Annotated in this window: 53 protein-coding genes and 2 pseudogenes (2 of these 55 running past the window's edge); 18 read left to right on the top strand and 37 right to left on the bottom strand. The window is 65.5% G+C overall.

Features of this window, described 5'->3' with window-relative positions; translation table 11 throughout:
* The 18 genes from ACO0LU_RS11645 to ACO0LU_RS11560 all read right to left on the bottom strand — a co-directional run.
* On the bottom strand, positions 1-298 hold the beginning of the coding sequence (locus ACO0LU_RS11645; RefSeq protein WP_424791540.1) for a zinc-binding dehydrogenase. It extends 815 nt beyond the left edge of the window; 298 of the gene's 1113 nt are visible here — the first part of the coding sequence; its start codon is at positions 296-298; its stop codon lies off the left edge, out of view.
* 239 nt (positions 299-537) lie between these two features.
* On the bottom strand, positions 538-2463 hold the full coding sequence (locus tag ACO0LU_RS11640) for a sialidase family protein (RefSeq protein ID WP_424791515.1): 1926 nt from the start codon (positions 2461-2463) through the stop codon (positions 538-540).
* Positions 2464-2724: 261 nt separating this feature from the next.
* Complete coding sequence (locus ACO0LU_RS11635) at positions 2725-3534, bottom strand: carbon-nitrogen hydrolase family protein (protein WP_424791514.1); 810 nt, start codon at positions 3532-3534, stop codon at positions 2725-2727.
* On the bottom strand, positions 3531-4496 hold the full coding sequence (locus ACO0LU_RS11630; protein ID WP_424791513.1) for an NAD(P)-dependent oxidoreductase: 966 nt from the start codon (positions 4494-4496) through the stop codon (positions 3531-3533). Before ACO0LU_RS11630 ends, ACO0LU_RS11635 begins: the two co-directional genes overlap by 4 nt.
* A 27-nt stretch (positions 4497-4523) precedes the next feature.
* Positions 4524-5630, bottom strand: coding sequence for an alanine racemase (locus ACO0LU_RS11625; protein ID WP_424791512.1), 1107 nt, complete (start codon positions 5628-5630; stop codon positions 4524-4526).
* Positions 5627-7282 carry a dipeptide ABC transporter ATP-binding protein gene (locus tag ACO0LU_RS11620; protein WP_424791511.1) on the bottom strand — a complete coding sequence of 552 codons (1656 nt, stop codon included), beginning with the start codon at positions 7280-7282 and terminating at the stop codon, positions 5627-5629. The genes ACO0LU_RS11625 and ACO0LU_RS11620 overlap by 4 nt, the downstream gene beginning before the upstream one ends.
* Before the next feature lie 4 nt (positions 7283-7286).
* Positions 7287-8117 carry an oligopeptide ABC transporter permease gene (gene opp4C, locus ACO0LU_RS11615; protein ID WP_424791510.1) on the bottom strand — a complete coding sequence of 277 codons (831 nt, stop codon included), beginning with the start codon at positions 8115-8117 and terminating at the stop codon, positions 7287-7289.
* Between the two features lie 53 nt (positions 8118-8170).
* Positions 8171-9130, bottom strand: coding sequence for an ABC transporter permease (locus ACO0LU_RS11610; protein WP_424791509.1), 960 nt, complete (start codon positions 9128-9130; stop codon positions 8171-8173).
* A 4-nt stretch (positions 9131-9134) separates the two neighbouring features.
* On the bottom strand, positions 9135-10766 hold the full coding sequence (locus ACO0LU_RS11605) for an ABC transporter substrate-binding protein (RefSeq protein WP_424791508.1): 1632 nt from the start codon (positions 10764-10766) through the stop codon (positions 9135-9137).
* 116 nt (positions 10767-10882) lie between these two features.
* The gene (locus ACO0LU_RS11600) at positions 10883-11752 is read right to left on the bottom strand and encodes a fumarylacetoacetate hydrolase family protein (RefSeq protein ID WP_424791507.1); all 870 of its coding nucleotides are present in this window, start codon (positions 11750-11752) and stop codon (positions 10883-10885) included.
* Positions 11749-12702 carry a hypothetical protein gene (locus ACO0LU_RS11595; RefSeq protein WP_424791506.1) on the bottom strand — a complete coding sequence of 318 codons (954 nt, stop codon included), beginning with the start codon at positions 12700-12702 and terminating at the stop codon, positions 11749-11751. Before ACO0LU_RS11595 ends, ACO0LU_RS11600 begins: the two co-directional genes overlap by 4 nt.
* A complete protein-coding gene (locus tag ACO0LU_RS11590) occupies positions 12702-13733 on the bottom strand; it encodes a Gfo/Idh/MocA family protein (RefSeq protein ID WP_424791505.1) in 1032 nt (343 codons plus the stop codon). Before ACO0LU_RS11590 ends, ACO0LU_RS11595 begins: the two co-directional genes overlap by 1 nt.
* Entirely contained in the window at positions 13726-15150 is a 1425-nt protein-coding gene (locus ACO0LU_RS11585) for an N-acyl-D-amino-acid deacylase family protein (RefSeq protein ID WP_424791539.1), read from the bottom strand. The genes ACO0LU_RS11590 and ACO0LU_RS11585 overlap by 8 nt, the downstream gene beginning before the upstream one ends.
* 160 nt (positions 15151-15310) lie before the next feature.
* Complete coding sequence (locus ACO0LU_RS11580) at positions 15311-16666, bottom strand: aspartate aminotransferase family protein (RefSeq protein WP_424791504.1); 1356 nt, start codon at positions 16664-16666, stop codon at positions 15311-15313.
* Between the two features lie 43 nt (positions 16667-16709).
* A complete protein-coding gene (locus ACO0LU_RS11575) occupies positions 16710-17567 on the bottom strand; it encodes an amidohydrolase family protein (RefSeq protein WP_424791503.1) in 858 nt (285 codons plus the stop codon).
* Positions 17564-18370, bottom strand: a complete 807-nt coding sequence (locus ACO0LU_RS11570) for an IclR family transcriptional regulator (protein WP_424791502.1) — start codon at positions 18368-18370, stop codon at positions 17564-17566. The genes ACO0LU_RS11575 and ACO0LU_RS11570 overlap by 4 nt, the downstream gene beginning before the upstream one ends.
* Before the next feature lie 813 nt (positions 18371-19183).
* Positions 19184-21424, bottom strand: a complete 2241-nt coding sequence (locus tag ACO0LU_RS11565; RefSeq protein WP_424791501.1) for an exo-alpha-sialidase — start codon at positions 21422-21424, stop codon at positions 19184-19186.
* A gap of 269 nt (positions 21425-21693) precedes the next feature.
* Positions 21694-23280: an exo-alpha-sialidase gene (locus tag ACO0LU_RS11560; RefSeq protein WP_424791500.1), complete on the bottom strand. Its 1587-nt coding sequence runs from the start codon at positions 23278-23280 to the stop codon at positions 21694-21696.
* A gap of 453 nt (positions 23281-23733) precedes the next feature.
* On the opposite strand from ACO0LU_RS11560, the gene ACO0LU_RS11555 reads away from it, so the two are divergent.
* Together ACO0LU_RS11555 and ACO0LU_RS11550 are read left to right on the top strand one after the other, a co-directional pair.
* Positions 23734-23922 (top strand): transposase, encoded by a 189-nt coding sequence (locus tag ACO0LU_RS11555; RefSeq protein WP_424791499.1) that lies wholly within the window; start codon positions 23734-23736, stop codon positions 23920-23922.
* Positions 23923-24059: 137 nt separating this feature from the next.
* The gene (locus ACO0LU_RS11550; protein ID WP_424791498.1) at positions 24060-24524 is read left to right on the top strand and encodes a site-specific integrase; all 465 of its coding nucleotides are present in this window, start codon (positions 24060-24062) and stop codon (positions 24522-24524) included.
* 304 nt (positions 24525-24828) lie between these two features.
* Here the strand turns inward: ACO0LU_RS11550 and ACO0LU_RS11545 are convergent.
* The 3 genes and pseudogenes from ACO0LU_RS11545 to ACO0LU_RS11535 form a co-directional block, all read right to left on the bottom strand.
* Positions 24829-24942, bottom strand: a pseudogene (locus ACO0LU_RS11545) (IS630 family transposase); the annotation flags it as partial.
* 2 nt (positions 24943-24944) lie between these two features.
* Positions 24945-25124: a hypothetical protein gene (locus ACO0LU_RS11540; RefSeq protein WP_424791497.1), complete on the bottom strand. Its 180-nt coding sequence runs from the start codon at positions 25122-25124 to the stop codon at positions 24945-24947.
* A gap of 288 nt (positions 25125-25412) precedes the next feature.
* On the bottom strand, positions 25413-26234 hold the full coding sequence (locus ACO0LU_RS11535) for a LamG domain-containing protein (protein WP_424791496.1): 822 nt from the start codon (positions 26232-26234) through the stop codon (positions 25413-25415).
* 348 nt (positions 26235-26582) lie between these two features.
* Between ACO0LU_RS11535 and ACO0LU_RS11530 the strand changes: the two are divergent.
* Positions 26583-26828: pseudogene (locus ACO0LU_RS11530) on the top strand (helix-turn-helix domain-containing protein); the annotation flags it as partial.
* Positions 26829-26855: 27 nt separating this feature from the next.
* On the opposite strand, the gene ACO0LU_RS11525 reads toward ACO0LU_RS11530, so the two are convergent.
* Positions 26856-27440 (bottom strand): RES family NAD+ phosphorylase, encoded by a 585-nt coding sequence (locus tag ACO0LU_RS11525; RefSeq protein ID WP_424791538.1) that lies wholly within the window; start codon positions 27438-27440, stop codon positions 26856-26858.
* A 44-nt stretch (positions 27441-27484) separates the two neighbouring features.
* The gene (locus ACO0LU_RS11520) at positions 27485-28027 is read right to left on the bottom strand and encodes a hypothetical protein (protein WP_424791495.1); all 543 of its coding nucleotides are present in this window, start codon (positions 28025-28027) and stop codon (positions 27485-27487) included.
* Between the two features lie 166 nt (positions 28028-28193).
* On the opposite strand from ACO0LU_RS11520, the gene ACO0LU_RS11515 reads away from it, so the two are divergent.
* Both ACO0LU_RS11515 and ACO0LU_RS11510 read left to right on the top strand, forming a co-directional pair.
* Positions 28194-28559, top strand: coding sequence for a hypothetical protein (locus ACO0LU_RS11515; protein WP_424791494.1), 366 nt, complete (start codon positions 28194-28196; stop codon positions 28557-28559).
* Complete coding sequence (locus ACO0LU_RS11510) at positions 28556-28939, top strand: DUF2493 domain-containing protein (RefSeq protein ID WP_424791493.1); 384 nt, start codon at positions 28556-28558, stop codon at positions 28937-28939. Before ACO0LU_RS11515 ends, ACO0LU_RS11510 begins: the two co-directional genes overlap by 4 nt.
* A gap of 290 nt (positions 28940-29229) precedes the next feature.
* Here the strand turns inward: ACO0LU_RS11510 and ACO0LU_RS11505 are convergent, their stop codons facing one another.
* Positions 29230-29688: a hypothetical protein gene (locus ACO0LU_RS11505; protein ID WP_424791492.1), complete on the bottom strand. Its 459-nt coding sequence runs from the start codon at positions 29686-29688 to the stop codon at positions 29230-29232.
* Positions 29689-29894: 206 nt separating this feature from the next.
* Between ACO0LU_RS11505 and ACO0LU_RS11500 the strand changes: the two genes are divergently transcribed.
* From ACO0LU_RS11500 to ACO0LU_RS11490, 3 genes are all read left to right on the top strand, one after another.
* On the top strand, positions 29895-31295 hold the full coding sequence (locus ACO0LU_RS11500; RefSeq protein WP_424791491.1) for a DUF2201 family putative metallopeptidase: 1401 nt from the start codon (positions 29895-29897) through the stop codon (positions 31293-31295).
* Between the two features lie 42 nt (positions 31296-31337).
* On the top strand, positions 31338-31487 hold the full coding sequence (locus ACO0LU_RS11495) for a hypothetical protein (RefSeq protein WP_424791490.1): 150 nt from the start codon (positions 31338-31340) through the stop codon (positions 31485-31487).
* An 88-nt stretch (positions 31488-31575) separates the two neighbouring features.
* The gene (locus ACO0LU_RS11490) at positions 31576-32037 is read left to right on the top strand and encodes a hypothetical protein (protein WP_424791489.1); all 462 of its coding nucleotides are present in this window, start codon (positions 31576-31578) and stop codon (positions 32035-32037) included.
* 25 nt (positions 32038-32062) lie between these two features.
* Here ACO0LU_RS11490 and ACO0LU_RS11485 read toward each other — a convergent pair whose 3' ends face one another.
* The 3 genes from ACO0LU_RS11485 to ACO0LU_RS11475 form a co-directional block, all read right to left on the bottom strand.
* A complete protein-coding gene (locus ACO0LU_RS11485; RefSeq protein ID WP_424791488.1) occupies positions 32063-32551 on the bottom strand; it encodes a hypothetical protein in 489 nt (162 codons plus the stop codon).
* Positions 32552-32661: 110 nt separating this feature from the next.
* Positions 32662-33951 (bottom strand): tyrosine-type recombinase/integrase, encoded by a 1290-nt coding sequence (locus tag ACO0LU_RS11480; RefSeq protein ID WP_424791487.1) that lies wholly within the window; start codon positions 33949-33951, stop codon positions 32662-32664.
* Positions 33948-34163, bottom strand: a complete 216-nt coding sequence (locus tag ACO0LU_RS11475) for an excisionase family DNA-binding protein (RefSeq protein WP_424791486.1) — start codon at positions 34161-34163, stop codon at positions 33948-33950. The genes ACO0LU_RS11480 and ACO0LU_RS11475 overlap by 4 nt, the downstream gene beginning before the upstream one ends.
* A gap of 800 nt (positions 34164-34963) precedes the next feature.
* Here ACO0LU_RS11475 and ACO0LU_RS11470 point away from each other — a divergent pair.
* Positions 34964-35437, top strand: a complete 474-nt coding sequence (locus ACO0LU_RS11470; protein WP_424791485.1) for a tRNA (cytidine(34)-2'-O)-methyltransferase — start codon at positions 34964-34966, stop codon at positions 35435-35437.
* Positions 35438-35477: 40 nt separating this feature from the next.
* On the top strand, positions 35478-36455 hold the full coding sequence (locus ACO0LU_RS11465) for an aminoglycoside phosphotransferase family protein (RefSeq protein WP_424791484.1): 978 nt from the start codon (positions 35478-35480) through the stop codon (positions 36453-36455).
* Between the two features lie 51 nt (positions 36456-36506).
* Here the strand turns inward: ACO0LU_RS11465 and ACO0LU_RS11460 are convergent, their stop codons facing one another.
* Positions 36507-39743 carry an error-prone DNA polymerase gene (locus ACO0LU_RS11460; protein WP_424791483.1) on the bottom strand — a complete coding sequence of 1079 codons (3237 nt, stop codon included), beginning with the start codon at positions 39741-39743 and terminating at the stop codon, positions 36507-36509.
* Positions 39740-41074 carry an HNH endonuclease gene (locus ACO0LU_RS11455; protein ID WP_424791482.1) on the bottom strand — a complete coding sequence of 445 codons (1335 nt, stop codon included), beginning with the start codon at positions 41072-41074 and terminating at the stop codon, positions 39740-39742. The genes ACO0LU_RS11460 and ACO0LU_RS11455 overlap by 4 nt, the downstream gene beginning before the upstream one ends.
* 171 nt (positions 41075-41245) lie before the next feature.
* Between ACO0LU_RS11455 and ACO0LU_RS11450 the strand changes: the two genes are divergently transcribed.
* Complete coding sequence (locus ACO0LU_RS11450) at positions 41246-42442, top strand: Gfo/Idh/MocA family protein (protein WP_424791481.1); 1197 nt, start codon at positions 41246-41248, stop codon at positions 42440-42442.
* Between the two features lie 15 nt (positions 42443-42457).
* On the opposite strand, the gene ACO0LU_RS11445 is transcribed toward ACO0LU_RS11450, so the two are convergent.
* The 3 genes from ACO0LU_RS11445 to ACO0LU_RS11435 form a co-directional block, all read right to left on the bottom strand.
* Positions 42458-42865, bottom strand: coding sequence for a cyclic nucleotide-binding/CBS domain-containing protein (locus ACO0LU_RS11445; RefSeq protein WP_424791480.1), 408 nt, complete (start codon positions 42863-42865; stop codon positions 42458-42460).
* Positions 42866-42936: 71 nt separating this feature from the next.
* Positions 42937-44544 carry a DNA polymerase Y family protein gene (locus ACO0LU_RS11440; RefSeq protein ID WP_424791479.1) on the bottom strand — a complete coding sequence of 536 codons (1608 nt, stop codon included), beginning with the start codon at positions 44542-44544 and terminating at the stop codon, positions 42937-42939.
* A complete protein-coding gene (locus ACO0LU_RS11435) occupies positions 44544-45371 on the bottom strand; it encodes a hypothetical protein (protein ID WP_424791478.1) in 828 nt (275 codons plus the stop codon). The genes ACO0LU_RS11440 and ACO0LU_RS11435 overlap by 1 nt, the downstream gene beginning before the upstream one ends.
* 171 nt (positions 45372-45542) lie before the next feature.
* Between ACO0LU_RS11435 and ACO0LU_RS11430 the strand changes: the two genes are divergently transcribed.
* Positions 45543-46073, top strand: a complete 531-nt coding sequence (locus ACO0LU_RS11430) for a YbhB/YbcL family Raf kinase inhibitor-like protein (RefSeq protein WP_424791477.1) — start codon at positions 45543-45545, stop codon at positions 46071-46073.
* 17 nt (positions 46074-46090) lie between these two features.
* Positions 46091-47041, top strand: a complete 951-nt coding sequence (locus tag ACO0LU_RS11425) for an anti-sigma factor RsbA family regulatory protein (protein WP_424791476.1) — start codon at positions 46091-46093, stop codon at positions 47039-47041.
* Positions 47042-47047: 6 nt separating this feature from the next.
* Here the strand turns inward: ACO0LU_RS11425 and ACO0LU_RS11420 are convergent, their stop codons facing one another.
* Positions 47048-47989: a 5'-3' exonuclease gene (locus ACO0LU_RS11420; protein WP_424791475.1), complete on the bottom strand. Its 942-nt coding sequence runs from the start codon at positions 47987-47989 to the stop codon at positions 47048-47050.
* A gap of 59 nt (positions 47990-48048) precedes the next feature.
* On the opposite strand from ACO0LU_RS11420, the gene ACO0LU_RS11415 reads away from it, so the two are divergent.
* The 3 genes from ACO0LU_RS11415 to ACO0LU_RS11405 all read left to right on the top strand — a co-directional run bounded on the left by ACO0LU_RS11415 (position 48049) and on the right by ACO0LU_RS11405 (position 51205).
* Positions 48049-48861, top strand: coding sequence for a MerR family transcriptional regulator (locus ACO0LU_RS11415; RefSeq protein ID WP_424791474.1), 813 nt, complete (start codon positions 48049-48051; stop codon positions 48859-48861).
* Between the two features lie 34 nt (positions 48862-48895).
* Entirely contained in the window at positions 48896-49876 is a 981-nt protein-coding gene (locus tag ACO0LU_RS11410) for a transglutaminase-like domain-containing protein (RefSeq protein ID WP_424791473.1), read from the top strand.
* 96 nt (positions 49877-49972) lie between these two features.
* Positions 49973-51205, top strand: a complete 1233-nt coding sequence (locus tag ACO0LU_RS11405; RefSeq protein WP_424791472.1) for an MFS transporter — start codon at positions 49973-49975, stop codon at positions 51203-51205.
* Positions 51206-51213: 8 nt separating this feature from the next.
* On the opposite strand, the gene ACO0LU_RS11400 is transcribed toward ACO0LU_RS11405, so the two are convergent.
* Positions 51214-52056, bottom strand: a complete 843-nt coding sequence (locus tag ACO0LU_RS11400) for a TrmH family RNA methyltransferase (protein ID WP_424791471.1) — start codon at positions 52054-52056, stop codon at positions 51214-51216.
* On the bottom strand, positions 52053-53225 hold the full coding sequence (locus ACO0LU_RS11395; protein ID WP_424791470.1) for a glycosyltransferase family 4 protein: 1173 nt from the start codon (positions 53223-53225) through the stop codon (positions 52053-52055). Before ACO0LU_RS11395 ends, ACO0LU_RS11400 begins: the two co-directional genes overlap by 4 nt.
* Positions 53226-53314: 89 nt before the next feature.
* Between ACO0LU_RS11395 and ACO0LU_RS11390 the strand changes: the two genes are divergently transcribed.
* Entirely contained in the window at positions 53315-53755 is a 441-nt protein-coding gene (locus ACO0LU_RS11390; protein ID WP_424791469.1) for a Fur family transcriptional regulator, read from the top strand.
* Positions 53756-53822: 67 nt separating this feature from the next.
* Positions 53823-55334 carry a catalase gene (locus ACO0LU_RS11385; RefSeq protein WP_424791468.1) on the top strand — a complete coding sequence of 504 codons (1512 nt, stop codon included), beginning with the start codon at positions 53823-53825 and terminating at the stop codon, positions 55332-55334.
* 91 nt (positions 55335-55425) lie between these two features.
* Here ACO0LU_RS11385 and ACO0LU_RS11380 read toward each other — a convergent pair whose 3' ends face one another.
* On the bottom strand, positions 55426-55803 hold the full coding sequence (locus tag ACO0LU_RS11380; RefSeq protein WP_424791467.1) for an ankyrin repeat domain-containing protein: 378 nt from the start codon (positions 55801-55803) through the stop codon (positions 55426-55428).
* Between the two features lie 11 nt (positions 55804-55814).
* A protein-coding gene (locus ACO0LU_RS11375) for an ABC transporter ATP-binding protein (protein WP_424791466.1) crosses the window boundary here: on the bottom strand, positions 55815-56300 show its 3' end. It continues 1383 nt past the right edge of the window; the window shows 486 of its 1869 coding nt (coding positions 1384-1869); the start codon falls outside the window, past its right edge; the stop codon is at positions 55815-55817.

The raw sequence follows: 56300 nt of genomic DNA, 5'->3' as shown, positions 1-56300 counted from the left end.
CACAGCGAGGCAGGAAGGTCATGACGACGCGTTGACCGATGCTCAGGTCAGTGACATCCGGACCCAACTGCACGACGCGTCCCGCTGCCTCATGGCCAAGCAGCATGGGTGTAGGTCGCGGCCGGTCACCGCTGACCACAGACAGGTCAGAATGGCAGAGCCCAGCTGCCTCAATCTGCACTAGCACTTCGCCGCCTTGCGGTGGCTGCAGTTCGAGTTCAGCCACCGTGATTGGGCGGCTGTGTGCGTAGGGCCGCGAGCGGTGCATCTCCTCAAGCACAGCGCCGGCAATTTTCATGGTCATCTGTTGGTCTTCCTTCACGCTTCCGGGGAGAAACAGTGCGAACAAGGTCGCGCGTGCTGCTCAACTGTCTTCGCCTGCGCACGGCGATCAAAACGTCGGCCGTGAGAACTCGGATGCTCCAATCCAACGGTGGGCCGCCCCTAGGGGCGGCCGGCCGTGAAAAGCGCGCGGGCCCGCCCGAGTGGGCACGCTATCGCGTGCCCACTCGGGGTCACAGCCAAGCGACGGCGAGGTCAGAGCAGGCCGAGTATTGTTACCGCCTGCGAACGCAGGTCCTCCCGTGCCTCATCGGCGAGCGTGTCCGGACGCTTTGGGTTGTCTAGGTGCCGGATAAACCTGTTCAGGGCCTGTACGGCCGGGGTGGTGCGCCCGCCATCCAAGTGCCGCTGTGCCAAATCCAGTGCGTTGGTCAACTGGTGCGCGATTGGACCATCGACCGCACCGGAATTCTTGTACTCCTCCAGCGCATCCGTCAGCACGACGGCCGCCTCGAGCGGATCGTCCTGGCCGCCCTCGTCACCGTTGTCGCCCTCCGCCGGTGCGTAGTCTTCAACTGTGGTGCGGATGCCGTAGAGAGTGCGGACGGTGACGTCATAAGCCAAGGTCATAAAGACACCTGGCTCGACCTCGATACTCGAGGGATTGGCTTGGTCAGTATGGCCGGAGTCGTAGACCATGACTGGCGTATGACCGTTCCAGTCACCAAGTGCATCTGGGATAAGGATCCCCGAGGTGGGCCGGTTTTGCACGTGCGCACCGACGTCCCCGTAGGTCAACAGCAGACTTCCATCCTCGCGCAGCAACTGGTGGTGCGACGATGCGGGGATATCAGTCCGTTCCGGTTCAGACCAAGTTCGACCGTCGTCATCGGATCGGGACAGATACAAGTGCACTGGTTCCTCGTTGACCCGCAACCCGGCAATGATTTCGCCGCTGGGCATGAGCGTGAGGTTGGGCTCCTGGAAGGCGAAGGTCTCACCTTCAGCGATGGTGACCTCATCGGCTGGGTCCCATGTGACACCGCGGTCTGAACTGCGAGCCACGGTCGCCCTAGAGTGGACGTCGTCGGGGGTTCGGCCGTAGATGGGCGCCAAGATGTCGCCGTCGTCGAGTTGAATGATCGATCCGTGGCTCACTGAGATTCCCGAATCCAGCGGGCAGCCATCGGCCGGAGGCGGGTTCTCGCAGGTCAACTGGGTGCCAACCCAGTTCGGGTCGCTCCAGGTTTGGCCATCATCTTCCGAACGCACCAAGTGCACACCGAGTTGAGTGCGATCGCCGGCATCAGGATCAATCCAGTTGGTGACGAAGTACATCATTAGGATGGTGCCGTCATCCAGGAGGGTCAGTTTGGGGTCGCGATCATCGAATTCACTATCGACGGCGACCCATGGTTCGGACCAGGTCTCACCGTTGTCGAAACTTTGCGTCACTTTGATCAGGCCGGCACGGTCACGATGGTCAGCGGCTGAGTAGTAACTCACCAGCAGATGATCGTCACTGAGTCGCAAAATGTCCGGGAATCGTGGTGCAACCCCTTCCGGCTCGACCGCGATGACCGTTCGGGGATCGACGGCGTCAGCAGTCGCTTGCACCAGAACGTCGTCAACGTAGAAGTCCATCCCGTCCGGGGCCACTCCTGCTGACGAGAAGACCACGTCAGTCAGAGCCTCGACCTCATTGCGAGGTAGGTCGGTGAAGAACTTCTGCCCGCCTACGCGCACCTCGGCCTGGTCAGTGGTTGCTGAGACGGCAACCGGTACGAAGGTCTCACTCGCAGCCGCATCCCGCACATGGCCGAGGCGACGCCACTCGCTGCCGTCATAGACTCGCACGCGCAGATCATCAGTACCTGGGACGGGCTGGAAGTTGAACCACCATGCATGGGTCGTCTCGCCTGCACCGGTCTCGCCCATGAGGCCGAAGAGGAATGAGGATCCGAAACCGTCATGGGTCCAGCGGAAGTCGACCGACCGCTGCGACGAAGCCGCATAGTGACAAGTAGCCTCAGCGGTCTGATCGGTGAAATCGTCGTAAAGCCGCATCGCTTGGTTACTTGAGTCTTCTGACGCGAATGCGGCCTCGGCGACAGTCACCTCACCCCGGATCGAGCAACCCTCGGGCGCCTCCCCTACGAGTTCATCGTCGAATGTGCGCACCTCACCCTCCTCCCAATTGAGGGTGTGGGTCTCGGAACTCAATGAGTCCGAATCGCCGAGCGAACTCGGGAGCGGCACAAGGAGCCCCAGAGCAGATAATATTGCGATTCCTCTGAATATGGAGTACACGATGTTCTCCTTCGTTGTTCAAATTTACGCGGGCTGCGCAATAGGTGTCATCTATTGCGCTGGTTAGTTTTTTCCCTCCTTCATTCTCCAAATCGCGCGGACTGCGCAAATAGGTGTGATCTATTACGGTGGTTAGTTCTGCGACAGCGGGATCACGCTGAACCGACGGTTAGCCAGACTCGGGTTGGTCTGGCGGACTTGGGCGATCCGATCAGTGGTGATCGTTGCGATGGCGACACCCGTTCCGGACTCCCCTGCGGATGCGATCGTCACGCCCATCGGATCAACGATCACGCTGCCGCCGATGCGTGCTGGGCCGCTTTGGCCGCTCCCGGCGAAGTAGATGGTGTTCTCGATCGCGCGGGCCTTGATCAGGGTCTCCCAGTGGAATTCTTTTAGCGGTCCGGTGACCCATGCGGTGGGCAGCACGATGATGTCTGCCCCGTGGTCCACCAGGAAACGACTCATCTCGGGGAATCGCACGTCGTAGCAGGTGGCTGCGCCGACTTTGACGCCGCCCACGTCAAACACTAACGCCTCTGGTTGGGCCGCTCGTACGTCGTCGGACTCGCGATATCCGAACGCGTCATAAAGGTGCACTTTGCGGTAAACGCCCGCCAAGTCGCCTTCAGGATTTACGTAGACGAGGGTATTGAAGGGAAGCTCGCCCGCAACTTTTTCAGTCATCCCGGCTATTACGTGCACATGGTGATCCTTCGCAGCCTGACGAATAGCGGAGACGAAGGTGCCATCGAGCGGCTCCGTGTGCCGCTGTCCTGGACGTTGTTTGAGCGGGTCGGAATACATGGAACTCTCAGGGAGAACCACGAGGTCGGCACCGCGGTGAGCGCCCATCTCAATGAGTTTCAACGAGTTCTTGAGATTCTCTGGTGGGTCGGTCGTGACGGCGAATTGTGCTACGGCGAGGATGAAACTGCTCATGACCTACCTTTCTGCACAGGCACTGGTGACACCAGTGCTGCACCATTGATATGTGCGATCGCGTTCTGTACCGGGTAATGCCCGTAGGCATCCCACGCCTGCACTGACTCAAACGCCCGGTGCGGGCTGGAAATGACGCGTGGATGCAGGAGAAGGGCATCGTCTTGATGTGGTGGTTCAGGGTCAAAGGCATCTAAACCGACACCATCGAGCGCTCCACCTTCGAGGAGTTCGAGCAGCACATCATGGGCGATGAGTCCGCCTCGGCTGACGTTGATCAGGTAGCGCACGGGGCTGTCGGCGAAATCGATGTCAGCAAGCAAAGCTGCGGTCTCGGGCGTTAGCGGCACATGTAGTGACATCACATCGCAGCGTCGCGCGAGTGTGTCGATTGAATCGACTAGTTCAACGTCGGACTCATGACCTTGAGTGGGGGCGAGGTATGGGTCATATCCGATGACTTGTGCGAATAAGGGGGTGGCGATTCGGGCGAGTTCACCGCCGATCTTCCCGACCCCGACGACGCCGAGGGTCATCGTGCTGGTGCGTGTTGGGGTCACGATTCCTGCTGGAGATTGCCACTGGCCGGCTCTCATATTGCAGTCATGCATGGGGATATTTCGCAGCAGCGCGAGGATAAGCGCTAGAGCATGTGTGGCGACCTCCTCAGTGGCTTGGCTGGGCACGTTGGTCACCGCGATGCCGAGGTCTTCGGCGGCCTTCAGGTCGACGCTGTCCCAGCCCGTCGCCGGTAGGGCCACTAAACCCAAGTTCGGGAACCGCTCCAATGCGGCACGATCAATGCGCTCGAGGCCCGGCATGAGGACCACAACGCGGTCCTCGGGCAGGTCTTGGTCGGCCATCGAGCCCACTACTGGTTGAAGTCCGGCTGCCGCCAGTGCCTCGAGGTGTTCGGGGGCCGGCAAGTTCTTCCGTGTGATCAGTGCGATCGGTTCAGTCATAGAGGTCCTCAGGGAGGTTCGGTGGCATCAGTGTCGGGCCAAAGTGGGCCAGATGTCGGTGACCAGGTCGTCTTCGATGACCCAAGCGTTGCTGTGCATATTGATCAGCCCGCAGACGTGGTTGGGCCGGATGCGCACCGTGTCGCCGACTTTCAAGCCGGTGCTGGAGCGTAGGAACCCGTGTTCCTCATGGCCAGTGGCGACGATGCCGCCACAGTCGGAGACAACGGTGCCGATGCGGCCATCGCCATGCATCGTGCCGTCTTTGCTCATGGCCTTTATTCCGGCGTCAATCAGCACCGTGCCATCGCGCTCAATGCTGATCACTCGGCTCAGCACGGTCACAGCGGCGTCCTCGGGTGCCGTGGTGCCGATCGCGACCTGGTTCTCATCACCGTAGATGTAGGTCCCGGGCCGGGCCTCGGTAATACCGTCGACTGTAGGGGCTGACCGCACACCTGCGGTGGAGCCCACTGAGACGCTCTGTAATGCGATCCCTGCCGCGCGGATCTGTTCGGCGACCTCAACCAAGATGCGCCCGGCGTCGACCCCGGTGTCCCGGCGGCGTTGTGGATCGGCGCCAACGCCTTGAACGTGCCCTTCGTGGGTGAAGATGCCTTCGAGTCGAATACCGGGAAGGACCATAAGTTCTTTCGCTGTGGCCAGAGCATTCTCCGGGCTCACCCCCGTACGGTGCAGACCCGAGTCGACCTCCAGGCGGACGTCGATGAGAAGTTCATGGCGCTGAGCAGCTTCTGCCAGTGGTCGCACGGCCGCTACTGAGTCTGGCCCGAGGATCAATCTGGTGTGGCGTGCGAGTTCCAATGCCGTTTCCACCCGGTGGCGACCGACAGGAGGGTAGGCCCAGAAGATGTCGTGACCGCCTGCTGCCGCCAGCGCGGTGGCCTCGGCGGCGGTCGCCACTGTGTGCCCGATAGCGCCGGCTTCCGACTGCAACCTCGCGGCTTGCGCCGACTTACTGGTCTTCCAATGCGGGCGTAGAGCCACACCGAGATCTTCTGCATGTTGCGCCATCGCCTGGACATTGCGCTGCACAGTGTGCAAGTCAATGAGCACGCTAGGGCTTGGCAGTTCGGCGATGCTCAGCCCAATGAATGACTGACGATTTCTCACGTATTCTCCTTCCGCCGGGCGCGCTGCAAGGCCGGGTCCGGCAGGGGTGCAGCCGCGACAAGCCGTTGGGTGTACTTCTCCTGAGGTCGGGTGAGCACTCGGTAGGCGTGACCCTGTTCGACAATGCTGCCGTCGCGAAGGACGACGACGTGTTCAGAGAGCAGTTCCACCACCGCAAGGTCGTGGCTGATGAACAGGCAAGAGAAGCCGAGGTTTCGCTGCAACTCCTGAAACACTTCGAGCACCGCTGCCTGCACCGAGACATCGAGGGCTGACGTCGGCTCATCGGCGATCAGAAGCGACGGATTGAGCGCCAAGGCTCGGGCGATACCCACCCGCTGGCGCTGGCCCCCAGATAGTTCGTGGGGGAACCGCCCCTGCCAACTCGTGGGAAGTTCGACCTGCTCAAGAAGTTCCGCCACTCGACTCCGGCGTTCCCGCATGGACATGTCGGGGCGGTGCACCACGAGCGGCTCCGCGATAGACGCGCCAATGACCATACGTGGGTTCAGGGATGAACTCGGGTCCTGGAAAACCATGCCATAACGCGCGCTTGCGGCCCGTAGGTCCTTACGAGGCAACCCAACAACGCTCTGACCAGAGGCTCGAATCGAACCAGCGGTGACCGGCGCCAATCCGATAATCGCTTTACCGATCGTGGACTTGCCCGACCCGGACTCCCCAACCAGGCCAACGATCTGACCTGATGCGACGGAGAAACTCACATCCTCCACAGCGAGAAAGCCAGCCTTGCGCCAGGAACCTGGATAGCGCACGGAGAGGTTCTCAACCTCCAGTGCAGGCTCCTCAACATCGTCTCCCTGTGCCTCCTCGGCCGGCTCGAAGACTTCGGTGTGCGGCTGGGGAACAGCGTCGAGGAGTTTGCGGGTGTAGTCATCTTTCGGATTGGCGAATAACTCATGCACTTCTCCGGTCTCGACCACCTGACCGTCCTTCATGACTACTACACGGTCAGCCATCTCGGCGATCACGCCCATGTCATGGGTGATGAGAACGATCGACAGTGTGCGGCTTTGTTGCAGACGCCGCAGCAACGCGAGCACCTCGGCCTGCACAGTGACATCTAAAGCAGTGGTCGGTTCATCGGCAATGACCACATCTGGGTCATTAACCAGTGCCATAGCGATGACCGCGCGCTGCCGCATGCCACCAGACCACTGGTGGGGGTACTGCTGCATGCGTTCGGCAGCGTTGGGCACTCCCACCTGCTCCAGTGTCGTGACTGCACGCTCCGTGGCTTCGGCACGCTTGGCACGAGGGTGGTGAATGAGGTATGCCTCTTCGATCTGCCGACCGATCTTCGCTACTGGGTCGAGGGTGGTCATGTGGTCTTGGAAGACCATGGCGATGCGTCTACCGCGCAGGGCACGCAGTTCCCGCGGCGACAGGCTCGTGAGATCGACGCCATCGAAATCAACCGCAGCGGCGTCCACCTGCGCCCCTGGGGGAAGTAGACCAAGGATCGAGAAGGCTGTCATGCTCTTACCCGATCCGGACTCGCCCACCACACCGAGGATTTCACCGGGCGAGACATCAAAACTCACCCGGTCCAGGATGTGCGCCGGCCCAGACGGGGTGGGGAGGTGCAAGGTGAGATCACGGATAGTCAGGGCAGCTTGCGGCGCATTCATGCGATCACCTGTTCTTCCGAGGATCGATGGCGTCGCGCACGCCGTCACCCACCGCCATTGCGGATAGCACGGTGAGAGCGATCATCAACCCGGCTGGGATCCACATCCACGGCATCGACGACAGCACCGTCAGCGACTGCGCTTCAGTGAGGGTGTTACCCCAACTGGCTTGCGGAGGCTGTACACCAGCGCCGAGGAATGACAGTGCCGATTCCAGCAATACCGCCTCAGAGACCAGCAAGGTGGCGGCCACGATCACCGGTGGCAGCACACCCGGGATCAGATGCTTGACCACGATGTAACCGTTCCGGGACCCGATAGCGCGGGATGCTTGGACGAACTCTTCTTCCCGCAGGCTGAGCACGACTCCCCGAGCAATCCGCGCTGAACTCGGCCAGGCTAAGCCAGCGATGACGGCAACCAGCAGCCTCACGTCCGGGCCGAAGATTCCGGCGAGCACGATCACCACCAAGATCGGTGGCACCGTCAGCATAATGTCGATAACTCGGCTGATGACCGCATCAATCACACCGCCAAACCAGCCAGCGGTCACTCCAGCGATGGTGCCGATCATGACGGCGAAAAAGGCGGACAGGAAACCTACTGTGAGCGAGACCCTGCCCCCGGCGAGTAGCCGGCTGAGCACATCGCGTCCGGTGGAGTCGGTGCCGAGCCAGTGTTCAGACGATGGTGGAGTGCGAATCGCCTGGAGGTTGATGGCGTTGGGGTCATACGGGCTGATCCACGGTGCCAACGCAACAAGGGTGACGATGATGGTGAGAAGGATGGCTCCGACCACCGCCATGGGGTTCTTACGGAACCGACGCAGCGCCATCCGCCCCGGTGAGGTCTCGGTGGTGACCTTCCGTGCTTCCAGAGCTGTGGTAGTCATCGTCCTGTCCTCACTCTCGGGTCGACGACGGAATACAGCAGGTCGGCGATCAGGTTGCAGACCAGCACGAGCACCGCGACGTATAGCCCGAAGCCAATGATGACCGGGTAGTCGCGCTGGGTCAGGGCACGGATGGCCAACTGACCCATTCCGGGCCAGGCGAAGACCTGCTCCATGATCACCGCACCGGACAGGAATGAGGGGATGTATAGCGCCAGCACCGTGACCAGGGAGATCAAGGAATTGCGCAGCCCGTGCCGAAGTGCCCGCGCCGGTGTACCGCCCTTGGCGTGAATCGTGCGGACGTAGTCCTTGTTGAGTTCCTCCAACATTCCGCTACGCACATACCGGGTAAAAGGTGCCGCGACGGTCAACCCGAGCAAGGTCACCGGTAGGACCATATGTCGGAGCAAGTCAGGGATATCGGTGCGCCCAGATGAGTACATTCCTGCTGAGGGCAGCACTCCGAGTTGGACCGCGAAAATGTAGATCGCCAGCATCGCGAGGAAGAAGCTCGGCACAGCAATCGCAATGATGCTGAAGTTGGTGATTGCCTGGTCGATAATCGTGTTGCGCTTCTTAGCCGCGATGATGCCGGCAGGCACTGCGATGATAAGCCCGAGCAAGAGCGCGCTGCCCATCAGCAGAACTGTGGGACCGAGACGTTCAGACAGTAGTTCACTGACCGCTCGGCCACTGGAGTATGAGTAGCCGAGGTCCCCCGTCAAGAGCCCGCCGAACCATCGCACGAATTGCACGGGCAAGGGCTGATCGAGACCGAAGCGTTCGCGCACTCTGGCGACGTACGCGACTCGATCCTCACCAGCCACTTCCGGCGGCACCATCATGTCGATGGGGTCGCCCGGTGCGAGGCGCACGAGCGCGAACAACCCGATGGCGATCACCAGGAAGACGAAGACGCTCGTGATCAGGCGTATGACGAGGGACCTCAGCATAGTGTCAGCCGTCCACCGTCCAGTCAGCAGCGTTCATGAAGCCGTTGGTAAAGTCCCCATGCGGCTCAAAGCCCTGCAGTCTGTCGCTGTAGGCCCAGATGGTGTCCGGGACGTTCAACCAGAGCTGGGGCACTAGTTCGTTGTCCAACCGTGCCGCCTGCTGGTAAGCGGCCTCACGCTCCTCGAGTACGCCGGTCTGTGCACCTTCGAGCAGGAGTGCGTCGAGTCCTTCATCGCAGAACAGGGCGGTGTTTGAACCAGCCGGGTAGATGGCGGAGCAGGCGACGATCGGGTAGGTCATTGCCGGGTCCGGGCTGTACACCCCACCAGCGGAGAGCATCAGGTCGTACTCGGCCTCCTCGATCATGGGCAACTGAGCGGCAGCATCCATCTGCTGGGCGGTGGCGTTCAGCCCGATGTCGTTCAGGTTCGCCACGACGACGTCGACCATCTGGTCGCGGTCACGCTGACCGGGAATCCAACTGACTGCGATCTCTTGATCGAAGTCGAATCCGGCTTCGTTCAGCAGGTCAGTGGCCCGCTCTGGATTGTAGTCGTAGGTTTCCAGATCATCGGGCAGGGCCCAGTCGGTCATGATCGTGCTGTTAATCGGCTGAGCATAGCCGCCGAGGATTCCGTCGATAATGCCCTGGCGGTCGATGGCGTACAAGAATGCTTGGCGTACCCGCTCATCGGGGAATTTCTCGAAGTTCGGCAGGAGTCGGAAGAATCCCGCTGAGGGCGCAGATTCTACGGTGACTCCGTCCAGACCTTCGACTGCTTCGACATCGAGAGCGGAGACCTGTACGAGGTCGATCTCACCACTACCGAGTTGGGCGGTTGCCACATCCGAGGTGAGCAACTTCAGGTAAAGCGTGTCGATGCCGACGTCGGTGCGGTAGTTCTCGTTCGCGTTGAGCACCACTTCTTGGTCAGTTTGGTAACTGTCCACCGTATAAGGGCCCATTCCGACATCAGGAGTGTCGAAGAACTCATAGTCGAGCAGTTCCCTGCGGTCAACATCACCAAGGATGTGCTCGGGCAGGATGTAGAACGCTGAACCATAGGCGATCAGGGAGAGGAAGCCGGCGTTCGGCTCGGTCAGTGTGATCGTGACAGTGGTGTCATCGACGGCTTCGACTCCGGAGAGGGTGTCAGTTTCCCCAGAGTCGAGATCGTCGAATCCTTCAACGCCGGCCAGGCGCGAGCGAGCAGCGCTTGCGACTTCGGGGTCGGCGTACAGGCTGTAGGAGAAGGCGACGTCGTCAGCGGTGAACGGTTCACCATCGCTCCAACTCAGACCCTCATGCAGGTTGAACGTGATCTGTGTTGCGTCCTCGGAGATGTCCCAGGACTCAGCCAGTCGCGGTTCGTACTCGAAGTCTGGTCCGGTGGTCACCAAGTTGTCGAATACCAGCGACATGGTCAGTTGCTCGCCGCCTTGCGCTGGGCGCAACGGGCTGAACGCCTCAGGAGCCTGGTAGAGGTAGACGCTCGCTGCGGTGGGATCGGTAGTTGCGCCGTCGCCGTTAGTCGGTTCAGTCGGGTCGGACTCAGTTGATGCATCAGTGCACGCGCCAACCAGCGCGATGCTTGCACCAAGCGCCACAACGGTAATCAGTGGCTTCCTTCTCATGGTGTTCTCCTTCATTGGAGGTGGGTGTAGTTCGGACTCCATCGGGCCGGAGGGGACTCTGTTGCTCCTTTGCCTTCTCCTTTCTCCGGTCGTGAACGGTTCGCGGGTGCGGTGGATCAATGCGAGGTCTGATGAGCCACAACGGGTGTGCGCAACGCTCCGAGTCCTTCGACCTCGGCGACCATGACGTCGCCGGGGTCCAGGAACTCACCCGTGGTGGCGCCGACACCTGCTGGGGTGCCAGTGAGAATGAGGTCGCCCGGGTTCAGCGTCATCAGTCGCGAAGCGAAAGCGATGAGTTCGGCGACACTGTGGATCATCTCTGAAGTGTTTCCACTCTGCCGTAATTCATCGTTGACACGGAGCGTAAGTGGCAGGTTCTGCGGATCCGGAATCTCATCCTTACTGACTACGTAGGGCCCCAGGGGGGCCGAACCATCGAGCCATTTGCCTTCGAGCCAAGTGAAGAACTTCCCGGCTGCTGCCGCATCGCGCTCCTCCCCCAACTCCAGGCTGCGAGCAGAGATGTCATTGGATGTCGCATAACCGAAGACATGATCCAAAGCGTCTCCTTCGCAGATGCGCCGCGCGGTGCGGCCGATCACGATGGCCAGTTCCACCTCCCAGTCCAGGGCACTCGTAATCGGGTCGAGTTCGACTGTCGCTTCGTGACCGATGATCGAGGTGTCGGGTTTGAGGAAGAGTCGCGGAGTCGCGGTGGTTTTATCGCGCTCCTTGCCGCCTCCTTCAACCACGTGGGACTGATAGTTGGCGGCAACTGCGGCGATCTTTCCTGGACGAAGCAGCGGGGCGAGGATTCGGACGTTGTCGGCCGGTACCCGGGTGACTTCTTCCCGAGGTGCGATCCCGGCCACCACATCGGCAAGGTCACCATCGCCGGTGACTACCACGTCGTCACCGGCGAGGTATCCGTGCCGGATCTTGCCGGCGTGTTCGAATGTCAGCCATTTCATGTTCGGTGTCACCAATCCAGTGTTGTCTGCGTGCCTGATGTTGCGGATGCGGCGAGGCCGTCAAGTGCCCGGGAGAGCACCAGGAGGTCTGTGATGGGTGCGGGGCGGGCACGGCCCGCGATGACGGCAGCGAAATTCCGCAGCAGACCCTCCACTGAGGTCTCGCCGTAACGCAACGTGCGTTGGTGCCCTGGCTGGTGCAACTGCAGTGCGGGGCTGAGCAAGTCGACTCGAGTGGACCCGTGGGTACCTGCGAAGCGAACCGCTGCGCGTAACGTGCCGTTGCCGCCGGCCTCGGCGCTGGTGCGGGAGGTGTGGGCGCTGACGACGACGTCGCGCTCAGTTTGGCCAAGGAAGGTCCAACTGTCGGTCCTGCCGTGGGCGCGCAGGCGCACTGTGGCTGGTCCGGTGGCTCGGCGCAGCAGGTCGACAAGGTAGACGCCAAGGTTGCGCAGTTCGCCATCTGGGTGTGCGCCGTCTCCGGATGCCACGACGAGTTCGGCGGCCACGGCGCGCAGCAGCCCGATCTCACCGCCATGCACTGCGGCAATCGCGCGTACGAATCCGGGATGCCAGCGGAAATGGTGGGGGTCCACCACAACGGCGTCGATCTGGGCCAGTGCTTCCAGCTCCGCTGTGGAATCGAGAGTGGGCTTGTCCAGCAGGACCGGCATATTCTGGGCAGCGGCGAAATCCAGGAACTCCCGGCGCTGACCACCGCGAAGGCACACGATCGCGGCCTGTGCCCCGGCATCGGGGCGCTCACCTGTCTGACATTCCACACCCAAGTCAGCGGCGAGGGCTTCGGCTCTGCGGCGCTCAACTTCCACCGTGGCGGGTGGTACCCACACAGCGCTGGTGGTCAGTCCGGCCGCTGCTAATGCCGGCGCCCACATGTCGCGTTGGTGATCCTGCCCAGGGCCTCCAGACACTCCGGCGAGGAGCACTGTGGTCTCGCTCATCAGACGGCTCCGCTCTGCTTGATAGATGCTTCTGCGATGGCGATGGGGCGCCCTTCAGCCAGAGACTGCTCTGCGGCAACCGCCACGTCGACGGCGTGCACGGCTTCGTCAATCGAGGGGATCACCGGTGCCCGCCCGCGGGCGGCGTTTGCGAAGCTTTCCATCTCGCGGTGGAAGGTGCGCGCTCCCTCTCCGTGGGGTGCCCAGGTGTGCAGCCCGGTGTCTCCCCAGGCAAGCAGACCCTGTGCATCCCATTCGCGTGCGAGAACCCCTTCGCTGCCCACGACAGTCATCTCGAGGAAGTTGGAGGTGCGTGGGCGCTCACCTCGGCTGATCTCGCAAATCGCTGAGGCGCCGGAGGGGAAGCCGAGTTCGACGACGAGGTAGTCGTAGATTTCCAGGGCGGCGCTGGTTGCGTGCTGGCCGACGGCGAAGACGCTGTCGGCGTGCTCACCGATCCACCAGGTGGCCAGGTCGGTCAGGTGGACCCCGTTGTGCAGCGAGTGGCCGCCGGAGACTTCGGGGTTGAGGATCCAAGACTGCCATCCGGGCCAGATCCAGCCACCGTTAATCACGATGCGAACGAAGCGTGGGGTGCCGATCGCACCGGATTCGATGGTTTCGCGGATGGCTCGGCCTTGGTCAGAAAAGCGGTGACTGTGCCCAACGGCGAGGGCCAAGCCTTCCTGCTGCGCGGTGGCGGCCAGGTTGCGTGCGTCCTGTGCGTTCATCGCCAGCGGCTTTTCCATCAGCAGGTGCCGTCCAGCGTCGAGCACCTGCTGCCCGAGAGCAGCGTGGGAGACGTTCGGGGTGCACACGACGACCGCTTCGACGTCGTCATCAGTGAGCATCTCTGCGAGGTCGCCATAAGCGGCGCAGTCCTCGGCTCGGCCCAGTTGAGTTGCGCGAGAAAGGTCGACGTCGCACACCGCGCGTAGAGCAGCGAGGGGTGTGGAACGCAGTGCGGCTATGTGGTTGGGTGCGATTCCACCCACTCCGACGATGCCGACTCCGAGTGGTCGATCAGACATGTGCCCGCTCCGTAGGTGGTTGGGATAGCAATCTTCCGGGCCGGTTCTGGGTCATCTCGTCGTTGCGGAACACGAACTCGCCGCCCACCATGACCGCGTGGAGTCCGCTTGCCGGCTGCGCCGGTTCAGCGAAGTCCGCGGATGAGGTGAAGGTGTCGTCGTCGAAGACGATGACGTCGGCGCGCTGATTGACGGCGATCGTTGCGCTCAGACCAGCGCGGCGAGCTGGGGCGTCGGTCATCCGGTGCACGATCTCACCAATGGGTAGCCCCAAAGTGCGCATGTGTCGGTAGGCGCTGGGGAAGGTGCCCCACGAGCGTGGGTGGGGCACTGAGGAGCGATGGTCAGCGTTCAGTGCTGCACCGTCGGAGGCGATGGAGACCCACGGCGTGCGCAGCGCCAGGTCGACATCTGCCCAGTTGCCGCTCTCGACCGCGACATCGACGTCGGCCTCGCAATCGACAAGCACTTGCACCACCCAGGCGAAGGGGTCACCGGGAACGCCAGCGAGTGTCATCCCGACCGCATCTGGGCGGGCCGCGGCCTTCATCACCACGATCTGCTCGGGTAGTCGACCAAACTCACGCAGGAGACGTGCGACCCCGTCGGGGTTCTGGCGCGCTTCGTCAGTCACGGCCTGGGTACCACGGGAGCGCAAGGCGGTGGGCAGCAACTGCAGCAGGGTGGTGTGACCGTGCACGTAGGGGTAGGCGTCGGCGGCGATGTCCTGGGTGGTACGCAGATCCTCGATGTATTCGATCACGCCGGCGAACTCCGTGCCGTTGCCGACCATCCGGAGGTGCGAGATCTGCAGCCGGGCACCAGCGTTGCGTGCTGGTGCGGCGACTTCGTCGATCGATTCGATCAGCCCTGCGGCTTGGTAGTTGCGCAGGTGCACGGAGAGCAGCGCATCGCGAGCAGCCACGACCTGGGCCACGCGCTGTAGTTCGAGTGCAGTGGCGGCCTCACCGGGGGTGTACATCAGTCCGATGCTGACTCCGACGCAGCCAGCGTCCAGTGCATGATCGAGTTCCTGCTCGAGTGCGTCCAGTTCTTTCTCGCTCAGTGGTCGGCCCACTTCACCGGCCACCTTGAAGCGCGCAGAACTGTGACCTACTTGGGCGGTAAAGTTCGTCGTCGTCGGGGTTTGGGCCAGCACGGACATCCAGCCCTGCACGTCGGACCATGCCCATGGAGTGCCGGGAGTGATATTGATCGTGCTGATGACGTTTTCGAGGCCGCGCTGGTCACCCCCGGTGGGGGCTGGTGTCATGCCGCAGTTGCCGAGGATTTCGGTGGTGATGCCTTGACGGATGCGGCTGTGGTTGGCCGGGTAGGTCAGCAGCGACAGGTCGGAGTGAGTGTGCACGTCCACAAACCCGGGGGCAACGATGTTCCCTTTGCAGTCGTGTGCCATGGCGTCGTAACCGCTGGCTGGGCGCTGTTCCGCTGGCACGATCGCCTCGACGCGCTGGTCGCGTACTAACACGTCGGCAGCTATCGGTGGGGTGCCGCTTCCGTCAACTACCAAACCACCGGCGAATACGGTCCGTGCGGTACTACGTGTCATAGGCGCGTCAACTCCGCTTCGTGGCGAAGTGTCCTTCGGCGGCCATCGCGCCGAGTACCTCGCGGGCTTGGTCGAGGGTGCGGTCAATATCTGCCTGGGTGTGGGCCAGGGAGATGTGGTTGCGCTTGAGCGCCATCGGCAGCATCATCGAACCCTTGTCGATCATCCTGCGGTGGAACTCGGCGTAGGCGGAGTCGTTATTGCGCATCAGGTCGCGGTAGCCGCGCACTTGGCCTTCGAGAAAGTAGGTGACGAAGACGGAGCCGAATCCGGTGACCACAGCGGGAATGTCGAACTCCGCGGTGATCTGGCGCAGTCCGGCGCGCATCTGATCACCGAGTCCGAATACGTGGGTGTAGAAGTCAACCTCGGGGTCGAGTAGGGCTTTGACGGTAGCGATTGCTGCTGCCATGGACACGGCATTGCCGTTGAAGGTTCCGGCGAGCATTACCTTGCCGCCAGCTGAACTGAAGTGGCTCATCAGGTCTGCGCGACCAGCCATGCCGGCCACTGGATAGCCGTTCCCCATCGCCTTGCCGAAGGTGGTCAGATCCGGGGTGATGCCGCAGACCTCTTGGTAGCCGCCCAGGGCGTGGCGAAATCCGGTGATGACCTCATCGAAAATGAGCACAGATCCGTGCTTCTGGGTGAGTTCGCGCAGACCTTCGAGGAAGCCGTGATCGGGTAGAAGCGCTCCGACATTGTGCGGGACCGGTTCCAGAATGACTGCGGCGATGCGGTCGGGTTGCTGATCGAAGAGTTCCGTTACGGAGTCCAGATCGTTGAACTCCGCGATGAGCGTATTGTCGATGGCGTCGTCGAGGATGCCCGCTGAGTTGGGGTCACGTCCGTAAGCCAGTTCTGGTGTGGAGATCACGTTGCGCGCGACCGGGTCATATGAGCCGTGGAAGCAGCCCTGGAACTTCACCACTAGTGGGCGGCCGGTCGCTCCGCGGGCCAGGCGGATGGCCTGCTGCACCGACTCAGAGCCGCTGAGCGTGGAGATCACCATCTCCGCTGAGGGTATGGAGTCCACGAGCAGTTCGGCCAGTTCGATTTCCAGGTCTGTTATGCCCAAGCCAACAAGGTCGATCGAGTCGATGGCCTGGCCGATCGCGGCGTTCACGCGTTCATCTGCGTGGCCGAGCAATGTTGCTCCGAAGGCGGCGTGGTAGTCGGTGTAGCGGCGGCCGTCACCGTCGGTGATCGTGGCCCCTTTCGCACTGCTGAAGGCCCACGGTTCTCCGATCGCGCGGGTGGCTGAGTTGACTCCGCCGGGGATGATGCGGGCTGCCCGTTCGGCCATTCGCTTGGCTCGGCCGACGTGCAGGTCAGCGTGTCCTTCAGTGGAGGTGTCGTTCATGTGTCCTCAAGGGGGTTGCGGTGATGTGGACTAGGAGAAGGGATTAGTTGGAAGCGTTAGGGTGTCTCAGACCCAGCAGGTCCAATGCGTTCTGGTGCAGGATGGTGTGGATAGTTTCCTCGGTGACGTGCGGCAGGTCTCCGGCCCTGAGTTCGCCAACAGATCGCAACTTCGCGATTGCTTCGGCGGGAGTCCATAGCGGATAGTCCGAGCCGAAGAGTAGTTGGTCGACAGTGCCCCACTCCTGGGCGTGCACGAGCCCGAGGAAGGCGTCCATCGGTCGGCTGGGGACACCGGAGATGTCAGCGAATACACGGCGGTTCTTGCGCAGCACAACGTTGGTGTCGCGCTGCCAGGGGTGGCCCATGTGAGCCATGATCTGCACCAACCCGGGGTGCCGGCGTGCCACTTCGTCGACCACTAGTGGGTGACTCACAGCGAGTTTGCCCACGGGGCTTGGGCTGGCGCCCATGTGCCACAACAGCACCATGCCGTGCCTGGCCAGGACTTGGTAAAAGTCGTCGAAGTCCCGCGCAGTCGGGTCGAACAGGGACAGTACTGGGTAGAGTTTCACACCTGAGAACCCCAGTTGGACGGCTTCTTCGAGTTGCTCACGCCAATCTTCATCAATGGGGTCGATCGCAGCGAAGGGGATAGTCGGGGTGCTCAATTGATCGACGAAGTCCGCAACGTAGTCATTCGGCGTGCGCACACCGGCCCTCGAGGCGGCTAAACCAAAGGTGATGGCGACGTCGATGCCACCTTCGTGCATAACGGCGTCGAACTTCTCGGGGGTGACGAACGGGTAGGGCGTACCGCCATAACGGCCTTGCCAGTGGCGCTTGTGTTCCGCACCCCAGTGCTCCGGGGCGTGGCAGTGGGTGTGGACGTCGACGATCATTCGATCCCCCACCGAGTGCGTGCTGCAGCAAGTGATGGCCCGAAACCGGGCAGGTCAGCGAACTTTTCGCTGGCTGTGGTAAGGGCGGTCAGCACTTCCCGCGCGATCGAACTATCAAGTTCACCGGCGGGACCTGATGCGCTAATTGCCAGACTGGAGTCACCATCGAGGGGAACGACCACGGACATGCACCGCACACCACGATTGCGTTCCTGGTCATCGATGCTATAGCCAAGGTCGCGGATTCGCTGAAGTTCTGCGTCGAAGTCGGCCCGGTTGGTGATCGTGTGGTCGGTGAAGGATTCCCATTCCGGTGACACCGGTAAGTGCTCATCGACTTCCTTCATCGGAAGAACGGAGAGCAGCATCTTTCCCAATGCGGTGCAGTAGGTGTGGTCGAGGTAGCCGCCAGAGGCGATCCGCAAAGCACGGTCGGGTTCTTCGACGGCCAGATGCAACACTGAGCGGCCATGGAGGACACCGAGATTTGTGGTGAAGCCGAGTTCATCGGCTAACTCTTTGAGGGTATCGGAGGTGATATCGGCAAAGTCGATGGTGCCGATGGACTCAGCCACTTCGAGGATGCTCGGCCCGAGGCTGTAAGCCGGCACGTTGCCGGCCTTGACGACGAATCTCTCCCTCTCCATGACGGCGAGTAGCCGAAGCAACGTTGGTTTGGCGATATCCAACTGTTTCGCGAGCGCGGCGAGCGTCAGTGGATCTCGAGACTGGCCCAGCACGCGCAACATCCTCAGACCACGTGCCAGTCCTTGCGAGTGGTAGGAAGGCGCGCCGTTGGACATGCGGTAGAAGATACTTGGAACATCGTTTCACGTCAAGGAATAGGCAAGAACTTTGGAACAGCGTTCCATGTCTAGGGTGTCAAAGGCAGACACTGGCCCCATATTGGCCAAGTAGAAGTCCGCAACCTCTGTGATCGCTTAACGCCGGGGATGGATCCGCACCTCCGTGAAGGGCTCACGCTTGTCGGCTCTGCCGGGTGCTCCTGGTGGCGCACAACGCACCAGCCCTCGTACCACCTCCGGAGGCCGGTTCCCGCAGTTCTAGGCCTGCCCATCGGGTGGACTCGTCCCGACCCGAGTTGCCTGGCGATTGCCCGGTTTGGGTACAGGACGGGGCGGTGGGGATGAGCCACGAGTCCGCACACCCATAGGGCATGGAACTGACCAAGCCTTCAGCCGACCAGCACGCCGACTTCTCCGCCTGGCGTGCGGTGCCCTGTCAAGCATGCCTTACATGGCCGCGATGCTGTTCTCCGTCCGGGTTCTCAACTCCCCCGGCCTGGGGACGTTCGCTGTCGATGCCGGTCACCGCCTGTACATCGACTTCGACGCCGTGACCAACTGAGGCACCACCGGTGGTGCGCCGAGGTACTCCTGCGCGAAGTAGGCCACCTTTTCGGTGAGCACGCCACGTTCGCCAAGGATTTCGGCGTCACATTATCCGACCACGACGTCTGGAATGTCAGCGCCGATGCATCCCTGAACGACGACCCTGGTCGATGCCGGGTGTGACTACACCGCCGAGAACGGGGTTCTGCCGGCAGAGCGCCGGGACCGAAGCCCACGTTGGCGCTTCGGTCCCGCGCCCCAGTGTCACATCAGGCCCTGGAGTTGTTCGGCCTGCTCGCGCAGGTCGGCAGCGGCCTCATCGGTCAGGGTGTCAGGTCGCTTCGGGTTGTCCAGGTGGCGCATGAATCGCTCCACTGCCTGGGACGCCGGATTGTCACGCCCGCCGTCCAGGTGACGCTGGACCTGGTCTAGGGTGTTGGACAACTGGTGGGCGATCGGTCCATCGATGTCACCAGCGGCCAGGTAGCCCTCAAGGGAGTCCCTCAACGCCTCGGCCGCCTTAAGCGGGTCCGCGGCGACAAGATAATCATCGCGCGTGCTGAAAACGCCAACCACCGAGGCCGTCTCTACGTCGAAGGAGAGGGTCAGAAACAGGTCAGGCTCAACTTCCGCACTCGAGGGGTTGGCTTGATCCCAACTGTGTCCGGAGTCGTAGAGAGGAATGTCGTGGTACCCATCCCAACTGCCAGCAGGCTCCTCGACAATGCGCCCGGAAGTCGCCCTGTTCGGTGAGAACCGGTCCGAGACGTCGCCATAGGTGACCAAGACTCCACCGTTCGCTAGAGATAGGAGGTGATGTGATGAGGCCGGTATGTCGGTTGGCTCCGCTTCGGTCCAGGTCTGGCCGTTATCAAAAGATCGAGACAGATAGGCTAACTGTGGTGACGTAGTGGTGCGGAGAAGTGCCACAATCTCGCCGTCGCTGAGCGCAGTCAGGGTAGGCTCCTGGAAGTCGAAGTTCTCACCCGTAACCGACTCTTCGGCGAGTCCGATCTTCTCAAGCACCGGCCACTCACCGAACGAATCGGTGATCGTAACTCGGAAAGCACTGATCTCAATCGGCTCCTCCAGATTAGTCCAATCCAGAGCCCGGCCAGTATCGACTTCATCGTAGGCCGCCACAGTCTCCCACAACTCCCCATCTACCGACACCTCCACAACCGCGGACTCAGGGAAGCCAGGCTTGAGCGCCACACCTGTGGCCCCAACCAAAATCGGCTCATCGAAGTCAATACGATAGTGGGCTTCCGGCGGAGTTGCAGCGTCACGGACAACTCCATACGGCGCGTTTATATCCAGGACATTCCGCTGCCGCTCAACCTCACCAAAGGTCATGTCCGTATCAACGCTTAACGTCCCGGCATCGTACATTGCGGACAGATCAATGAATTCGCTCGGGGCGTTCATCGCAACTACCACCTCGGAAGCCGCAGGCCAGGTGCGTCCACCATCAGTGCTTCGTACGACCGTGGCCTGGGAGGGCGCGTCGCCTACGCTGCCGTACAGGGGCATCAATACGCTACCGTCACTCAGTTCAGTTATTGGCCCGTGACTGGCATCCCAGTCCATCTCCGTGCCGACCTTGACCGGCTCAGACCAGGTCTGGCCACCGTCCGCCGAACGGACAACATGTGTACCGAGCGTTGTTGACGTGGACTGGTCGGTTTGAAAAAAACCTAGTAGCACGGTGCCATCGCTCAACTGGGCCATCTTTGGGTCGCGATCGTCATATTCGCTATCGATCACGAGTTGTGGATCCGACCAGGTGAAACCCCCATCGGAGGAGGTAGTCACGTAGATTCGCCCAACCGGTCCGTAGTGAGTTTCCGCCTCTTGGAACGCCGCAAGAAGCCTCCCGTCCTTGAGTCGGATAATGTCCGGAAACCACAGACCGTGGCCCGCCGATGCCGTCGCGACGGTAACATCACCACCACTAGGAGTTTCTTCATCCGTGACGAACTCACTAGAAAGTCCGACGTTCTCAAGCACCGGCCACTCACCGAACGAATCGGTGATCGTAACTCGGAAAGCACTGATCTCAATCGGCTCCTCCAGATTAGTCCAATCCAGAGCCCGGCCAGTATCGACTTCATCGTAGGCTGCCACAGTCTCCCACAACTCCCCATCTACCGACACCTCAACAACCGCGGACTCAGGGAAGCCAGGCTTGAGCGCCACACCTGTGGCCCCAACCAAAATCGGCTCATCGAAGTCAATACGATAGTGGGCTTCCGGCGGAGTTGCAGCGTCACGGACAACTCCATACGGCCCGTTTATATCCAGGACATTCCGCTGCCGCTCAACCTCACCAAAGGTCATGTCCGTATCAACGCTTAACGTCCCGGCATCGTACATCAGCGCCAAGTCGATAAGCGGATCAGTTTCTTGCATCTGTGTCGTGTGGACGTAATAGTCGGGCTGCACCGGCGCAAAGAGCGACGCCGTCATCGCTAGAGCCATTGCGGATCCCAAAGCTAACTTCATTGCTAACTCCTCTGTAGGTGGAAGGAAACCTACCTCGCGTGATCGGAGGCAAGCCGACGAGTTATGTCGCGGGGAGATTACGAGGAGCCCCCTAGTGAGTTTGCCTTACCAAGAGGCACACTCCTCCGGGGCTCCTCGGGTTAACGGGATCCACTGCTGAGGCTCACCCCATACTGGCTAGTTCTGGCCCCGCGGATCCCCGACTGGAGACAGTAGGGGTGTGCTCGGGCAGTCACCTGTACCGGCGGGCTTATTACCCCACTGGCTCGCTACCGGCCCGTCATTTCCATGCGAGTAAGTTGTGCCCACTCGCCGAATGAATCGGTGACTTCCACCCTCAGGGCTTTAACTGGTCCATGGGGGACCGGTATCCACACCAACTCGTTGGTCACCTCGCCCTCGAACCTGGCGATAGGCTCGTCCCACTCCTCTCCGTCTGAAGAGATGTGTACGTTGGCGGACTCGGGATAGCCAGGCTTGAGTACGACACCTACCTCGTCCAACTGCTGCGGCTCGTCAAATTCGATCGTGTAGTAGGAAGCCGGAGGCGCGTCGCGGTCGATAGTAGCCGCGTTCCAGTAGTCGCTGCTGCCATCAAGCGGCGATAGCGGGCCCATCCCCGGGTAACTCGGATTCATCCACGTCATGTCAGTCTCGACGTCAAGGGCGTCGCTCTCATACATTCCCAACAAGTCAAGCATGTCACGTTGCTGGCCTGGCGGGTCGGGTTCTGCGCGCATGTAGTCGCTAAGGTGCGAGAACGTGCCCACGATCATACCCCTTGGGGCATCATACGAGACCGTGAAGAACTGGTTCGGGCTGATCTCCACGCTGCTCGGGTAACTCTGGTCACCGGGACTCCCGTCGTACAGCAGTCGCTGGCTGACCTCCGTCCAATCCTGGTTGGGTCGCTGCACCGCTCCCACGACGGGACGTCCAGCGCCGAAGTCGCCAGAGGTGTCGCCCCAAGTGTGGAAGACCATACCGTTGCGCAGCGTCAACAAGTCCGAGGCTGCTGCATGCAGATTTGTGGCCACAGGGTGCGACCACGTCAGACCGCGGTCGTCGGAGGTGGTCACGTATGCGGCCCCGTCACCGTGGTGAGTTCGGATCATCATCGTGACCTCCCCGTCGCGCGCCTGGGTCAGCGCGGGCTCGTTGAGGCTCCAGCCCGGATCGTGGGGTACGGAAGACTCGTTCTCGATCGGCCACGTCTCACCACCGTCGGTTGAGCGCACCACGCTTGCTCGCCGATCGGGGTCGTCCGGCACGGTGCCGTAGATCGGCACCAGCAACTCGCCATTGTCAAGTTCCAGGATCTTATCGGAGGTTCCAGCCCAGCCGGTCTGATAAGGCCCGTCAAGTATGTCGGACTCACCGGACATCTCCGTCTCGACCAGCACCGGTTCAGACCAGGTGTCACCGCCGTCCTCCGACTTGGTTACGAAGGTGCCGACGATCTCCGCAGGGTCACTGTGCCAGTCCGTGCGGAAGAAATTCATCAGCAGGGTGCCGTCGCTCGTCTCAATAAGACTGGGATCCCGATCGTCAAGTTCGGAGTCGATAAGGACCTCCGGCGAGGACCACGTTTCCCCGTCGTCAGTACTGCGAACCATTGAGATGCGCCCGTCAGCATCTGCGTGGCCAGGGCTGTCATAGTAAACTACAAGTAACTCGCCGTCCTGAGTGCGCTCGACGGTGGGGAAAAATACGTTCCGGTCATCGGTGCGCTCCGCGACGACCACGTCATGTTCGTCAGGATCCGCGCTGACGGCCGCCGCAGGGGCGGCAAGCGTCACAGAAAGCGCGGCCGCCAAGAGCGAAACCGCTCGTGCGGGCCTATTCAAGTACCTCAAAGCACTTCCTCCTCTATGAGAATCCACCCCGTTATCAGGAATGGTCCTTAGTGCTGACGAGCCCTACTCTGACGCCGACGCCGTTCCATGTCAACGTTCGTGGCATATCGTTCCACGTCGCCCACACTGGTGCTGGCGATTGACTATGTGTCCCTTCTGAAAAAGTCCAACGCGAGCCCGATCCATAGCCTTCGAGGAAAATGCCGTCGGCAGGGCGTGCCGCGTCGGAGAATAGGCCATGGAATGGCCTTCCAGAGTAGAAGTTGGTCCGCTCTTCCAGTTAGCCTCCCTTTTTCACGGGGTTGGTGAGTGAGAGCTACGGACGGTTCCTAGCATCACCTTGACGTCTGCGGGGCACGGAGGAGCACGCCGTCTTGGAGGCCTCCTGGCATATCTACCAGGACCTCCTCAGCGCCTATTCCCACCCGCGACCGTGCCAAAGATAAGAAACTCATGCAGGCCCTGATCGACAAGCTCCGCAGGGTCCTGCCCGAGGAGCTGGAGGAGATCGCTCAACTCGGCCGGACTCTGGGGCGCAAACGCGAGCAGATCCTGGCGTTCTTCGACCGCGGTGGCGCCTCCAATGGCCCCGTCGAGGCGATTTATCTGGAGCGGGGACGAGGGTATCGCCTACGTCGCTGACGGGGTCGGTCAGCCGTGTGCGAGACACATTCTCTGGACACTGTCTCTGACGTCCCCCACATCGCTGTCGAGCGGGAGTAGACCTGGGGTGACTCGATGCAGTTCCGGTCGGGCCTACGGCTACGTAGGGATGTGGGATGAAGGCTCAGCGTGTGCTCATGCCGGTCACGTCCAGGGAGTCCTGGACCGTCGTCGATGACAACTTCGTCGTGGCCGATTCGGCCGAGCGGTACCTGGCGCATCTGGCCGGGATCGAGCGGTCCCCCAACACAGTGCGTGCCTACGCTCACAGTCTGGCGCTGTGGTGGGAGTTCCTGGCCTGGCGCGGGGTCGGGTGGACTGATGCCGGGGTGGAGAACGTCTCCCGGTTTGTCACCTGGTTGCGGGCTCCGGCAACCAACGTCATCGTCCTGGACGCCGGCGCGACCCGCCGCGCGGAGTCCACAGTCAACCGGCACCTGGCGGCGGTGTTTGGCTTCTATGACTTCCATACCCGAGGCGGGGTCGTGCTGGCCGAGTCGCTGGTCGCCTGGCGCCGGTCCGCGCGCGGCTCGTTCAAGCCGTTCCTGCACCACGTGAGCAAAGGGGCCCTTCGCAGTTGAGGGTGTAGTAGGGGGTTGATCGCGGTCGGCGTGGCGGTCGCTGGATAGGGGTCGAGGCCCCCGAGGATCGGAAGCGCAAACTAACCCGATCTGTCACGAGGACCTCGACGTGTCTGACGCTACCTTCACTCGCCCTGACCTGACCACATTCGCCCGTGTGGATGACCTCGGCCTGGAAGTCATCGACCCCAATGGCCCTAACGCCGTCGAATCGGGCTGGGTCATCGATCAGTACCCGGCGTGTGACCGGTACCAGCAGGCCGCTCGACCAGTGCGTCACCCCGTACTTCTTCGGCGGCGGGGCCAGCGTCGCGGCCACCACCTCGCGGTGATCAACTGTGCGCGGGCGACCGCTGCGCGACTCATCACTCAGGCCAGCCAGACCGCGCTGGGAGTAGCGCAAGCGCCACTTCAGCACCGTCACCTTCGATACCCCACCTGCTCGGCGATGCGCTCATTGGCCACCCCCGCCGCCGCGGCCAGCACAATCCGAGCCTGCACCGCCATCCCCGCGCGCACCACCGTGGTACGGGTCCACCGCTCCAATTCCTCACGGTCACCCTCGCGCAATCCCAGAGCCGCAGCAGGACGATTCGCCATACCCCATGATCTCAACACCACAACCGTTTAGGAACTACCGACACGCGACACTAGGTCCGACCGACTGCGGCGCTTGAGGTGCCATGCCCTCAGTGCATAAACCTGCAGGTCAGAGCAACGCAGTCACACAGATCCCAGACCGGTGAACCAACTCCGGCTGACAGTCGCTTCTGGCGGCAACTTGAGTGACTTGGCCGCCTTCTCTCCCGGTGACCATACCGCCGGCCCAGAGTTCGTCTATCGCCTCCCGAACGTGCCCCACGAGCGCCCTACGGTTGAACCGTGATGTCAAAGCATCTCGATGATCTGCTCGGCTGACTCGCGCAGGTCGGCCGCCGCGGTTTCAGTCAGGGTGTCGGGTCGCTTCGGGTTGTCCAGGTGCCGGATGAAACGCTCCAGCGCCTGGGATGCCGGGGTCATGCGCCCATCCGCCAGATGCCGCTGGGCCTGGTCTAATGCGTTGGACGATTGGTGGGCGATCGGCCCGTCAATCTCACCGGCGTCCAGGTAACCCTCCAGGACATCGGTCAATGCCTGGGCCACCTCGACCGGATCACCGGATGCGCCTGGGGCAGCGACCTGGTCGAGGGGGAGGTGAAGCTGCGCACCCTCGCCCGGGAGGACGTTTGACTCCGCGAGGCTACTGACCTCTTGGGCAGAGAGCGCGTGGTCAAGCAAGACGATCTCGTCGACGGCTCCCAGCAACTGGTCGCCACCGTCGGGGCGCTGGCCAATGTGGAGGCCGGTAAACGCGTTGCGCGAAATCGAACCCACGTGCGGATCGGTGGTTGCGGTTTGTGTGCCGTCCACATACAGAGTCACCGCCTCCTCGTCTCGCGTAAATGCCAGGTGGTGCCACTGTCCGTCCGTATGTGATCCGGGCGCACGCAGTACGGTTGTCGTAGCGTCGTCATGCCCGCTCATGAGGATAGTCTGGATGCGATTGTTGTCTGGTTCGATACGAATCGAAACGTATGATACTGGGACCCGTGGGTGCGGGGCTTGATCGTACGCCCACATGAACGCCTGGGGCCTTTGATCGTCAGTACGGAACCAGCCAGCTATCGTGAACGGCCCCTCGCCAACCTCAAGAGAGTCAGCCCTATCCACTCGGACGTGAGTTCCCTCATGGAATTCAAGTGCGGTGTTGAAGACTCCGGCTACTTCCGACGGAGATCCGTGAACCACACCATGGTGTGCATAGTCGGTGACGTCGGGAGTCCTATTATTAGGGGGGTGCGGAACTCCGTAATCCTGGCGATTACTGTATGTGCCAACGATTATTTCCTTACCCGCATCATATGAAACTGTGAAGTAGTTGGTGCTATCGAGAGCCACGGTGCTGGGATCACCTTCATCGACCCCTATACCAGCTCGATAGAGCACGACGGGCTCTGTATCGGCCCAACTCTGTCCATCCCATTATCCCCGCGCAGTTCGCCGGCGACCTGCGCAGCAGTGGCTGAGTTTGAGGCGGACCTAGTCCGGACGCGCACTCGGGAGGGTATGGCGATCGCCCGGGCCAAGGGTCGCCTTCGGGGCAGGAAGCCCAAACTCTCCCCCGCCCAGGAGCGGCACCTGGTAGGTCTGGTGGAGGCAGGTGAGCACACCCAGGTCGAGGTGGCCGAACTGATGGGCGTTTCCCGCGCCACGGTGCACCGGGCGATGCAGCGGGCTCGTCCGATGGACTCCGCTGGCCGCTGATGGCGACGGGGCTGGCGCATCAGGAGGCTAACCGGCTGGGCGGGTGAGGACTTCGACCTTCACTGATGCGCACATGTCGATGAGCCAATCGAGATCTGGGCCGGTGGCGAACACCCTGGCGAACGTGGGGTCCACATCAAGATCACTATCGCCCACTCGGTCACCGAACAGAACATAGGCCCGGTCGGTGTTGCAACGCCTGGACATCCATTCCAGGCCATCGAACCCGGCCCCGTGGGCTGCCGCGGCCCAAGCGACGGTCCGGCCATAGGTGGATGAGGGTGAGCCGGTGACCTCAGCGGCCTCTACACCGAGGCGGCGAAGGCTCAGCCCATGCAATGCCGCCAGACGTAGTGGGCGCGTGGTCAGCAGCGCTCCTGCCACCATGGGTTCGTACTGCTCGGGAACAAGCCGGCCGCCGACCAGTGGCACCTCGTGCAAAATCGGCTCACACACCGCTGCGGTGTCGGACTCAGCGGCATACAACACCGGGACGACGGGGTTGCCGAAGAATGAAAAACGGCTGGACGACCCATAGCCGGGGTTGAAGGTTCTCACCGTCCTGCCGGACCCTGACCGAAAGACACGGATGAGGCGTGTGCCCGCAGGCACCTTGGTCACCAGTGGGTCGAACGGGCGCGGTGGCGGTGGCGTGCTCACCAAGGCGGCGCCATCGCCTCACCTGCGGCCACCAGCACCGCCTCCGCGTCGCCGTGCAGCACATCGACCGGGCGCTGACCCTCGGCGAAGCGTCCCGAGGGAGAGCACAGCCACAGCACGAGTGACTCGCTGCTCCAGGTGTGCTCCTCGGCGAGTTCCAGCAGGCCAGCCATGGCGGGCACCACGCGCCCCTGTGCGATCTGAAATCCCGGGTACAAGTACCGTCCGCCCCGACGCACCCCCACGAGGCGCCCAGCCTTACGCTGGTTCGAGGCCCACGTCCGGTTGGGCCCATAACCGAGCCGCTGGGCCACCTCGGTGCTGGTCAGCATCCCGAACTCGATCTCGATGTCACGCCAAGCGTTCTCGGTGGCTTGCGCGGCACGCGCGATCTGCGGGGAGACCCTGGTGGGCAGCGCTTCAAGTGCCGGGGCAAGCGAAGCCAGCCCATCGGCGGCCTCTCGCGCCCAGGTGCGATATAACTCCGCTGCCCGGTCGGCACGTGCCTGGCTCTTGTGATCTACATGTGGCGCGCTCACGGTAGCCACCTCCTAAGTACGATTCTGACATAGGGCCGGTGGTGTAACAAGTGTGAGTTGAGTTCCGGCGCCCCAACGCCGGCAGTGCTGACCCTGTACTTGTAACTCTCAGCGTGTCCTATACATGCGGTGGCCCAAGTGGCCTTGTTCCGCACACCTAAGGGGCATGAGTTACTGCCGCTGGTCCACCGACGACTTCCACTGTGACATCTACGCCTACCCCTCCAGGGAGGGGATCACCATCCACGTGGCTGCCCGTCGTGCCCACTTCACCGCACCGCTACCCGACCCGGTGCCACTGACGCCCGCAACGGCCTTCGAGTGGGCCGAGCGCAACGCCACGGTGTCGGCGATGCTGCACGAGGCGGAGCGGGAGTGGATCGACCTCCCCCACGCCGGACGCACCATCACCGAGCCCGGCCCGGCACAGGCAGCCCAGAGGCTGCGGGAGTTGGCCGACCTCGGGTACCGGGTTCCGCAAGGAGCCATCCAGGCACTCGACGAAGAAGCGACTTTGGAGGCTGCGGAGTGAGGATCCTGGTCACTGGCTCCCGCACGTGGACCGACGCCCAGGTCGTGGAACAAGCCCTGGATGAGGTGCTGGCAACCGCCGAGGGCGCTGAGGTGGTGCTGGTCCACGGAGCCTGCCCCACCGGCGCCGACTACTTCGCCGATCTTCACGTCCGCCGGCTCGGACTGCCGGTGGAAGCCCACCCTGCCGACTGGCGGGCTCACGGGCGTGCAGCCGGGCCTATCCGCAACGCCCAGATGGTGGACCTTGGTGCCGACATCGTGCTGTCCTTTCCGCTGGGCACCTCCAGAGGCACCTGGCACACCACCCGCCTTGCCAAACGTGCGGGAATCCCGGTGCGCATCATCGCCGGGAAGTCGAACGTGGAGGTCCCGACCTAAAGCCCCACTTGGGCAGATCCCATGGCTAACTAATTGCGATTCCCGCTCTCGCGTTTACGGCGAGGCGTGACGATCGCCGACTTGCTATTGCATCGGCACGGCTCGCCGCCCTCGAAACCGCTCGCGGGTGGCCACTGTCAGCGGTAAGAAACTCAAGACGGTAGGGCAGGCGCGATCCCGTCGCCGCTACCTGCAGTTCCTGTCCAGCCAACCTTCGGGCGGACTCGTCCTGCCCGCGCCGCTTGACGGACCCCAACGCTCCGGACCTGGTTGGCCTTGGGGGCCTGAGGCTAGGTGATGCATCCGGCGCGGGGCACCTCCACACCGGTCGGTTGTGCGCCGGCGGGCGCGGTCACCCGCATTTCCTGGGGGAGGTTGGGGCCAGCGCCCATAACACGCTCACGCACCTGGCCGATGCGGTCACCGTACTCGTCACGGAACTCCACCTCAGCGAAGAAGCCTGCACTACAGGCCGGGTCGGCGGCGACGACCAGGTTCACGCAGGCCGTTCCCGGATCACACTCGGTATTCCTGGTGTCGACATACACCCAACCACCGCCGAAGAAGTGATGGACGTCACTGAACTCCAGCCCCTTGTTGGCTAACGCCGGAGGCACTTCTAATTGGTTGGACTGTTGCGTGTCCTCGTCAGAAGAACCGCCGCTGCCCTGGTCAGAGTCGCGCTCAGCGGGTCCGCTCGAATCCGCGCTCCCGCACGCACTTACTGCCAGCATTAGCGTCGTGATCATGGCTGCCGCGACCCTACTCATACTCCTCATGTCCGCTGAGTCTCCCATATTGCATACCGGTCGATGCCAGCCTTCACCGCACCGGTCACGGGTTCGGCACACCTGGTCCCTTCTTGTTCTTCATCGCCAGCGTCGGCATCACCTGACGTGAGACCCCGCATCGCTTCACGTGGCATCAGCCCCGCAGATCCGCACACCCATAGGGCATGGAACTCACCAAGCCTTGCGCCGACCAGCACGCCGACTTCTCCGCATGGCGTGCGGTGGCCTTGTCGCGCATGCCCTACATGGCCGCGATGTTGTTTTCTGTCCGGGTACTCAATGCCCCCGGGCTGGGCACCTTCGCCGTGGACGCCGCCCACCGGCTGTACATCGACTTCGATGAGGTCACCGAGTGGGGCACCACAGCGTGCGCGGAGGTCCTACTGCACGAGGTGGGTCACCTGTTCGGTGAGCACACCACCTTCGCCAAGGACTTTGGGGTTACCGCTGCCGACCAAAAGGTTTGGAACGCCGCAGCGGATGCCTCAATCAACGACGACCTGGCGGCTGCCGGGTGTGGCTACATCGCCTCCACCGGCATCATGCCGGCCAAGTTGGGCGAGCCGGACTTCCAGACCGCCCAGCACTACTACGGGGTGCTGAAAGGACTGCAGCAGCAACAACGGCAACAGCAATCCGGTGGGCAGGGCGCCTCCAGCTCGGCAAACTCCGGCCAGCCGGACTCCTCCGGCTCCGGACGGCAGCCGCAGGACGCCGACACAGGCCACGGGCAGGGCTCTTCCAGCGATGGCGACGGCCAGGGCAAACCCTTCGCCGGGTGTGGCTCGGGTTCTGGTGGTCAAGCAGCCCCGGTTGAACTGGACGCCGGCGATGACTTCGATGGCCAGGCACCTGGTGCCTCATCGGGTGAGCGCAAGCGCCTGCTGGTGGCCACCGCTGCGCAGATCATCGAGCACGCCTCCCGTGGACGGGGCAACGTCCCCGGTGGGCTGGTTGAGCAGGCTGAGCAGTTGCTGACCCCCTCCACCACGCCGTGGCAGCGGATTATCGGGTCGATGGTTCGCCGGGTGGTGCGCCGTCGTGCGGGCCAGGAGCGGACCGATTACACCCGCCGTGACCGCCGCCGCCACAACGTCCGCATCGGTACCAGCGGGGCCAGGGTGGTCTACCCCGGCCGCAGCGCCCCCAAGGTGCGACTGGCCGTGGTGCGCGACACCTCAGGGTCGATGGGTCCCGATGAACTCACCACCGTCACCAACGAGATCGTCGGCATCTCCCGGCGCCTGCGCATCAAAGGTAAGGACCTGCAGGTACTCGATGTAGACGCAGATGTGCACACGACCCGCGGTTTCACCGGGGCCAGATCGCTGAATGAGGTTCACGGCCGCGGTGGCACCGATATGCGGGTGGGCATCGAGCAGGCGTTACGAACCCCCGGTGGGGTCGATGTGGTCGTGGTGATCACCGACGGAGGCACCCCGTGGCCCGATGAGCGCCCCGCTGTGCCGGTGATTGCCTGCCTGGTGGGGCCGTGGGCCGAGGACACCGTGCACCAGGTTCCCGACTTCATCACCCGCGTCGTTATCGAAAACCCTGCCGCGTAACCGGCCATCCAGAACCCCACACGAGCCAAGGACAACGAATCAATGGACAACACCGACATCAACATCAACATCACCGACGCGGTGCTGGAACTGGCCGACCTCGAAGAAGCCCAGGAGACACTCGACGCCAGGCGGGAAGCCATCCTGGCCCGCGTTGAGACGGCACGCAGTGGCAGGCTCGTCCAGCACTGAGATCGAGGCCGCAGTGGAGTGGGGCCAACTTGTCCTACTCGGCCCCGGCCCAGCCCCAGTAAACCGCGCCGTGCGGCTCCTGGGGCGATTGAGCGAGCCAGCACTCACTTCCCGGCCCAGGCGTGATGGCACCACCACCGCGCGCACCGATCGCGGGGACTTCACCATCCACCAGGTGCTGGAGCTTGTCCAACGCCTGCGCCAGGACGGGGTGGCTGTTGTGCTGCGGGCAGGCGTCATCAGCACTGATCGTCTTCACCGGCAGGGCAAGCCGCCCGAGTCCGGCCTGCTGCGCCACCGCCAGCGCACCCTCGCCACGTTCATCTTCCCTGATGCAGCCACCTACGACAACGGTGTTGTGAACCTGCTGCTGGAGCGCAACGGGTGGGAGCGCTCAGGTGAAAAAGTGGTGATGAGCAGGGGCGAGGGTGTGGTGGTGCTGATCCTGGTGGAATACGGCATCGACGAGCAGGTTCACCGCCGCCCTTGGTGGCCGGTGGAGCCAGGGGACATCACAGACGAACCAGAGTTGAGCCCCAAGTCCGCCTAATCAACAGATCTGGCCGGCGCGGTACTCATTGAGACCAGCGCGCCTTGGCCGAGCACGAGTGGGAGCAGAATCGGCGTTTCCGTTTGCTTCCCTGTAGTGGACAGAACTGCGCGCCACACCACTCACAGGTGACCACCACTACGAGACGGCGCGACTTGTTGCCCTCCACCCTCGTCCTTCGCATCGCCTCCAGGCCGGCGGGTGAATGAATCGCCTCCATCGCTAACCGTGCTTCGGTCGCCCGAGCCGGGTCCCGGTTCGCAGTGAAAGTGGCCTTGCTGGCGAACCGCTCGTGGGCATTTGCGGTGATCTTCGCCCGGGTCGCCTCGACCACGAGCCCGCGCCTGCCCAGTCCGTGAGCCCATCGATATTCAGCAGCGGTGAGTTCGTGCGCCTTGTAGGCATGCAGCCCAAGGTGGGTGAAGCGACGACCACACTCATGGCAGAGCAGACCCTCGGCGGTCTCATCCAGCATTCCGTAGCGTCCGAAACCGTCCACATCGTCGTACTTCATGAGCACTCCCGCGGGTCCACATCCGCCCACCGCTGTCGTCACTGCGCCTGGGCAACTATGCAATCAGGCGGCCGGGCGCCGTCATGGGATCATGATACTGTCCGCGCCGCCTAGTCTTCCCCCGTCTCAACAAGCCTTCCCGGCCTGGCCTCCTCTTCACGCTGCCGGTCGAGCATCGCCTGGTAGGCGTCCATGGAGTCCCGTTGCATCGACGGCATCAGGTGGGTGTACAGGTCCATGGTGATCTGGAATGAGGCGTGCCCGAGGCGCTCTTGCACTGCCTTGGGGTGCCAGCCTGCGATGAGAAGGATGCTGGCGTGGGTGTGGCGCAACTCGTGCCCCGTGATGGGTGGTAGTGGATCTGTGCGGTGGTCCAGGTTGTATCGCTCCACCGCCCTGGTCCAGCGCCGGTAGACATAGTTCGGGCGCATCTGGTGACCGTCGCTGGGATTAGCAAACACCGGCCGGTCTGCGCGGATCCGGTTCATGTCGACGGTTGCGAGCCTGCGCCGGTGGTCTCGCAGGGCCGAGGTGACGTCGGTGTTCAGTTCGACTTTGCGCGGGCGGCCACCCTTTACTTTCTTCGTTAGGTCGTACTCGGGTTGCCCCTTCTTTTTGATGGTGGCCACGGTGCGGCGGATGGAGGCCGACGTCGGGAGGTCGAGGTCCGACCAGCGCAGCCCAACCACTTCGCCTCGGCGGACACCGGTGTGTCCGATAAACGTCCACGCCGGAGACATCTCTCGGTCTTCGTGGTCAGCCCACTTCAAGAACTGGGTAAGTTCCCCGAGGGTCCAGACGAGTATCTCCCCCTTGGCCTCCTTGATTTGTTTGGTCGTCGGAGGCTTGGCCCCTTTGAGCCTGGTCGGGTTGTTCCGGATCACGCCGTCGCCTAGGGCGGAGTCGAGTGCGACAGATAGAGCCTGGTGCACCTTGTGGACGGTGTTTGGTCCCAGGCCCTCGCCGGTGCGTTCCCCCTTGTGGTTGCGCCGGCCGCTGGATTCCAGTTGCCGGTACAGCGCAGCCAAGCGCGTGGAGGTAAGTTTCGCCAGTTCCACCTCCCCGATGTAGGGCTTGATATGCAACCGTATTATTTTGAGGTATCCGGCTTTGGTGGATTCACCCACACGGTGACCTTCCACCCACTCGTCCATGAACCCACCCACGGTAAGACCTCCACGCGCTGTGCTCGTCGGATCTCCGCGGTCGAGGGAACTGAGTTTCTGGCGTAGCGCGGCTGCCGCGTCCTTGGCGGTGGGGAAACCTCCCTGGGACCGGCGCCGCAATGGCGAGTCAGGGTCGTGGGTTCCCTCTCGCTCGTACCACTGGATCCGGTACCTGCGGACACCTGAGCGCACGTAGGAGTAGACGCTCCCTTCGCCGTGCTTGCGCCTGCTCATGCGACGTCAGCACCCAGCAGTTCCATGAGTTTCAGGCGGGGGATCAATCGCTTCGTGCCGACCCGAAGCGCGGGCAGTTGTTCATCTTCAATGGCCCGGTAGACGGTTCGGGCATCGACCCCAAGAAGGCTGGCCACCTCCTTGACGGTCAGTGTGGGGCGGTCGGCGGCAAGGGCTTCAGTCATCGTGGTGATGGTTTCGTTTGTACTCATGGCCTCTATGTGTGCGGGCGATGTTCTCTCGTGCCACGGGATGTATCTGGGTGCCTTCCTCCCCTTGCCCAGCCCCGTTTGGCACACCAAATGGCACACCACCAGTGCCAGGAGCATCGTTGATCGCCGGAAACTGTTGACATTCTGCCAATCCGCTTCGCCGCGGGCGTGGGGGTTCAAGTCCCCCTCTGGACACTTACCGTTGGAGCACACGTGTTCTCAGGACGCCTAAGACCATCCCCTCCCCTCTGCCCGGGCGGGCTCGGTACATCAACCAGTCGGATTCTTGAGCCGCAACCGTCGTCCCCGGGTGCCGATAAGAGCGATGGCGGCACCGGCAGTCGATCCCACAGCGATACCGGCGATGGTGCAGAGCCAGGGCGGGAGGTCTGTGGCGACGGCAGGGATATAGCCGAGTCCGATCAGCCACCAGGACCACAGGAAGCCTCCTGTGGCAGCCAGGCCGACCAGCCTTCCCCAGTTCATCTGCGTCAACCCGGCCGTGGCCATAGCGAACGACCGAAGGGCATGGCGAAAACAAGAAGCAGACCGATCCAGGTGCGATTCTGGCCAGCATGTAGTGAGATTCGCAGGAGGTTCCGGTGCAGGCGGCGCCCCCATTGCCACCGCAGAAGTAGCCGAATGAGTGCGCCGGGATTTTCGACCTCGACGCCTGGCGGGCAGGCTCGCGCCACGCCCTACTCGGTACCCGCACACTGGTCGACCGGAGCAGCCCTAGGGCTGCTGGTGCGCCGACACAAGCAGACTACCCGCCTCTCCAGCCAGCGACACTATCTGCTGTGTTCCATGTGATGTTCTTCGAACCCCGGATCCCCCCGAACACCGGAGCGGCGATCCGGATGTCCGCGGTCACCGGTACCACCTTGCACCTGGTCGAGCCCCTCGGCTTCGATCTATCGGACGCGAAACTGCGCCGTGCGGGACTGGACTACCACGACCTTGCGCACGTGATCGTCCACCCGGACTTCGACGCCGCGATGGCCTGGGTCGGTGAGCACGCCAACGGGACCGTGTACGCCTTCACCGGGCGCGGGCGCACCCTGTTCGCCGATATCGCCTACCAACCGGGCGACACTCTGCTCTTCGGCCCCGAGCCGGCTGGTTTCCCCGACCACATCGGCACCGACGAACGCGTCACCGACACGGTCCGCATCCCGATGCGTCCGGGCCTGCGCTCGCTGAACCTGTCCAATGCCGCAGCGATCGCCACCTACGAAGCCTGGCGCCAGCACGGATACGTCACCGGCGAATAGGCACCATCCGAAGAGGGCCGGCGGCATTAAAGTATGGGCCGTGACCCAGCCCCCTCCTGCCGTTCCGATCCCCCACGCACTGAGCACCGGAGCCGGCTCAACCCCTCAGGGTGCGGAGTGGATGCGGCGAGTTCCGGAACTGGTGGCACGGGCCGTGCGTCGCTGGTCGCTGCATCTGGGCGAGCCATTCGGCGTGGGCACCGCGTCCTGGACCGCCCCCGGAAGGTTGTCCGATGGGACCCCGGTGGTGCTGAAGATCACCTACCCCCACTCGGAGGCGCAGTTCGAGGCGATCGCACTGCGGATCTGGCAGGGCCATTCGGCCGTGGAACTGCTCGATCACCACGGCGGTGACTGGGCGCTGCTGATGCGCCGGGCGAGGCCGGGCGACCTGCTGCTGAATGACCAGGCACCCCCGGAGCACCGGCTGCGGATCGCGATGGACATCCTGGCCGATCTGCACCGGGCGCCGCTGGAGGAGTTCACGATGCCATCCCTTCGCGGCGTGGCCGCAAACTGGTCCACGATCGCCACCGAGCGTGCCAATACCTGGTCCCACCTGTACGAGGGCTTCCGGTCCGAGATGCAGTACGGACTGGACCTGCTGGCCGCCTTCGCCGACCCGGTTGCCACGCCGGCCCCGACCGTGGCCCTGCACGGTGACCTCAACCCCGGCAACGTGCTCCTGGATGCCCCCACCGCCGGTCCGTCCCGGTGGCTGGCGATCGACCCCAAACCGATGGTCGGCGACCCCGGCTACGACCTGTGGCCGATCCTGGCCCAGATCGATGACCCGTTCGCTCATCCCGATCCAGCCGGTGTGCTGGCGCCCCGGATCGGCATGGCTCAGCAAGTGTTGGGGGTGCCGGCCCGGCGCATCTGCGAGTGGGCGTGTGCCCGCACTGTGGAGTCGGTGCTGTGGCGGTTGGAGACCTGGCCCGACCCGGCCCAGCAGCAGCACAACCTGCGCGACCTGCCTGCGGTACGGATCTGGGCGATGCTGGCCCAGCAGTACTGACCTCACCGTCGGATCTGGCTCACCCGTTCACAACCTGCCGGGGAAGCGCACCTAGTGAAAGTCCCGGGACTTCGCCGGCACCCGCAGGCTGAGCGGACTGATCTGATCGGCAGTCAGGTTGGTCACGTTCTCGGCGTACTCCACCACCCCCCGGATCACCAGGGCGGCGCTGGTGCGGGCCACCTTGCGGTACTTCGCCCACACCCCCGGTGAGCAGATCACGTTGATCAGCCCGGTCTCATCCTCCAGGGACAGGAACGTCACCCCCCGGGCGGTGGCCGGGCGCTGCCGGTGGGTAACCACCCCGGCCACCCGGATCCGCTGCCGGTCCAGCCCCGCGCAGGCCCGCGCTACGGTGAGCACCCCTTGGGCGTCCAGATCCTCCCGCAGGAACTGCGTGGGGAAGGAGTCCACCGACACCCCGGTGGACCAGACATCGGCGACGGCGGCACTTACCTCGTCCATCCCGGTCAGTTCGGGCACATCGAGCCCGACGGCGGTCAGTGGCAGCACGTCCTGCACCCAGTTCCCGTGCCGGCGTCCGCTCTCGGCTGCCAGGGCCCCGGCCAGCCACAACGCCTCCCGTCTGGAGTGCCCGAAGCACTCCAATGCCCCGGCGGTGGCCAGCGCCTCCACCTGCGCAGCGCTGAGGCGCACCCGGCGGGTCAGGTCGGCCAGGTCGGCGAAGGGAGCCTGCTCGCGCGCCGCCACGATCCGCTCTGCGGTCTTCTCCCCGATCCCCCGCACCGGCGCCAGGCCGAGTTGGACCGCCAAGGTGCCGTCATCCTCACGCACCACGATCGCCTGAGCGGCCGAGCGGTCCAGCCGGGCCCGGTGCACGACCACGCCACGCCGTCGGGCATCAGCCACCAGGGACTGCGGTGAGTAGAACCCCATCGGCTGGGCAGCCAGCAGCCCGGCGTAGAACGCCTCGGGGTGGTGCACCTTCAGCCACGCACTGGCGTAGACCAGGTAGGCGAAGGAGAAGGCATGGGACTCAGGGAACCCGAAGTCGGAGAAGGCCTTGAGTTTGTCGTAGATCTGCTCCCCCACCTCCATGCTGATCCCGTTGGCCGCCATCCCGGCCATCAGCCGCTCCCGCAGGGCCTCCATCCGTTCGGCTGACCGCTTGGATCCCATCGCCCGGCGTAGTTGGTCGGCCTCGGCGGGGGTGAAGGAGGCCACGTCCACGGCGATCTGCATCAGTTGTTCCTGGAACAGCGGGATCCCCAGGGTGCGCTTCAGGGTGGGCTCCAGCAGGGGGTGCAGGTAGGTGACCTCCTCCTTGCCGCGGGCCCTGCGGATGTAGGGGTGCACCGAGTTCCCCTGGATGGGTCCCGGGCGGATCAGGGCGACCTCCACCACGATGTCGTAGAAGGCGCGCGGCCGGAGTCTGGGCAGGGTGGCCATCTGTGCTCGCGACTCCACCTGGAAGACCCCCACCGTCTCGGCCGCGCAGAGCAGGTCGTACACCGCCGGGTCCTCCTGACCGATCGAGTGTAGATCCAGTTCGATCCCCTCGATCTGGCCGATCATCGTGAAGGCCAGCCGCAGCGCGGTGAGCATGCCCAGGCCGAGCAGGTCGAACTTGACCAGGCCGGCGTCGGCGCAGTCATCCTTGTCCCACTGCAGCACGGTGCGCCCGGGCATGGTGGCCCACTCCACCGGGCACACATCGATCACCGGCCGGTCGCACAGCACCATTCCCCCGGAGTGAATGCCCAGGTGGCGGGGCAGGCGCAGCATCTGCTCGGCGATGTCGATCACCGGTTCGGGGATGCTCTCCAGATCACCACCGGCGGCGTCGGCGGCGGCGACCACCTCCGGCCCGGGCGTCCAGGGACCGTCGCGGCGCAGTCGCTCCTGTTCACTGGTGCGCTCCTTGGGTGCCTCGACCGGCGGGCTTGGTTTGAGACTGCTCCACCGTTCGATGCTCTTGGACCAGGCGTCCTGCTGCCCCACGTCGTATCCGAAGGCACGGGCCGCATCACGCACCGCCGAGCGGGGCCGGTAGGAGATCACGTTGGCGACCTGGGCGGCGTGGGTGCGCCCGTAGCGGCTGTACACATGCTGGATCACCTCCTCGCGGCGAGCCGACTCGATGTCCAGGTCGATATCGGGCGGCCCGGAGCGGCCCGGGGCCAGGAACCGCTCGAACAACAGGGTGTGCTGGACGGCGTCGACGGCGGTGATGCCCAGGGCGTAGCAGACCGCGGAGTTGGCGGCCGACCCCCTGCCCTGGCACAGGATCTGGTTCTCGCGGCAGAACTGCACGATCTGGTGCACGATCAGGAAGTACCCCGGAAAGCCCAGATCGGTGATGATGTCCAGTTCGCGGGCGATGGTGGCATAGGCCTTGGGGTGCTTGGGAGCATCGGGGGGGCCATAACGTTCCAGCGCCCCACGGCGCACCAACTCACGCAGCCAGGTGGCCTCGGTGTGCCCTTCCGGCACCGGGTACGGCGGCAGATTCGGGGCGATCAGGTCCAGATCGAAGGCACACTCGGCGGCCAGCGCCGCACTGGTGGCCACCGCCTGCGGGTGGCGGTGGTGCCGCGCGTACATCTCCGCTGGCCCGCGTAGGTGAGCCGGGGCAGGTGGACGACGGGCGTCCATCTCCTCCAGGGTGGAGCGCTGGGCCAGGGCGGCGAGCACGTCGGTCAGCGGCTGCTGGTCCGGGCGGGCACAGTGCACCGCACCGGTGGCCACCAGCGGCAGTCCGGCCCGATCGGCGAGTTCGGCGAGGGCGTCCGAGCGCACCGAGTCCCACGGGGCACCGTGGTCGGTGATCTCCACCGCCACGTTCTCCGGCCCGAACGCCTCGGTGAGTTCGGCCAGGGCACGTCTGGCGGCCGGCAGGTCGAACCTTCCTGGCTGGGGTTCCAGGGCCTGACGGACCGCGCCCTGCCGGCACCCGGTGAGCACCAACCAGTTACCGGCGGCCAGGTCGGCCAGTTCGGGGAGGTCATAGGCCGGTGCCCCCTTCGCACCACCGGCCAGGTGCGCCCTGGCTATCCCCCGGGACAGGCGCCGGTACCCCTCCGGCCCACGGGCCAGGGCCAGTAGGTGCTGATCGGGCAGTCCCAGTTCGGCACCGTAGAGGGTGGGCAGCCCCAGCGTCCGGGCCGCCTCGGCGAAGCGCACCACCCCGTACAGGCCGTCGTGGTCGGTCAGGGCCATCGCGGACAACCCCAACCCGGCGGCTTCGATCGCCAACTCTTCCGGTTGGCTGGCACCGTCGAGGAAACTGAACGCCGAATGTGCGTGCAGTTCGGCGTAGGCACTCATCCGGCACGCACCAGTACCGCGCCGAGGGACCGCTCCAGGATGCTCTCCCGCTGCAGGTCCGGTCCGCGTCGCTGCCTGGGTCCGGGCTGGACCGGGGCGCGCGAGTGGTACCGGTGCCCGGTCGGAGTGCTCAGTTCGGTCTGATGGGAATCCCAGGTGGACAGTGCCCGGGCCCACCATCCCGGGGCCTCCTTGGTGTAGTTGCACCGTTCGCACAGGCCCTGGAGGTTCTGGGCGGACGTCGCTCCGCCCTCCTGCACCCCCCGGATGTGGTCCCGGTGACGCACCGGGGCCTCGCACCAGGGCGTGCGGCAGGTCTGATCCCGGGCGTCGATGAAGGCAGCCAGGCCCGCCGGCGCACGACGGGAACGGGCGTCCATGGCCACCAGTTGCCCGGTGGTGGGTGCGGTGTAGAGCCGGCGGATCCACACCTGGCGATCATCCGCCGTGCGCACCTGCTCCCGGGCCCACGCCGCGGGCACCACACCGTAGCCGGGCACGTAGGCGGGTTCACCGTCTCCGGACAGCAACGTCCGATCAGTGATCACCAACTGCACCTGGTGGGCGACGGCCTCGGCCTCGGACTGCCCGGTGACCCGCTCGACCAGGGTGTCGGCCATGATCTGGCCGCGCGAACGAGAGTCGCCCTGGCCGCGCAACGTCTCGGCGCGTGCGGTCAGCGCCGCGTACACCGCCACGCCCTGTGCCACCGGGAGCAACCCGGTGAGATAGGCCATCGTGTCCGGTGCCGGCCGGATGGAGACGGTACGTTCACTGGTGGCCTTCGAGGCTCGACGAACCTGGGCCGCAGCATCGATCCGATAGGCGATCTTCTTCGCCTCGGCCACCAGCCGGCGGTCCCCGAGGCCTTCCAGATCGAGACCGGCGAGTTCGGCGTCGAGGCGACCGCGATCGGCCACGCTCAGGCAGGCACTCTCCCGGACCAGCAAGGTGGCGCGCCACTCACTGATCCGCCCGTTCCGCAGCGCGCGGCGGGTGTTCGGCATCTCGGCCAGTGCGGTGGCCAAGCCCAGGTAGCGACCACCACGCACCGGAGACTCCCGCCGGGCCAGGGCGATCTGGGTGGCCACGCCCTTGCTGCGCTCGTCGGCGGGCACTCCGGCAGCAGCACGTTCGGCCCGGGTCGCCTCCAGCAGGTCCACGCTGACCTGGGCCTGGGCTGCGGCCGCGGCGGCCTTGAGTTCCTCCAGGGCGCGGATCTGGTCGATCCGCTCGGGGTTCGAGACCTGCTGATCCAGGCGCGTCAAAGCCTGGGTCCACCCGGTGATCACACCGGCAGCCACGCCCCGATCAGCACCTGATTCGTACATGTGTTTGAGTGTACAGCGATGCACCGACATCGCCCACCGCAGCCCCGCTCGAGGGCCTCGACCCGGTCCCACTCAGGCTGGGGGACGCCGGCTGAAGGACGCCGGCCCCGCGACTTCGCAGTAGGCTGCGGTAAGCGCTTGCACCCACGACGTGAAGGAAGCCCGGACCGGATGAACACCTCCATACCCGCCACTGGCGAGGCCCTGCGGATCGCGATCGTGGGATGTGGGGTGATCGGCACCCTGCACGCCGAGGTGGCCGCAGCCAGCCCTGACCTGCACGTGGTGGCGGTGGTCGACCCGATCGCCGAGCGAACGGAGAAACTCGCGCACCTGCTCACCCGCTCCGAGAGCCGCGCCGCGAGCCAGGCCCCACGCCGCTACGCCCACCTGGACGAGGCGCTGGCGCACGGAGGCCTCGACGTGGTCGCCGTCTGCACACCCAGCGGCACCCACGCCGCCCTGGCGGGCCAGGCCCTGGAGGCCGGGCTGCACGTCGTGGTGGAGAAGCCCCTCGATGCCGACCTCCCCGCCGCCCGTGCCCTGCACGCCGCTGCCGCCACCCGCCCGGAGCAGGTGGTCAGCGTGATCAGCCAGCACCGGCACGACCCCTCGGCGATGGCGATCCACGAGGCCATCGAGCGGGGCAGGCTGGGCCGGGTAACCTCGGCGGCGGCGAACGTGGACTGGTACCGCAAGCAGGCCTACTACGACTCCGGGGACTGGCGCGGCACCTGGTCCCAGGACGGCGGCGGGGCGCTGGCGAACCAGGGCATCCACACCCTGGACCTGTTGTTGTGGTTCCTCGGTGAGCCGCTGGAGGTCTTCGCCTACACCGCCCGGCTGGGCCACGAACGCATCGAGGTCGAGGACGTGGCCGTGGCGGTGATCCGGTTCACCTCCGGCGCGCTGGCCACCGTGCACGCCTCCACCACGGTGTATCCGGACCTGGGCGTGCGTCTGGGCATTCACGGCACGGACGGTTCAGCCGTGATCGAAGGGGACCTGCTCAGTTACTTCCACGCCCGCGACGCCGAGGGGGCCACCTGGGTCGCCAACCAGGTGGGCGCCCAGGAGGATGAGAACAAGAACGTGCTCGGCGGGTTCGATCCGGCCGGCTCGCACACCAGCCAGTACGGGGACTCCCACGCCCTGCAGTGGGCTGACGTGGTTCGAGCGATTCGCTCCGGCGGACAGCCCTGGGTGGGGCTGGACCACGGCCTGAACGCCCTGGCCACGGTGCGTGCGATCTACCTCTCCGCCACACTCGGGCAGCCGATCCGGGTGGCTGAGGTGCTCGCCGGGGACTACGACGGTGTGCCGGTGCGGACCGGTCAGGTGCCGGAGGCGTCGCAGACCAGCGGGTAGCGGCTGATCCGTGCGCTAATTCGTCGCCGCACCGGTCAGCACGACCAGCACGTCGCGGGCCGAGATCAGCCCGATCACGTCATCGGAGTCGGAGATCGGCAGGTGCCGGATCCCGGCCTCCACCATCTGCCGGGCCGCCTCGGTCACGCTCTGATCAGGGGTGGCGGTGACCAGATCGGAGGACAGCACCTCCTCGGCAGTGAGGTTCTCCAGGTTCGCCCCGTTGGCCACGTGCTCGACCAGATCACGCTCGGTGATGATGCCCACGCAGCGGGTCTCGGTGGTGACCATGACCGCGCCGATGGCGTTGGCCGCGAGCTCCTCGGCCACATGTCGCAACGAGTCGCCCAGGCTGACCATCGCCACCGGAGTGCTCATCAGATCCCGCACCGGTGATTGCGGTGTGACGTTGCCGTGTCCCATGCCTCTACGGTGCCACGTCCGGGGGGTTTACGGGCTGTATTCGCCCGGTGGGTCCCGGCGCAGTGGCGTCGTCAGTCATAGATGCCCTCCACCCACCACTCTTCACCCTCGGCGCACAGCAGCAGCGCCGGCCCCTCGGTGCACACCACCTGCAGATAGGTGCGTCCGCGCCCACCGGCCCACCAGCGCTCGCGCACCGGCCACGGTCCGGCCCAACCACTGACCGCCCACCGCCCCGACCAGGACGGTGGCGCCGGAATCTCCACCCGGGCCGGGTCCGCACCGAGCAGTCCGCGAGGGCCCACCCGCACCGGACGATCGGCGGCATCGGCCAACTCCACCTGGATCTTCTCGGTGGGCACCGTGGCCGGCAGCGGGGGCGGGATCTGCCCGGGCCAGGGGGCGTCCGGACGACGACGGGGGCTGGTCTCGTCCCCCCAGGCCACCAGTCGCACCCGGCCCCTGGGCGTGCGCCCGCCTTCCAGCACCGGGGCGAGTACCTGTTCGGCCCCGAGCATTCCCTGTACCCGCAACGCGGCCCGGCCGGCGTGCTCCTGCCCCCGGGTGTTGCGCCCCCACAGTCCCTCGCCCATCGCCGCAGCCGGATGCACCTCCTCGGCGGCCAGTTCCAGGTGCACCAATGGAGCACTGGGCACCTCACCACTGCGTCCGCTGAGCCATCCCTCCAACTGCCAGCGCACCCGGTCGGTCAGTTCGGTGGCGGTCAGCGCCCCGTCGATACGCCAGGTGCGCTCCAGTTCCAGCCCGTCCTCGGTCCGGGCCAGCACCCGCAACCGGGTGCACACCACTCCGCGGCGCAACATCCGGTTGTTCACCTCCTCCGCCAGGCGACGCCCGGCGAAAGCGGCCACATCCACCCGCTGTACCGGCGGGTCCAGTTCGGCGTGCGCGGTGATGTCGGGTTCGGTGCGGTGAGCCGGCACGGGGTACTCATCCAGGCCCTGGGCCAGCCGGTGCACGGCGGTTCCCAGGGCACCGAACCGGGGCCCGACCTGAGCGGGGCGCAGCGCAGCCATGTCCCCCAGCGCCGCGATGCCCAGCCGGCGCAGCAGATCGATCAGGTCGGTCAGTTCCCGGCGCAACTGCTGAGTGGTGGCCACCACCATCAGTTCCCGCACGTCCCGGCCGGCCAGGTAGGCACGGGCACCACCGCGGGGCACGAGCACGCCGTCCCGGGCAGCCAGCACCGCCGCCAGCAACCCGTCGGCCACGCCCACCTGCGCCTCGGCACCGGTGGCGGTGGCGACCTGTTCGATCAGGTCCGCGGCCACACGTTCCTCCGAGCCCAGGTAACGGGCCGGCCCGTCGGCGGTGGTGAGCATCAGGCCCGGACGCATCACCTGCACCTGGGCCACCACATCCTCCGCGGCCTGCACCAGATGTTCGAAAGCCCGTACGTCCCGGCCCTCGTCTGTGTGGATCAGCACCAGGTCCGGGCACAGTCCCTGGGCGGTACGCCGGCGCATCCCCCGCCGCACCCCAGCCGCACGGGCCGACGCACCGGCAACCACGATCTGGCGCCCGTCGTGCACGGCGACCGGCTCGTGCGCCCCGACCAGCCCCTCGGCGATCGCGGCCGCCACCGGCCAGTCCGGTACCCACAACACCGCCAGCCTGGTGCCCACCGGAGGTGCTGCGGACTCAGTCAACGGGCTCATCAGCCGACCTCGGCCAGGATCGGGTCGCCGCCGACCCACGGTCGCCCGCGCTCGTCGGTCTGCTCCGGGACGGAGGAGAGCCCATCGGCCCCGGCGAGCACCCGCACCTGTCGCGCCGGCCCGGCCAGCTGCCCCCGGCCCAGGGAGTGCACGACCATCTCCCGCCCGGTGAGCAACCCGTGCCCGTGGCCCACCCCGGACCACACCGCCGGCTGCACCTGCAACGCCACGTGCGCACCGGGCCAGTGCTGGTCGGTCAGCAGCACCGCTCCTCGCCGGCGCAACCGTCCGGTCAGGGACCGCCGGCCCGCAGGGTTCAGACCCGGACACGCTCCGACCAGGAGCACATCGAACCCGTCCACCAGAGCACCCAGCACAGCGGCCGCATCCGGCCCCGGGTCGGGGACCGCGACCACCCGGCTCAGGTCAAGTCCGGCAGCCGCGGCCGCAGCCCACCCCACATCGGGCATGCCCACCAGCACGCACCAGCGCTCGGCCCCCGCGGCCGACTGGGCGATGGCCAGCAGCACCGTGGTGGACCCGTGTACCTGCGCGATCATGCCTGGGCGCAATCCCCCGGGCAACAACGGGGCCAGGGCCCCGGGCACCGCCAGACCCTGGCATCCGGGCTGCTCCGCAACCGGCTGCCCCTGCGGTTGTCGCCCGAGACCGCCACCACCGCCGCCGGTACCGCCCGCGTCGGTGCCGCCCCCGTCGGTGACCCCGCCCATGCCCGTCCCGGCGACCACCCCCACCGCGACCTCTGCGGCGGCGAGCGCCCGCCGGGCGGCGACCATCTTCGCCTGCTTCGTCGTCGCCGTCGTCATCACACCTCCTCCACTCACACCTGACACGGTAGGTGCGACCACTGACATTCATCGAACGTCAGTTCTAGTCAAGGCTGTCGGCGCCGGCCTGTCAAGATCCAAGAGGCACGAACAACCAAGTCGTGGTAGAACCACCGGGAGAGTTATCCGTACCGAGGAGCCCAGGAGCCCATGGACCTGTCCCGACCCCTCGCCCCGAACCCCTATGACCTGCTGCCCGCCACCGGATCCTTCACCCTGACCAGCCCGGATATCACCGATGGCACCCCTCTGGCCGCCTCCTTCACCGCGGCCGGCGGGAATATCTCGCCAGCCCTGAACTGGTCCGGTTTCCCCGAGGAGACCCAGTCCTTCCTCATCAACTGCTTCGACCCGGACGCCCCTAACCCGGCGGGTTACTGGCACTGGAGCGCGGTGGACATCCCCGTGCAGGTGACCTCCCTCGAGCAGGGCGCCGGGGAGAGCGACCTCGGTCTGCCCGGAGCGGCATTCCACGTGCGGTCCGACGGCGGCACCTTCGGCTACGAGGGTGCGGCGCCCCCGCCCGGGGACCACCCGCACCGGTACATCTTCGCCGTGCACGCCCTGGACACCGAGTCCCTGGACCTCAGCAGTGAGCACAGCCCCACCAAGGTGGCCTTCACCGCGCTGTTCCATACCCTCGCCCGGGCTACGTTGGTGCCGACCTATCAGCAGCCATAACCCCACTGACCCCCGTCGTGAATCTCCAGACCCCCGAACACATCCACCAAGCCGCCATCTACGACTCCCGGACCGAGTTCCTGCAGATGGTGGTGCCGTTCGTGCGGGCGGGCTTCGACGCAGGTGAGCCCACCATCGTCACCCTCGGCCACCAGCGGGCCGAGTGGCTGCGCACTGCGCTCGGCCCGGCCGCAGCGCACGCGAGCTTCCTCGACGGTGACGCGGGGTACCGCCGGCCCTCCAGCACCATCGAAACTCATCTGGAGCACCTGACCGGGCTCACCCGGGGCCACGCGGGCCGGATCCGCGTGGTCGGGCAGGTGCCGACACCGGCGATCGAGCACACCTGGTCCTGGTGGGCACGGTATGAGGCGGCGGTGAATCGTCTGTTCGCCGATTTCCCGGTATCGCATCTGTGCACCTACGACGCCAACGTGGCAAGCCGGGACGTCCTCGATGACGTCCGCCGCACCCATCCGTGGCTGGCCACCACAGGGGCCCGGAGGCTGCCCAGCGCCACCTTCGAACCCCCGGCGGAGTTCTTCGCCCGGCACTCCCCCGCCGCCGACCCCCTCGAATCCGCGACGCCGCTGGCCGATGTGACCGACCCGAGCAGGAGCCAGGCCCGGGCCCTGGCGCGCGAAGCCGGCCGGCGCAGCGGCTGCGAGCGGCGCAAGGCGATGGCAATAGAGATCGCCGTGAACGAGGCGGTGACCAACGCCTTCGAGCACGGCACCCCGCCGGTCCGGCTGCGGGTCTGGTGGGCGCCGGGACGGGCGGTCGCCACGGTCACCGACACCGGCCCCGGGCCTGATGATCCGCTGGTCGGGCTGGTGCGCACCAGCGACAGCACCACCGGAGGGCTGGGTCTGTGGCTGGCCCACGAGAGTTGTGACTACGTCGCGATCGGGACCGACGAGGGCTTCACCGTCCGCCTGGTCATCAGCGATACCGAGCCCGCCGACTGAGAGCCCTCAGGGCTGGGTGCCCAGCGCCACCAGCACCCGCTCCACCGACCCCGCCAGACCCCAACGCTCGCTCAGTTCGCGCAGTGTCGCCTCATCGGCCGGCAGTGGGTGGTCCGAGTCCAGACCGGGACGGGCCGAGTCGACCTCGCCCAACGGAAGGTCCCGGGCCACCGCCACCACCTTCGGGGCGACGTCGAGATAGTCCGCCGCCTCGGCGATGCGGGTGCGCTGGGCCGGGGTCAGTGCCGAGGACGGGTCGGCCGCGGCGGCCCGGACCCCGGCCAGGTCGCCGTAGGTGGCCAGCAGGTTCGCTGCGGTCTTGTCCCCCACGCCGCGCACTCCGGGCAGTCCGTCGGAGGGGTCCCCGCGCAAGGTGGCGAAGTCGGCGTACTGGGCCGCGGTGACGCCGTACCTGTCACGCACGACGGCGCCGCTCACCCGTTCGTGCTTTCCCACCCCGCGTGCGGTGTACAGCACACGGACGTGCGCGTCGTCGTCGACCAGTTGGAACAGGTCGCGATCACCGGTGACCACCTCCACGGCCATCCCGGCGTCGGTGGCCAGGGTGCCGATCACGTCGTCGGCCTCATACCCGTCCACCCCCACCACCGCGATCCCCAGCGCGGCCAGGACCTGCTGGATCACCGGCACCTGCACCGCCAGGGCATCGGGTACTTCCTCGGCGTCCGGGGCCTCGGCGTGCTCGGCCTCGACCCGGTGCGCCTTGTAGGTGGGAAGCAACTCCACCCGCCAGTCCGGGCGCCAGTCGTTGTCCCATGCGCACACCAGGTGGGTGGGCTGGTAGTCGGTGGCCAGCCGGGCGATGAAGTCCAGCAACCCTCGTACCGCGTTGACCGGGGTGCCGTCCGGGGCACGCAGGGAGTCAGGCACCCCGAAGAACGCGCGGAAGTACAAACTGGCGGTGTCGAGCAGCATCAGGCGGGCCATGGGCGACAAGTCTGGCAGAGGCCTGCGTTCGGCACGAGCATCTGTGCCAGGCTCTTGCCATGGAGGTGTGGCTGAGCACCGGGACGATGTCGCGGCGCACCGGGCTGAGCATCAAGGCGCTGCGGCTCTATCACGACAGCGGTCTGCTCGTGCCCGCTCGCGTGGAGGAGGCCACCGGCTACCGGCGCTACACCAACGAACAGGTGGAAACCGGGCGCACAATCGGGCTGCTGCGCCGGGCCGGGATGCCGTTGGAGCAGATCGCGCGCGTGCTCGTGGCCGACCCGCTTGCGGCCAGGGAGCAGGTGCTGACGTGGCTGACCGAACGCTCACACCAGGATCAGGAACAGATCGCGAGCCTGCACCGCTATGCCGTCATGGACGCCCCCGGGGCCGGGAGCCCGCACCAGGCCCGGCGCCGGAAGGTGGGTGAACGGGTGGTGGCGGCGTTGCGCGCGGACGTCAGTGCGCAGACGCTCCCGGACACGATCATGGCGACGGTGGCGCAGGTCCGGGCGCACCTGCGCAGGTGCGGGGCCGGGGTGGGCCCGGAGTACTGGGTGTGTTACCTGGACCCGATCGCCACCGGGGCACCCGCCCGCATCGAGACCTGCGTGCCCTACGCCGGCGCTGCCCGTCCCGCCGGTGCGATCATGCTGCGCGCCGAACCGGCCGGAACCGAGATCTACGTGCCGGTCAGTGCCGAGCAGTGCCGCTACCCGCAGATCCTGCCCGCCTACGCCCACCTGTACCGACAGGCCGCACAGCGCGGCGGCCCGGTGGCCCCGCCCCGGGAGATCTACCCGGTCCCCTGGCCCAGCGACCCCCGGCAGGTCGCCGCCGAGGTGGCCGTGCGAGTGGCATCTGCTTGACCCTGCCCCTGGGGCAGAGACCACCGTTGCGGGCATGGACCTGAACAGCTACGCCACCCACAGCCCCTTCTCCGAGCCCGCCGGCCACGCCGGCCTGCTGGCCGATGTGCCCGCCGACACCCCCAGTTTGCATCGAGCGGTGACGCGCACGATCGGGCACTACCGCGCAGGCCCGGCCCTCTCAGCCCGGCAGTTGGCTGATATCGACACCCGGTGGGTCGATCGGATCTGCGCCACCGCGCTGGAGCGCTCCCCCGGCCCACTCACCACCGAGCGTGCAGACTCGGACAAGGTCGGAGGGTGCTGCCGCGACCACACCCTGCTGGCCATAGCGATCCTGCGCCAACACGGCATCCCGGCCCGCAGCAGGGTCGGGTTCGCCGCCTACCTGACCCCCGGCTTCCACCATGACCACGTCGTCGCCGAGCGCTGGTCGAGGCAGGAACAGCGTTGGATCAGGTTCGACCCGGAGTTCGGAGCCGAGCACCAGGACGTGCCGATGCACGACCTGCCCCGAGGCGCCGGCGCCCCGTTCCAGACCGCCGCGCAGGCATGGCTGGCCTACCGCGACGGCCACACCGACCTGAGCACCTACGGCGTCATGCCCGGACATGCGTTCCTACGCGGTCCGACCTTCGTCCAGCGGTACCTGCTCAGCGACCTGGCACACCTGATGCGCACCGAATTGCTGTTGTGGGATGTCTGGGGGCCGGGACTGGACGAGCCGGCCGGGTCCGGCGGCGGGGCCGCGATGGGCCTGCCCCATCCCGCGCAGGTGCATACCGAGTTGATCGGGGCCACCGACCATCTGGCCCGCCTGATCGTGGCGGCCGACGACGGCGACCGCGGCGCCGAGGAAGACCTCGCCACCCTCTGGGCTACTTCGCCGCAGGTGCGCCCGGGTGCGCGCGTGCGCACCGTCTCACCCTCGGGCCGCATCGGGGTGACCGACCTGCGAGCCCGGCGTACGGAGTGGGCCCCGGCGGCGGACCCCGGCCTGGCGGTACTGCCCTAGTGCGGATGGGCGCACGGCCGGATAGGAACCGAGCGAACCGGTCGTCTACGGTGGCAGGGCCGACCCACCCGCGCCCCCAGGAGACCCGCGAGACAAGTGAACGACGACGGACACCAACCCGCCTACCGGCGCCACCAACTCCACAGCCTGGGCCTCGCAGCGGCCGCCTTCGCCGCCTCCGCGCCGGGGCAATCGTTCCTCATCTCGGTCTTCGTCGACGACTTCCTGGCCGGCACCGACCTGTCCCGCACCACCTTCTCGATCCTGTACGCGGCGGGCACGGTCATCTCGGCCAGCGCGATGATCCTGCTGGGCCGCGTGATGGACCGCCGCGGTCTGCGCCCATCCTGGATCATCGTCGCGGCGGCACTCGCCGCCGCATGCGGCCTCGCCAGCGTGGCCACCGGAGCCCTCACCGCTTTCCTCGCGCTGGCGCTCCTGCGGACTTCCGGTCAGGGATCCTTCCCTCTCATCGGGACCCTTCTGGTGGCCCGCAACTTCGGACGCCGACGGGGACAGGCGGTGGCGCTGGCCAACCTCGGCCTGACTCTGAGTTCGATGGCGCTGCCGCCCCTGACCGCGCTGCTCATCGTGCACACCGACTGGCGCACCGCCTACCAGGTGCTCGCCGTGGTGCTGCTCATCGTGGTGCTCCCCCTGGGGCTGCTGGTGCGTGGTGGACCAGCCCGGGCCGGTAGTGCAGCGACGAATCAAGGCGACACCGTTGCCCACCCCGCTCCGGTACGCCCCGGTCGTCGGGGGCTGCCCGCCCTGCCCAGCGGTCTTGCGGCTCGACTGCTGCTCATCCTCGCAGGGCCACCACTCATCAGCACGGCCGTCACCTTTCACGCCGTGTCCATCCTCGCTGAACGCGGGGTCGACTTCCTGGCCGCCGGCGGCACGGTCGGGATACTCGGCGCCACATCCGCGCTCGGAGTGGTGCTGGCCGGTCTCATCGTGGACCGGCTCACCACTCGCGCCGCCCTGCTCGGCTCGAGCGCCACCGTCCTCGCAGCCACGTGCGTCCTCCTCGTCCCGAGCGCGGTTGCCGCCTATGTCGCCTTCGCGTGCCTCGGGCTCGGCATGGGCGCTACCGGGGTACTGAACGGGACGATCTGGGCTCGCACCTTCGGAACGGTGAACCTCGGGCGCGTCCAGGGCATGGCGCAGTCGGCCACGATCACCGCCGCAGCGATCGCCCCGATGATCCCGGCCGTCTCGGTTGCGTTGTCCGGCTCCCACACCGCCGGTCTGCTCGCACTCGCCCTCATCGCCGTCATAGCCAGCGCTGTCGCCTGGTCGCTACGCGACCCCACGATGGTCCACTGAGCGCGCGGTCAGGACCGCAACCGGGTGGCCCAGAGCGCCACGGCGGCGGCCGCGGCCACGTTCAGGGAGTCCACCCCACCGGCCATCGGGATCTGCACGGTGAGGTCACAAGCGGCGATCGTCTCGCGCCGCAGTCCATCCCCCTCGGTACCCAGCACCAGGGCGAGTTTGCCCGGCGGGTCCGCCTCCATCTGCACCAGGCTGACCGCGTCATCGGTCAGCGCCAGAGCAGCGACAGCGAAGCCGCGCGAGCGCAACGCCTCCACCCCTTCCTGGGGACCGTCGCCCGGCCATGGGTCGATCCGGGTCCAGGGCACCTGGAAGACCGTGCCCATCGACACCCGGATGCTGCGCCGGTAGAGCGGATCGGCGCACCGGGGGGTGATCAGCACCGCGTCCACCCCCAGCCCGGCACAGGCCCGGAACGCCGCCCCCAGGTTGGTGTGGTCCACCACGTCCTCGAACACGGCCACCCGCCGGGCGTCGGTCAGTACCTCGCTGACCTGCGGTAGCGACGGCCGGCGCATCGCTGCCAGCGCGCCACGATGCATCCGGAATCCGGTCAGTTCCTGCAGGACGGGCTCCTTCGCCAGGTAGACCGGGACGTCTCCCCCGTCATCGTGACCACCGCAGGCGGCGGCGATGACCGGGCGCATCGACTCCAGCCACTTCGGCGCCATCAGAAAGGAGATGGGCAGGTGCCCGGCCGCGACCGCACGCTCGATCACCAGGGATGATTCGGCGATGTACATCCCCTTGGCCGGTTCGTGCCGAGAGCGCAGCGCCATATCGGTGAGCCTGGCGTAGGCGGACAGTTCCACCGCGTCCAGGTCGGTAACCTCGACGATCATCGGGTCAGCAACCGCCGCCTCGGGGGACGGAACCGCTGGGCCCGGTCACGCAGGTTGAAGGTGACCGCGTTGGTGTAATGGCGCAGGATCTCGGCGTTGACCACCTCCCAGGTCCGGTTGGCGGTGGATTCGCGTGCCGCCACCCCCATCACCATCCGCAATCCGGCATCCTCGGTCAGGGTCCGCACGTGCCGGGTCAGTTCGGGCAGGCTGTCCGGGGTGTAGAGGAATCCGGTCTTCCCGGGCTCGACCAGATCCAGCGGGCCCCCTCGGGCCGGGGCCACCACCGGCACCCCGGAGGCGTGGGCCTCCACGATCGTCTGGGCGAAGGTGTCCATCTGCCCGGTGTGGACGAAGATGTCGAAACTGGCCATCATCCGCGGCAGGTCCGGTCCCTGCAGGTGTCCGGTGAAGATGGCGCCCGGCAACGACTGGGCCAGTTTCTCCCGACGCGGGCCATCACCCACCACGACGACGCGGATATTCGGCAGATGCGCCAGCGCGGCCAGGTCCTCCACCTGCTTCTCCCTGGCCAGGCGCCCGACGTATCCGACGATCACCTCGCCCGGTCCGGCCAGAGTGGCCCGCAGCGCCTCGTCCCGGTACACCGGGTCGAAGCGGTCCCGGTCCACCCCGTGCGGCCATACCGCGACCCGGTGCACCCCTCGTTCGATCAGTTGGGCGCACGCGTAACTGGACGGAGCCAGGGACAGCGTGGCCCGCTTGTGGATCTGCTCGATCCGGCGCCACAGCAGGGGTTCGATCTGCTTGGCGTGGTACCGCCGGGCGTAGGTGGGCACCTCGGTCTGGTACACCGCGACCGTGGGCAGGTCCAGGGACTGTGCGGCGCCGATAGCCTGCCGGCCCAGCAGGAACGGGGCGGCCAGATGCACCACATCCGGATTGAAGTAGCGCAGGTGCTCGGCGAGCGTACGCACCCGGGGGTTGGACAGGCGCATCTCGGCATATCCCGGCAGGGACACCGACCGGAACCGGTAGACACTTGCGCCGGCGTACTGGTCCACCGCATCCTCACCGCGGCTCGGTGCCGGAGCCAGAACCAGCACCTCGTCGCCGTGGGCGTCCAGGTACTCCAGCAGCCGGAGCGCGGTCACGGTCACCCCATTGGCCTGGGGTAGGAAGGACTCGGCCACCACGGCGATACGCACGGTGCCATCGTGCCAGACGCACTCCAGCCCGGCGATGGGGGACGCCGCCTTAACTTGAACTGTTCCGGAAACTGATCTACTCTAGAGCCATGTCCACCAGCCACGCAGGCATGCTGCGCGCCGCGGAACTACGCGTCACCGCACCGCGGCTGGCGGTCCTGGCCGAGGTGGAGGCCCACCCGCACGCCACTGCGGAGACCATCCGTCACGCCGTGCATGAGCGGCTCGGCACCGTCTCCACGCAGGCGGTCTACGACGTGCTGCACGCCCTGACCGACGCTCGGCTCCTACGGCGGATCGAGCCGGACGGGTCACCCGGCCGGTTCGAACTCTACCGCGGGGACAACCACCACCACGTGGTGTGCCGGGCCTGCGGTGCGATCCACGACGTGCCCTGTGCGGTCGGAGAGGCACCGTGCCTGCATGCCAGTGACGATCACGGCTTCACCATCGATACCGCCGAGGTCATCTACTGGGGCACCTGCGCCGACTGCCGCAGTGCTGCCCAGGCGATCCCGGTACACACCTGAACCACCGTTGCCGGGAACGGCACCGGACCTGCATCAGAAAACCCAGATTCCCGCTAAGGAGCAAGGAATGACCGTAGACAACACCAAGCCCCTGACGACTGCCGCCGGCGCGCCGGTCGCGGAGAACGACAACGCCATCACCGCCGGCGCCCGGGGCCCGATGCTCCTGCAAGACGTGTGGTTCCTGGAGAAGCTGGCCCACTTCGACCGTGAAGTGATCCCGGAGCGCCGCATGCACGCCAAGGGCTCGGGCGCGTGGGGTACCTTCACCACCACGCACGACATCTCCAAGTACTCCAAGGCCGCAATCTTCTCCGAGGTCGGCAAGCAGACCGAGATGTTCGCCCGCTTCTCCACGGTGGCCGGCGAGCGTGGTGCCGCCGACGCCGAGCGCGACATCCGCGGATTCGCCCTGCGCTTCTTCACCGAGGAGGGCAACTGGGACATGGTCGGGAACAACACCCCGGTGTTCTTCCACCGTGACCCGCACAAGTTCCCCGACCTCAACCGCGCGGTCAAGCGTGACCCGCGCACCAACCTGCGCGATGCGGAGAACAACTGGGACTACTGGACCAGCCTGCCCGAGGCCCTGCACCAGGTGACCATCGTGATGTCCGACCGCGGTATCCCGGACGGCTACCGGCACATGCACGGCTTCGGCTCGCACACCTACTCCTTCATCAACGCGCAGAACGAGCGCTTCTGGGTGAAGTTCCACTTCCGCACCCAGCAGGGCATCAAGAACCTCACCGATGCCGAGGCAGCCAAGGTGATCGCCGATGACCGCGAGTCCTCCCAGCGCGACCTCTTCGAGGCCATCGAGCGGGGCGACTTCCCCAAGTGGACGCTCTTCGTCCAGGTGATGCCGGAGGCCGACGCGCAGAACTACCGCTTCCACCCCTTCGACCTCACCAAGGTCTGGTCGAAGAAGGACTACCCGCTCATTGAGGTCGGTGAGTTCGAGCTCAATCGCAACCCGGAGAACTACTTCGCCGACGTCGAGCAGGTCGCCTTCACCCCGGCGAACATCGTGCCCGGCATCGGGTTCTCCCCCGACCGGATGCTGCAGGGCCGGCTGTTCTCCTACGGCGACGCCGCCCGCTACCGCCTGGGCGTCAACCACCACCAGATCCCGGTCAACTACCCCCGCGGCGCCACAGTGGTCAACACCTACCACCGCGACGGTCTGGGCCGGGTGGACGGCAACCAGGGCGGCACCCCCGGGTACACCCCGAACAGTTACGGTCGCTTCGAGGCGACCCCGGCCTACGCCGACCCCAGCCAGGCGATCGGTGACACCGCCGCCCGGTTCGACTTCCGCGAGGACGACTCGAACTACTACGAGCAGCCCGGTGACCTGTTCCGTCTGATGACCCCCGAGGAGCAGCAGCGTCTGTTCGCCAACACCGCCCGGGCGATCAACGGCGCCTCGGAGGCCACCATCGAGCGGCACATCCACAACTGCACCCTGGCCGACCCGGCCTACGGTGAAGGTGTGCGCCGCGCGATCGAGGCCCTGGCGGCCGGGACCCTGGACTCCTTGGACGCGAACCCGGACAACGAGCCGGTACACGTCTGAGCCGCGACGCACTGACCTGAGGGCCCGGGTGACCATCTACGGTCACCCGGGCCTTTCAGCATGTCGCGCCAGCCCCCAGGCGCGCAGTGGGTCACTCCAGCAGATGAGCGCGCCCGAACAAGTCCGCTGTCTGCCGAGCGCTCGGGCTGCCGGCATCAAGGTCCGCGCCAGCGGCCCGCAGCATCGCCACGACCTCGTCCTCACCCTTGAACAGGGCACCGGCGATCGGGGACTGGTCCCTGGCGTTGCGTAGGTTCACATCCGCTCCCCGCTCGATCAGGGCAGCCACGGTCCGGGCGTGCCCGTGGTAGGCCGCCAGCATCAGCAGGGTGTTGCCCTCACCGTCCGGGACGTCGATCGGTAGACCCCGATCGACGAACTCACCCAGTTCCTCCGCCTGCCCCGCGCGGGCCAGGTCCATGGCCAGCGCGATCACCTTGGCGGTCTGTTCCTCCGACAGCGAGCCCATGGCGAGAGAGCCTACTCCGACTCGCCCACCTGCGCCCCTGCGGCGAACTGGGACTCGTACAGCCGGGCGTAGGCTCCGCCGGCGGCGAGCAACTCGTCGTGGTTGCCCTGTTCGACGATGCTGCCGGACTCCATCACCAGGATCACATCGGCATCGCGGATGGTGGACAGCCGGTGAGCGATGACGAAGCTTGTGCGGCCCTGTCGCAGTGCGCCCATCGCCTCCTGCACCAACGCCTCGGTTCGGGTGTCCACCGAACTGGTGGCCTCATCCAGGATCAGAATCGGTGGATCGGCGAGGAATGCCCGGGCGATGGTGAGCAATTGCTTCTCGCCCGCACTGACCGCAGTGCCGCGCACGCCCTCGTCGTCGATCTGGGTCTGGTAACCGTGCGCCAGCGTGCGCACGAACGGATCCACGTGGGTGGCCCGGGCCGCGGCGACCAGTTCCTCGTGCCCCACCTCGGTGTCGACGCCGTAGGTGATGTTCTCCTCGAT

The sequence above is a fragment of the Pseudactinotalea sp. Z1748 genome (assembly GCF_049725185.1).
GTDB lineage: Bacteria > Actinomycetota > Actinomycetes > Actinomycetales > Beutenbergiaceae > CALKWS01.
This window is presented reverse-complemented; position numbering and strand designations above follow the sequence as displayed.

Excerpts from the sequence above, each read along its gene's own strand:
- ACO0LU_RS11635 (WP_424791514.1), bottom strand. The coding sequence starts at position 3,534 with ATGAGCAGTTTCATCCTCGCCGTAGCACAATTCGCCGTCACGACCGAC.
- ACO0LU_RS11630 (WP_424791513.1), bottom strand. The coding sequence starts at position 4,496 with ATGACTGAACCGATCGCACTGATCACACGGAAGAACTTGCCGGCCCCC.
- ACO0LU_RS11620 (WP_424791511.1), bottom strand. The coding sequence starts at position 7,282 with ATGAATGCGCCGCAAGCTGCCCTGACTATCCGTGATCTCACCTTGCAC.
- opp4C (WP_424791510.1), bottom strand. The coding sequence starts at position 8,117 with ATGGCGCTGCGTCGGTTCCGTAAGAACCCCATGGCGGTGGTCGGAGCC.
- ACO0LU_RS11610 (WP_424791509.1), bottom strand. The coding sequence starts at position 9,130 with ATGCTGAGGTCCCTCGTCATACGCCTGATCACGAGCGTCTTCGTCTTC.
- ACO0LU_RS11605 (WP_424791508.1), bottom strand. The coding sequence starts at position 10,766 with ATGAGAAGGAAGCCACTGATTACCGTTGTGGCGCTTGGTGCAAGCATC.
- ACO0LU_RS11595 (WP_424791506.1), bottom strand. The coding sequence starts at position 12,702 with ATGAGCGAGACCACAGTGCTCCTCGCCGGAGTGTCTGGAGGCCCTGGG.
- ACO0LU_RS11590 (WP_424791505.1), bottom strand. The coding sequence starts at position 13,733 with ATGTCTGATCGACCACTCGGAGTCGGCATCGTCGGAGTGGGTGGAATC.
- ACO0LU_RS11585 (WP_424791539.1), bottom strand. The coding sequence starts at position 15,150 with ATGGCACACGACTGCAAAGGGAACATCGTTGCCCCCGGGTTTGTGGAC.
- ACO0LU_RS11580 (WP_424791504.1), bottom strand. The coding sequence starts at position 16,666 with ATGAACGACACCTCCACTGAAGGACACGCTGACCTGCACGTCGGCCGA.
- ACO0LU_RS11575 (WP_424791503.1), bottom strand. The coding sequence starts at position 17,567 with ATGATCGTCGACGTCCACACCCACTGCCACGCCCCGGAGCACTGGGGT.
- ACO0LU_RS11570 (WP_424791502.1), bottom strand. The coding sequence starts at position 18,370 with ATGTCCAACGGCGCGCCTTCCTACCACTCGCAAGGACTGGCACGTGGT.
- ACO0LU_RS11565 (WP_424791501.1), bottom strand. The coding sequence starts at position 21,424 with ATGAAGTTAGCTTTGGGATCCGCAATGGCTCTAGCGATGACGGCGTCG.
- ACO0LU_RS11555 (WP_424791499.1), top strand. The coding sequence starts at position 23,734 with ATGCAGGCCCTGATCGACAAGCTCCGCAGGGTCCTGCCCGAGGAGCTG.
- ACO0LU_RS11550 (WP_424791498.1), top strand. The coding sequence starts at position 24,060 with ATGAAGGCTCAGCGTGTGCTCATGCCGGTCACGTCCAGGGAGTCCTGG.
- ACO0LU_RS11540 (WP_424791497.1), bottom strand. The coding sequence starts at position 25,124 with ATGGCGAATCGTCCTGCTGCGGCTCTGGGATTGCGCGAGGGTGACCGT.
- ACO0LU_RS11515 (WP_424791494.1), top strand. The coding sequence starts at position 28,194 with ATGAGTTACTGCCGCTGGTCCACCGACGACTTCCACTGTGACATCTAC.
- ACO0LU_RS11505 (WP_424791492.1), bottom strand. The coding sequence starts at position 29,688 with ATGATCACGACGCTAATGCTGGCAGTAAGTGCGTGCGGGAGCGCGGAT.
- ACO0LU_RS11500 (WP_424791491.1), top strand. The coding sequence starts at position 29,895 with ATGGAACTCACCAAGCCTTGCGCCGACCAGCACGCCGACTTCTCCGCA.
- ACO0LU_RS11495 (WP_424791490.1), top strand. The coding sequence starts at position 31,338 with ATGGACAACACCGACATCAACATCAACATCACCGACGCGGTGCTGGAA.
- ACO0LU_RS11485 (WP_424791488.1), bottom strand. The coding sequence starts at position 32,551 with ATGAAGTACGACGATGTGGACGGTTTCGGACGCTACGGAATGCTGGAT.
- ACO0LU_RS11480 (WP_424791487.1), bottom strand. The coding sequence starts at position 33,951 with ATGAGCAGGCGCAAGCACGGCGAAGGGAGCGTCTACTCCTACGTGCGC.
- ACO0LU_RS11475 (WP_424791486.1), bottom strand. The coding sequence starts at position 34,163 with ATGAGTACAAACGAAACCATCACCACGATGACTGAAGCCCTTGCCGCC.
- ACO0LU_RS11460 (WP_424791483.1), bottom strand. The coding sequence starts at position 39,743 with ATGAGTGCCTACGCCGAACTGCACGCACATTCGGCGTTCAGTTTCCTC.
- ACO0LU_RS11455 (WP_424791482.1), bottom strand. The coding sequence starts at position 41,074 with ATGTACGAATCAGGTGCTGATCGGGGCGTGGCTGCCGGTGTGATCACC.
- ACO0LU_RS11450 (WP_424791481.1), top strand. The coding sequence starts at position 41,246 with ATGAACACCTCCATACCCGCCACTGGCGAGGCCCTGCGGATCGCGATC.
- ACO0LU_RS11445 (WP_424791480.1), bottom strand. The coding sequence starts at position 42,865 with ATGGGACACGGCAACGTCACACCGCAATCACCGGTGCGGGATCTGATG.
- ACO0LU_RS11440 (WP_424791479.1), bottom strand. The coding sequence starts at position 44,544 with ATGAGCCCGTTGACTGAGTCCGCAGCACCTCCGGTGGGCACCAGGCTG.
- ACO0LU_RS11435 (WP_424791478.1), bottom strand. The coding sequence starts at position 45,371 with ATGACGACGGCGACGACGAAGCAGGCGAAGATGGTCGCCGCCCGGCGG.
- ACO0LU_RS11430 (WP_424791477.1), top strand. The coding sequence starts at position 45,543 with ATGGACCTGTCCCGACCCCTCGCCCCGAACCCCTATGACCTGCTGCCC.
- ACO0LU_RS11420 (WP_424791475.1), bottom strand. The coding sequence starts at position 47,989 with ATGGCCCGCCTGATGCTGCTCGACACCGCCAGTTTGTACTTCCGCGCG.
- ACO0LU_RS11415 (WP_424791474.1), top strand. The coding sequence starts at position 48,049 with ATGGAGGTGTGGCTGAGCACCGGGACGATGTCGCGGCGCACCGGGCTG.
- ACO0LU_RS11410 (WP_424791473.1), top strand. The coding sequence starts at position 48,896 with ATGGACCTGAACAGCTACGCCACCCACAGCCCCTTCTCCGAGCCCGCC.
- ACO0LU_RS11400 (WP_424791471.1), bottom strand. The coding sequence starts at position 52,056 with ATGATCGTCGAGGTTACCGACCTGGACGCGGTGGAACTGTCCGCCTAC.
- ACO0LU_RS11390 (WP_424791469.1), top strand. The coding sequence starts at position 53,315 with ATGTCCACCAGCCACGCAGGCATGCTGCGCGCCGCGGAACTACGCGTC.
- ACO0LU_RS11385 (WP_424791468.1), top strand. The coding sequence starts at position 53,823 with ATGACCGTAGACAACACCAAGCCCCTGACGACTGCCGCCGGCGCGCCG.
- ACO0LU_RS11380 (WP_424791467.1), bottom strand. The coding sequence starts at position 55,803 with ATGGGCTCGCTGTCGGAGGAACAGACCGCCAAGGTGATCGCGCTGGCC.